57 protein-coding genes are annotated in these 54,277 nt (G+C 69.5%); 32 read left to right on the top strand and 25 right to left on the bottom strand.

From position 1 onward, the window contains the following. The first annotated feature begins 187 nt into the window (after positions 1 to 187). A complete protein-coding gene (locus AC1DYN_RS11155) occupies positions 188 to 871 on the top strand; it encodes a YecA/YgfB family protein (RefSeq protein ID WP_477959339.1) in 684 nt (227 codons plus the stop codon). Here the strand turns inward: AC1DYN_RS11155 and AC1DYN_RS11150 are convergent. Then, the gene (locus AC1DYN_RS11150) at positions 868 to 2,175 is read right to left on the bottom strand and encodes an Hsp70 family protein (protein ID WP_477959337.1); all 1,308 of its coding nucleotides are present in this window, start codon (positions 2,173 to 2,175) and stop codon (positions 868 to 870) included. The genes AC1DYN_RS11155 and AC1DYN_RS11150 overlap by 4 nt on opposite strands. Before the next feature lie 44 nt (positions 2,176 to 2,219). Between AC1DYN_RS11150 and AC1DYN_RS11145 the strand changes: the two genes are divergently transcribed. From AC1DYN_RS11145 to AC1DYN_RS11135, 3 genes are all read left to right on the top strand, one after another. Next, on the top strand, positions 2,220 to 2,801 hold the full coding sequence (locus AC1DYN_RS11145; RefSeq protein WP_477959335.1) for a sigma-70 family RNA polymerase sigma factor: 582 nt from the start codon (positions 2,220 to 2,222) through the stop codon (positions 2,799 to 2,801). After that, positions 2,798 to 3,529, top strand: coding sequence for an anti-sigma factor (locus tag AC1DYN_RS11140; protein WP_477959333.1), 732 nt, complete (start codon positions 2,798 to 2,800; stop codon positions 3,527 to 3,529). The genes AC1DYN_RS11145 and AC1DYN_RS11140 overlap by 4 nt, the downstream gene beginning before the upstream one ends. Positions 3,530 to 3,638: 109 nt before the next feature. Continuing rightward, positions 3,639 to 4,133, top strand: a complete 495-nt coding sequence (locus AC1DYN_RS11135) for a tetratricopeptide repeat protein (RefSeq protein ID WP_477959331.1) — start codon at positions 3,639 to 3,641, stop codon at positions 4,131 to 4,133. Between the two features lie 33 nt (positions 4,134 to 4,166). Here AC1DYN_RS11135 and AC1DYN_RS11130 read toward each other — a convergent pair whose 3' ends face one another. Both AC1DYN_RS11130 and AC1DYN_RS11125 read right to left on the bottom strand, forming a co-directional pair. Further along, a complete protein-coding gene (locus tag AC1DYN_RS11130; RefSeq protein WP_477959330.1) occupies positions 4,167 to 5,492 on the bottom strand; it encodes a D-amino acid dehydrogenase in 1,326 nt (441 codons plus the stop codon). A 10-nt stretch (positions 5,493 to 5,502) separates the two neighbouring features. Further along, positions 5,503 to 6,126, bottom strand: a complete 624-nt coding sequence (locus AC1DYN_RS11125) for a LysE/ArgO family amino acid transporter (protein ID WP_477959328.1) — start codon at positions 6,124 to 6,126, stop codon at positions 5,503 to 5,505. A gap of 87 nt (positions 6,127 to 6,213) precedes the next feature. Here AC1DYN_RS11125 and AC1DYN_RS11120 point away from each other — a divergent pair, with 87 nt between their 5' ends. Together AC1DYN_RS11120 and AC1DYN_RS11115 are read left to right on the top strand one after the other, a co-directional pair. Then, on the top strand, positions 6,214 to 7,134 hold the full coding sequence (locus AC1DYN_RS11120; RefSeq protein ID WP_477959325.1) for a LysR family transcriptional regulator ArgP: 921 nt from the start codon (positions 6,214 to 6,216) through the stop codon (positions 7,132 to 7,134). 110 nt (positions 7,135 to 7,244) lie between these two features. Beyond that, a complete protein-coding gene (locus AC1DYN_RS11115; protein ID WP_477959323.1) occupies positions 7,245 to 7,457 on the top strand; it encodes a hypothetical protein in 213 nt (70 codons plus the stop codon). A gap of 25 nt (positions 7,458 to 7,482) precedes the next feature. Here AC1DYN_RS11115 and AC1DYN_RS11110 read toward each other — a convergent pair whose 3' ends face one another. Genes AC1DYN_RS11110 through hutC form a run of 3 tightly spaced genes read right to left on the bottom strand, consistent with a single transcriptional unit; the run spans position 7,483 to position 9,806 of the window. Beyond that, a complete protein-coding gene (locus tag AC1DYN_RS11110; RefSeq protein WP_477959321.1) occupies positions 7,483 to 8,250 on the bottom strand; it encodes a metallophosphoesterase in 768 nt (255 codons plus the stop codon). Between the two features lie 4 nt (positions 8,251 to 8,254). Then, positions 8,255 to 9,028, bottom strand: a complete 774-nt coding sequence (locus AC1DYN_RS11105; RefSeq protein WP_477959319.1) for a UPF0149 family protein — start codon at positions 9,026 to 9,028, stop codon at positions 8,255 to 8,257. Positions 9,029 to 9,083: 55 nt separating this feature from the next. Then, positions 9,084 to 9,806 (bottom strand): histidine utilization transcriptional repressor HutC, encoded by a 723-nt coding sequence (gene hutC, locus AC1DYN_RS11100; RefSeq protein ID WP_477959318.1) that lies wholly within the window; start codon positions 9,804 to 9,806, stop codon positions 9,084 to 9,086. 54 nt (positions 9,807 to 9,860) lie between these two features. Here hutC and hutH point away from each other — a divergent pair, with 54 nt between their 5' ends. Continuing rightward, positions 9,861 to 11,354 (top strand): histidine ammonia-lyase, encoded by a 1,494-nt coding sequence (gene hutH / locus AC1DYN_RS11095; protein WP_477959316.1) that lies wholly within the window; start codon positions 9,861 to 9,863, stop codon positions 11,352 to 11,354. 26 nt (positions 11,355 to 11,380) lie between these two features. Here hutH and AC1DYN_RS11090 read toward each other — a convergent pair whose 3' ends face one another. The 3 genes from AC1DYN_RS11090 to AC1DYN_RS11080 are packed head-to-tail and all read right to left on the bottom strand — an operon-like array spanning position 11,381 to position 13,913. After that, positions 11,381 to 12,169 (bottom strand): ABC transporter ATP-binding protein, encoded by a 789-nt coding sequence (locus tag AC1DYN_RS11090; RefSeq protein ID WP_477959314.1) that lies wholly within the window; start codon positions 12,167 to 12,169, stop codon positions 11,381 to 11,383. Then, the gene (locus AC1DYN_RS11085; protein ID WP_477959312.1) at positions 12,166 to 12,939 is read right to left on the bottom strand and encodes an ABC transporter permease; all 774 of its coding nucleotides are present in this window, start codon (positions 12,937 to 12,939) and stop codon (positions 12,166 to 12,168) included. Before AC1DYN_RS11085 ends, AC1DYN_RS11090 begins: the two co-directional genes overlap by 4 nt. Then, positions 12,936 to 13,913, bottom strand: coding sequence for an ABC transporter substrate-binding protein (locus tag AC1DYN_RS11080; RefSeq protein ID WP_477959309.1), 978 nt, complete (start codon positions 13,911 to 13,913; stop codon positions 12,936 to 12,938). The genes AC1DYN_RS11085 and AC1DYN_RS11080 overlap by 4 nt, the downstream gene beginning before the upstream one ends. Before the next feature lie 122 nt (positions 13,914 to 14,035). On the opposite strand from AC1DYN_RS11080, the gene hutG reads away from it, so the two are divergent. Next, positions 14,036 to 14,830: an N-formylglutamate deformylase gene (gene hutG / locus AC1DYN_RS11075; RefSeq protein ID WP_477959307.1), complete on the top strand. Its 795-nt coding sequence runs from the start codon at positions 14,036 to 14,038 to the stop codon at positions 14,828 to 14,830. Here hutG and hutI read toward each other — a convergent pair. The 5 genes from hutI to AC1DYN_RS11050 form a co-directional block, all read right to left on the bottom strand. After that, positions 14,789 to 16,000, bottom strand: a complete 1,212-nt coding sequence (hutI, locus tag AC1DYN_RS11070) for an imidazolonepropionase (RefSeq protein WP_477959305.1) — start codon at positions 15,998 to 16,000, stop codon at positions 14,789 to 14,791. The two genes, hutG and hutI, sit on opposite strands and share 42 nt — an antisense overlap. After that, the gene (locus AC1DYN_RS11065; RefSeq protein ID WP_477959303.1) at positions 15,997 to 17,370 is read right to left on the bottom strand and encodes a formimidoylglutamate deiminase; all 1,374 of its coding nucleotides are present in this window, start codon (positions 17,368 to 17,370) and stop codon (positions 15,997 to 15,999) included. Before AC1DYN_RS11065 ends, hutI begins: the two co-directional genes overlap by 4 nt. After that, a complete protein-coding gene (locus tag AC1DYN_RS11060) occupies positions 17,367 to 17,936 on the bottom strand; it encodes a HutD/Ves family protein (RefSeq protein ID WP_477959301.1) in 570 nt (189 codons plus the stop codon). The genes AC1DYN_RS11065 and AC1DYN_RS11060 overlap by 4 nt, the downstream gene beginning before the upstream one ends. Then, positions 17,933 to 19,648 (bottom strand): urocanate hydratase, encoded by a 1,716-nt coding sequence (gene hutU / locus AC1DYN_RS11055; RefSeq protein WP_477959363.1) that lies wholly within the window; start codon positions 19,646 to 19,648, stop codon positions 17,933 to 17,935. The genes AC1DYN_RS11060 and hutU overlap by 4 nt, the downstream gene beginning before the upstream one ends. A 109-nt stretch (positions 19,649 to 19,757) precedes the next feature. Then, positions 19,758 to 20,693, bottom strand: a complete 936-nt coding sequence (locus tag AC1DYN_RS11050) for a LysR family transcriptional regulator (protein ID WP_477959299.1) — start codon at positions 20,691 to 20,693, stop codon at positions 19,758 to 19,760. Between the two features lie 141 nt (positions 20,694 to 20,834). On the opposite strand from AC1DYN_RS11050, the gene AC1DYN_RS11045 reads away from it, so the two are divergent. The 5 genes from AC1DYN_RS11045 (at position 20,835) to AC1DYN_RS11025 (ending at position 22,772) form a co-directional block, all read left to right on the top strand. After that, positions 20,835 to 21,002: a hypothetical protein gene (locus AC1DYN_RS11045; RefSeq protein ID WP_477959297.1), complete on the top strand. Its 168-nt coding sequence runs from the start codon at positions 20,835 to 20,837 to the stop codon at positions 21,000 to 21,002. A 64-nt stretch (positions 21,003 to 21,066) separates the two neighbouring features. Further along, positions 21,067 to 21,324, top strand: a complete 258-nt coding sequence (locus AC1DYN_RS11040) for a hypothetical protein (protein ID WP_477959295.1) — start codon at positions 21,067 to 21,069, stop codon at positions 21,322 to 21,324. A gap of 43 nt (positions 21,325 to 21,367) precedes the next feature. Further along, on the top strand, positions 21,368 to 21,604 hold the full coding sequence (locus tag AC1DYN_RS11035) for a hypothetical protein (protein WP_477959293.1): 237 nt from the start codon (positions 21,368 to 21,370) through the stop codon (positions 21,602 to 21,604). A 111-nt stretch (positions 21,605 to 21,715) separates the two neighbouring features. Beyond that, on the top strand, positions 21,716 to 22,291 hold the full coding sequence (locus AC1DYN_RS11030) for a nucleotidyltransferase domain-containing protein (protein ID WP_477959291.1): 576 nt from the start codon (positions 21,716 to 21,718) through the stop codon (positions 22,289 to 22,291). Further along, a complete protein-coding gene (locus AC1DYN_RS11025; RefSeq protein ID WP_477959289.1) occupies positions 22,275 to 22,772 on the top strand; it encodes a hypothetical protein in 498 nt (165 codons plus the stop codon). The genes AC1DYN_RS11030 and AC1DYN_RS11025 overlap by 17 nt, the downstream gene beginning before the upstream one ends. Here AC1DYN_RS11025 and AC1DYN_RS11020 read toward each other — a convergent pair. Further along, on the bottom strand, positions 22,696 to 24,561 hold the full coding sequence (locus tag AC1DYN_RS11020; RefSeq protein WP_477959287.1) for a phosphoenolpyruvate carboxykinase (GTP): 1,866 nt from the start codon (positions 24,559 to 24,561) through the stop codon (positions 22,696 to 22,698). The genes AC1DYN_RS11025 and AC1DYN_RS11020 overlap by 77 nt on opposite strands. Positions 24,562 to 24,851: 290 nt before the next feature. Here AC1DYN_RS11020 and AC1DYN_RS11015 point away from each other — a divergent pair, with 290 nt between their 5' ends. After that, positions 24,852 to 25,655, top strand: a complete 804-nt coding sequence (locus AC1DYN_RS11015; RefSeq protein ID WP_477959285.1) for a substrate-binding domain-containing protein — start codon at positions 24,852 to 24,854, stop codon at positions 25,653 to 25,655. After that, positions 25,652 to 26,227, top strand: a complete 576-nt coding sequence (locus AC1DYN_RS11010) for an MOSC domain-containing protein (protein ID WP_477959283.1) — start codon at positions 25,652 to 25,654, stop codon at positions 26,225 to 26,227. Before AC1DYN_RS11015 ends, AC1DYN_RS11010 begins: the two co-directional genes overlap by 4 nt. Here the strand turns inward: AC1DYN_RS11010 and AC1DYN_RS11005 are convergent, their stop codons facing one another. Further along, positions 26,228 to 27,283: an AbrB family transcriptional regulator gene (locus tag AC1DYN_RS11005; protein ID WP_477959281.1), complete on the bottom strand. Its 1,056-nt coding sequence runs from the start codon at positions 27,281 to 27,283 to the stop codon at positions 26,228 to 26,230. It abuts the gene before it with no gap. A gap of 25 nt (positions 27,284 to 27,308) precedes the next feature. After that, positions 27,309 to 28,316 (bottom strand): zinc-binding alcohol dehydrogenase family protein, encoded by a 1,008-nt coding sequence (locus AC1DYN_RS11000; RefSeq protein ID WP_477959279.1) that lies wholly within the window; start codon positions 28,314 to 28,316, stop codon positions 27,309 to 27,311. A gap of 164 nt (positions 28,317 to 28,480) precedes the next feature. On the opposite strand from AC1DYN_RS11000, the gene AC1DYN_RS10995 reads away from it, so the two are divergent. Together AC1DYN_RS10995 and AC1DYN_RS10990 are read left to right on the top strand one after the other, a co-directional pair. Continuing rightward, positions 28,481 to 29,323, top strand: a complete 843-nt coding sequence (locus tag AC1DYN_RS10995) for a 23S rRNA (adenine(2030)-N(6))-methyltransferase RlmJ (protein ID WP_477959277.1) — start codon at positions 28,481 to 28,483, stop codon at positions 29,321 to 29,323. 313 nt (positions 29,324 to 29,636) lie between these two features. Further along, complete coding sequence (locus tag AC1DYN_RS10990) at positions 29,637 to 32,867, top strand: glycoside hydrolase family 3 N-terminal domain-containing protein (RefSeq protein WP_477959275.1); 3,231 nt, start codon at positions 29,637 to 29,639, stop codon at positions 32,865 to 32,867. Positions 32,868 to 32,949: 82 nt separating this feature from the next. Here the strand turns inward: AC1DYN_RS10990 and AC1DYN_RS10985 are convergent, their stop codons facing one another. After that, entirely contained in the window at positions 32,950 to 33,525 is a 576-nt protein-coding gene (locus AC1DYN_RS10985) for an SRPBCC family protein (RefSeq protein ID WP_477959273.1), read from the bottom strand. Positions 33,526 to 33,577: 52 nt separating this feature from the next. Here AC1DYN_RS10985 and AC1DYN_RS10980 point away from each other — a divergent pair, with 52 nt between their 5' ends. Together AC1DYN_RS10980 and AC1DYN_RS10975 are read left to right on the top strand one after the other, a co-directional pair. Further along, positions 33,578 to 34,804, top strand: a complete 1,227-nt coding sequence (locus AC1DYN_RS10980; RefSeq protein WP_477959271.1) for a CaiB/BaiF CoA transferase family protein — start codon at positions 33,578 to 33,580, stop codon at positions 34,802 to 34,804. 119 nt (positions 34,805 to 34,923) lie between these two features. Then, positions 34,924 to 36,705: a sensor histidine kinase gene (locus AC1DYN_RS10975; RefSeq protein ID WP_477959269.1), complete on the top strand. Its 1,782-nt coding sequence runs from the start codon at positions 34,924 to 34,926 to the stop codon at positions 36,703 to 36,705. Here AC1DYN_RS10975 and AC1DYN_RS10970 read toward each other — a convergent pair. After that, positions 36,686 to 37,426 carry a helix-turn-helix domain-containing protein gene (locus tag AC1DYN_RS10970; RefSeq protein WP_477959265.1) on the bottom strand — a complete coding sequence of 247 codons (741 nt, stop codon included), beginning with the start codon at positions 37,424 to 37,426 and terminating at the stop codon, positions 36,686 to 36,688. The genes AC1DYN_RS10975 and AC1DYN_RS10970 overlap by 20 nt on opposite strands. A gap of 129 nt (positions 37,427 to 37,555) precedes the next feature. Here AC1DYN_RS10970 and AC1DYN_RS10965 point away from each other — a divergent pair, with 129 nt between their 5' ends. The 5 genes from AC1DYN_RS10965 to AC1DYN_RS10945 all read left to right on the top strand — a co-directional run bounded on the left by AC1DYN_RS10965 (position 37,556) and on the right by AC1DYN_RS10945 (position 41,767). After that, positions 37,556 to 38,008, top strand: a complete 453-nt coding sequence (locus AC1DYN_RS10965; RefSeq protein ID WP_477959263.1) for a YiaA/YiaB family inner membrane protein — start codon at positions 37,556 to 37,558, stop codon at positions 38,006 to 38,008. Positions 38,009 to 38,028: 20 nt separating this feature from the next. Beyond that, positions 38,029 to 38,448 carry a hypothetical protein gene (locus tag AC1DYN_RS10960; RefSeq protein WP_477959261.1) on the top strand — a complete coding sequence of 140 codons (420 nt, stop codon included), beginning with the start codon at positions 38,029 to 38,031 and terminating at the stop codon, positions 38,446 to 38,448. Next, complete coding sequence (locus AC1DYN_RS10955; RefSeq protein WP_477959260.1) at positions 38,445 to 39,230, top strand: DUF2145 domain-containing protein; 786 nt, start codon at positions 38,445 to 38,447, stop codon at positions 39,228 to 39,230. Before AC1DYN_RS10960 ends, AC1DYN_RS10955 begins: the two co-directional genes overlap by 4 nt. Before the next feature lie 39 nt (positions 39,231 to 39,269). Next, positions 39,270 to 41,159: an MFS transporter gene (locus AC1DYN_RS10950; RefSeq protein WP_477959258.1), complete on the top strand. Its 1,890-nt coding sequence runs from the start codon at positions 39,270 to 39,272 to the stop codon at positions 41,157 to 41,159. Positions 41,160 to 41,245: 86 nt separating this feature from the next. Beyond that, positions 41,246 to 41,767, top strand: a complete 522-nt coding sequence (locus tag AC1DYN_RS10945; RefSeq protein ID WP_477959256.1) for a pyridoxamine 5'-phosphate oxidase family protein — start codon at positions 41,246 to 41,248, stop codon at positions 41,765 to 41,767. 11 nt (positions 41,768 to 41,778) lie between these two features. Here the strand turns inward: AC1DYN_RS10945 and AC1DYN_RS10940 are convergent, their stop codons facing one another. After that, positions 41,779 to 42,510 (bottom strand): FadR/GntR family transcriptional regulator, encoded by a 732-nt coding sequence (locus AC1DYN_RS10940; protein WP_477959254.1) that lies wholly within the window; start codon positions 42,508 to 42,510, stop codon positions 41,779 to 41,781. Between the two features lie 112 nt (positions 42,511 to 42,622). Between AC1DYN_RS10940 and AC1DYN_RS10935 the strand changes: the two genes are divergently transcribed. From AC1DYN_RS10935 to AC1DYN_RS10900, 8 genes are read left to right on the top strand one after another with little or no spacing between them, the layout of a single operon-like run. Next, positions 42,623 to 42,958, top strand: a complete 336-nt coding sequence (locus AC1DYN_RS10935) for a UxaA family hydrolase (protein ID WP_477959252.1) — start codon at positions 42,623 to 42,625, stop codon at positions 42,956 to 42,958. Next, positions 42,951 to 44,183 (top strand): UxaA family hydrolase, encoded by a 1,233-nt coding sequence (locus tag AC1DYN_RS10930; RefSeq protein WP_477959250.1) that lies wholly within the window; start codon positions 42,951 to 42,953, stop codon positions 44,181 to 44,183. Before AC1DYN_RS10935 ends, AC1DYN_RS10930 begins: the two co-directional genes overlap by 8 nt. Then, the gene (locus AC1DYN_RS10925) at positions 44,180 to 45,241 is read left to right on the top strand and encodes an aldo/keto reductase (RefSeq protein ID WP_477959248.1); all 1,062 of its coding nucleotides are present in this window, start codon (positions 44,180 to 44,182) and stop codon (positions 45,239 to 45,241) included. The genes AC1DYN_RS10930 and AC1DYN_RS10925 overlap by 4 nt, the downstream gene beginning before the upstream one ends. Continuing rightward, on the top strand, positions 45,238 to 46,077 hold the full coding sequence (locus AC1DYN_RS10920; protein WP_477959246.1) for an amidohydrolase family protein: 840 nt from the start codon (positions 45,238 to 45,240) through the stop codon (positions 46,075 to 46,077). The genes AC1DYN_RS10925 and AC1DYN_RS10920 overlap by 4 nt, the downstream gene beginning before the upstream one ends. A 27-nt stretch (positions 46,078 to 46,104) precedes the next feature. Beyond that, a complete protein-coding gene (locus AC1DYN_RS10915; protein ID WP_477959244.1) occupies positions 46,105 to 47,586 on the top strand; it encodes an ABC transporter substrate-binding protein in 1,482 nt (493 codons plus the stop codon). Continuing rightward, on the top strand, positions 47,583 to 48,956 hold the full coding sequence (locus tag AC1DYN_RS10910) for a carbohydrate ABC transporter permease (protein ID WP_477959242.1): 1,374 nt from the start codon (positions 47,583 to 47,585) through the stop codon (positions 48,954 to 48,956). Before AC1DYN_RS10915 ends, AC1DYN_RS10910 begins: the two co-directional genes overlap by 4 nt. Then, positions 48,953 to 49,993, top strand: a complete 1,041-nt coding sequence (locus AC1DYN_RS10905; protein WP_477959240.1) for a carbohydrate ABC transporter permease — start codon at positions 48,953 to 48,955, stop codon at positions 49,991 to 49,993. The genes AC1DYN_RS10910 and AC1DYN_RS10905 overlap by 4 nt, the downstream gene beginning before the upstream one ends. 14 nt (positions 49,994 to 50,007) lie before the next feature. Continuing rightward, entirely contained in the window at positions 50,008 to 51,060 is a 1,053-nt protein-coding gene (locus tag AC1DYN_RS10900) for an ABC transporter ATP-binding protein (protein ID WP_477959238.1), read from the top strand. Positions 51,061 to 51,077: 17 nt separating this feature from the next. On the opposite strand, the gene AC1DYN_RS10895 is transcribed toward AC1DYN_RS10900, so the two are convergent. The 5 genes from AC1DYN_RS10895 to AC1DYN_RS10875 form a co-directional block, all read right to left on the bottom strand. Next, positions 51,078 to 52,010: a hypothetical protein gene (locus AC1DYN_RS10895; RefSeq protein ID WP_477959236.1), complete on the bottom strand. Its 933-nt coding sequence runs from the start codon at positions 52,008 to 52,010 to the stop codon at positions 51,078 to 51,080. Positions 52,011 to 52,288: 278 nt separating this feature from the next. Beyond that, a complete protein-coding gene (locus AC1DYN_RS10890; RefSeq protein ID WP_477959234.1) occupies positions 52,289 to 52,603 on the bottom strand; it encodes a hypothetical protein in 315 nt (104 codons plus the stop codon). 121 nt (positions 52,604 to 52,724) lie between these two features. Beyond that, complete coding sequence (locus AC1DYN_RS10885) at positions 52,725 to 53,129, bottom strand: hypothetical protein (protein ID WP_477959232.1); 405 nt, start codon at positions 53,127 to 53,129, stop codon at positions 52,725 to 52,727. A 101-nt stretch (positions 53,130 to 53,230) separates the two neighbouring features. Then, positions 53,231 to 53,635 carry a hypothetical protein gene (locus tag AC1DYN_RS10880; protein WP_477959230.1) on the bottom strand — a complete coding sequence of 135 codons (405 nt, stop codon included), beginning with the start codon at positions 53,633 to 53,635 and terminating at the stop codon, positions 53,231 to 53,233. 67 nt (positions 53,636 to 53,702) lie between these two features. After that, positions 53,703 to 54,053: an immunity protein Imm33 domain-containing protein gene (locus AC1DYN_RS10875; protein WP_477959360.1), complete on the bottom strand. Its 351-nt coding sequence runs from the start codon at positions 54,051 to 54,053 to the stop codon at positions 53,703 to 53,705. Positions 54,054 to 54,277: the final 224 nt, after the last annotated feature.

Here is a 54,277-nt window from a genome sequence, read left to right as displayed (position 1 = left end):
TCCATCGCTATCGCGCAAACCCAGCATTCGCGCGGGTTTGCGCGGTGTGCCTGTTCTTGGGCATCTGGCATCGATGGTCAGGCAAGTGACCGAAGTGAGGCCGAAAGTTCGCTTTCGCACTGACGCGTTCGCATCGCGAATGCGGGTGTCGCGTGCCGATCACAGTGCGCGGCGCGACAATCCGCCGATGCACCCGCCGTCCCACCGCCGCCCGCCCGTGCGCACCCACGCGCCCGCCCCGCCGCTGAACGAGTCCGAGATCGACGAGCTGCAGGCACGCCTGGACGCGGTGCCGGCCCCGCTCGAGCCGCTGGACGCCAGCATGGTCGACGGCTTCCTGTGCGGCGTGCTGGTGCAGCCGGTGCGCGTGCCGGCGCAGCGCTGGCTGCCGTTCCTCACCGACGTCGACGGCCGGGCGCTGCCGGCGGGCTTCGATGCCCGGCGCCTGCACGAGCTGGCACAACGCCGGCATGCCGAGCTGAACGACGCGATCGCGCGCCGCCAGTGGTTCGACCCATGGGTGTTCGAGCTGGACGACGATGCCGAGGGCGATGACGCCAGCATCGAGGCCGTGCTGCCCTGGGTGGCCGGGTTCGCGACCGCGATGGAGGCCTTCCCCGACCTGATGGACCGCGACGCGCAGGCGCTGACCGAGCCGCTGGCGCTGCTGTACCGGCACCTCGATCCGGACGACCTGGAGGATGCCGACGAGCTGCTGGAAGAGATCGAATCGCTGGAGCCGCCGGCCGACCTGAGCGAGGCCGTCGAGGGGTTGGTGCGGGCGACGCTGCTGCTGGCCGACGTCGGGCGGCCCTTGCCGCAGGCGCCGCGCCCGCCGCAGCGCGGCCCGAACCGGCCGCAGCGCCGCTAGGCCCGCTCGAACCAGCGCCTGGCGTGCAGGCCGAGCCCGGTCGCGACGCTGGCGAAGCGGTCGCCGCGCACCGCGCGCGCCGCCGGAAACTCGGCCGCGATCTGCTGTGCCAGCAGCCGCAGCCCGGTCGAGCCGCCGGTGAAGTACAGCGCGTCCACCTGGTCCGGCCGCAGGCCGGCCTGCGCCACCGTCACGCGCGCCGCGTCGACGATGCGGGCCAGGTCGCCCTCGATGGCCTCCACCGCCTGGCGCTCCGTCAGCAGCACCGACAGCGCCCGCTCGACGTGCGACAGGTCGATGCGCGTGTCGCCGCCCTCGGCGACGCTGATCTTCGCGCCCTCGGCCCGCGCCGCGAGCTCGTGTCCCAGCCGCTCGGTCACCACCGTCATCAGGCGCTGGTGGTGCAGCGGGTTGCCGTAGAAGCTGCGCATGCTGCGCAGCTCGGCGACGCGCTGCGGGCTGTAGACCGAGTTGATCAGGTGCCAGGTCGCGAGGTCGAAGTAGACGCCGGTGGGCACCTCGCGCGGCGCTGCGCCGTTGCCGCCCGGTCCCATCGCGCCATAGCCGAACTCGCGCAGGATGCTGGCCAGTTCGACGCGGCGGTCGAAATCGGTGCCGGCGACGTGCACGCCGTGGTTGGCCAGGATGTCGTCCTTGCGCGAAAGCCGCGCGGCGCGCTCGGGCCCGACGCGCACCACCGAGAAGTCCGAGGTGCCGCCGCCGATGTCGGCCACCAGCACCACCTGCTCGCGATCGATGCTGCTCTCGAAGTCGAAGGCCGCGGCGATCGGCTCGTACTGGAAATGCACCTCGTCGAAGCCGACCGCGCGCGCCGCGGACTCGAGCGCGGCCTGCGCCTGCGCATCGCGCGCCGGCTCGTCGTCGACGAAGAACACCGGCCGCCCCAGCACCGCGCGGTGGATCGGCGCCTGCGCCTCGGTCTCGGCCAGCACCTTCAGGTGCTTCAGGTAGCCTGCGATGATGTCCAGGTACTTCACGCCGCGGCCGCCGCCGACGTCGGTGGTCTGGTCGACCAGGCTGCTGCCGAGGATGCTCTTCATCGAGCGCATCAGCCGCCCGTCGATGCCGTCGACGTAGGCCGCCAGCGCCGCCCGGCCGAAGGCGCGCGGCGGGCCGTTGGTCTCGGCGCCCTCGACAAAATAGAACACGGCGGTCGGCATGGTGCGCTGGCCGGGCTCCAGCTCGACCAGCTGCATCCGGCCGGCGGCGCCGTGCACGGGGATGGCGATGGCCGAGTTGGACGTGCCGAAGTCGATGGCGCAGTACATGGCGGCGATTGGCATAGCGAAATGGGGGGGCGGATTGTAGGCCCTACACTGCCGCGGCCATGAGTCCACCTGCCGTCCCCGCCGACCTGTCCGCCCTGCTTGCGCGCATCGCGCTGCGCGAGCGCGCCGCCTTCGAACCGCTGTACCGCGCCACCTGCGCGCATCTTTTGGGCGTCGCCTTCCGTATATTGAACGACAGGGACCGCGCCGAAGAGGTGCTGCAGGAAGCCTTCATGAATGTCTGGCACAACGCCGGGAGCTACCGGCCGGACGTCGCGACGCCGATGACCTGGCTGATCAACATCGTGCGCAACAAGGCGATCGACACGCTGCGCTCGGGCAAGACCGAGCGCGCCTCGACGGTGGCGCTGGACGACGAGGCAATGGCGGTGGCCGGCGATGCCGCGCTCGAGCCGCAGCGGCTGCTCGACGACGGGCTCACCAAGGCGCGCATCGACGGCTGCATGGCGACGCTGAACCCGTCGCAGCGCCAGGCGCTGGCGCTGGCCTATTACCGCGGCATGGTCCACACCGACATCGCCGTGGCCTTGAACGCGCCGGTCGGCACCGCGAAGGCCTGGGTGCGGCGCGGCCTCGACCGGCTGAAGGATTGCCTGCAGGCCGCGGGGGTCGGCGCATGAACTACCTGCAGCCCGAACGCCTGGACCGGCTGGCGCGCGAGTACGTGCTGGGCACGCTGAGCGGCCGCGCGCGGCGCCGCTTCGAGCGCGTGCTGGCAGCCAGCCCCGCGGCGTCGATGGCTGTCGGGACCTGGCAGGAACGCTTCAGCGTGCTGGCCGCCAGCGTGCCGCCGATGCAGCCGCGCGAGGCGGCCTGGCACGGCCTCGAACAGCGGCTGTTCCCGGCGCCGCGACAGCAGCCTGCAGGCTTAGGCGCCTGGTTCGGCCGGCTGCTGTCGGCCCGCTCGCTGGGCGGTGCGCTGGCCGGCGTGCTGCTGTGCCTGGCGGTGCTGCGCCTGCAGCCGGGGCTGGCCGGGCTGGAGCCGACCTCCGAGGCGCTGCCGCAAAGCTACGTCGGCCTGCTCAGCGATGCCGCCGGCCGGCCCGCGGTGCTGGCCAGCTCGCTGCGCCACGGGCGCCAGCTGACGGTGAAGCTGCTGCAGCCGGTGGCCGTCCCGGCCGACCGTGTCGCCCAGCTGTGGGCCCTGCCGCGCGACGGCAGCGCGCCGTTCCCGGTCGGCACGGTGCCCGACCACGGCAGCGCGACGCTTTCGCTGCCGGACAGCTCGGAGAAGCTGTTCTTCAACGTGACACGGCTGGCCGTCACGCTGGAGGTCGCACCGGCAATGGCCGGGGCCTCGCCCGGCGGGCCGTTCGTGCTGATCGGCCCGTGCGTGAAGCTCTGGTAGCAATTTCTTTCAAATGAGCCTGCGTCCGTTTCCGCAACCTGCTCCGTAAGTGACCGCAAGACATCGACGAACGGTGTCTGCCCACCAAACCACCCCGAGGAACCCGATCATGAACGCTTCGATTGCCCGCCTGCTGACCCTCTCGACCCTGGCCCTCGCGCTCGGCAGCGCCTTCGCCGCCGACAGCGCGCCGCCGGCCCCGACGCCCGCCGCTGCAGCGGCCGACAAGCTGGGTGCCGCGCGCGCCCAGATCGCCGCGAAGAACTGGGCTGGCGCCATCGACGAGCTGAAGAAGGTCAACGACACCGGCAGCGCCGACTGGAACAACCTGATGGGCTACAGCCTGCGCAAGGCGAAGACGCCCGACCTGGCCGCCTCGGAGAAGTTCTACAACGACGCGCTGCGCATCGACCCGAAGCACAAGGGCACGCTCGAGTACTCCGGCGAGCTGTTCCTGATGAAGGGCGACCTGCCGAGCGCCGAGCAGCGCCTGGCCGCACTGGACAAGGTCTGCGGCGCGAGCTGCAGCGAGACGGTCGAGCTGAAGAAGTCGATCGAGCGCTACAAGGCGGCGGGCAACAAGTACGTCGCCACGAACTGGTAAGTCAAACGCGACGAACCCGGATTGGCATCCGGGCTACGAGCCTGTAGCCCGGATGGAGCGCAGCGGAATCCGGGATGCCGCCGGCACGCCGCCGCAGAACCCGTAGTCCAGTGCCGGCCGCACGCCGCTCATCAGCTCGGCCAGCGCCCGGCCCGAGCCGGCGCCGTGCGTCCAGCCCAGCGTGCCGTGGCCGGCGTTGATCCACAGGTTGCCGAGCTTGCCGCTGCGCCCGATGTAGGGCAGGTTGGTGGGCGTGCTCGGCCGCAGCCCGGTCCAGAAGTTCGGCTCGCGGGTGTCGGCGACACCGGGGAACAGCTCTTCGTAGCGATCGATCAGCGCCTGGCAGCGCACGCGCGACGTGGCTCCGTCGAGGCTGGTGTCGTAGCCGGCCATCTCGGCGGTGCCGGCGATGCGCACCGTGTCGCCGAGGCGGCTGATCGCGATCTTGCGCGAGTCGTCGAGCAGGCTGGCCACGCTGGCCGCCTCGGGGCGCTTGAGTGCAAGCGTCGCCGAGTAGCCCTTGGCCGGGTAGATGTTCAGGTAGATGCCCAGCGGCCGCAGCAGCGGCGCGGTGAAGCTGCCCATCGCGGCGACGAAGGTGTCGGCCGTCAACGTGCGGCGCTCGCCGGTGGCCGTGTGGCCCACGCGCACCGACTGCACCGCACCGGCGGCGGCATCGATGCCGAGGATGTCGTGCTCGTACAGGAAGGTCGCGCCGCGCTGCTGGCACAGCTGCGCCAGCTTCTGCGTGAAGACGCGCGCATCGCCCGATTCGTCGCTGGGCGTGAAGGTGCCGCCGGCGATGCCGTGGGCGAAGCTGCGCAGCGCCGGCTCGACCTTCAGCACCTCGTCGCGCGACAGCACGCGGCGGTCGACGCCGTGGTGGCGCATCAGCTCGGCACCGGCCGCGCCTTCGTCGAACTCCTTCTGCGTCGAGAAGAAGTGCAGGATGCCGCGCTCCAGCCGGTCGTAGCGGATGCCGGTCTGCGCCACCAGCGCCTTCAGCGACTCGTGGCTGTAGCGGCCCAGCGCCACCAGCTGGGCGACGTTGCGCTCGAACGCGGCGTCATTGCATTGCAGCAGGAAGCTCAGGCCCCAGCGCCACTGGTGCGGGTCGAGCTTGGGGCGGAACAGCAGCGGTGCGTCATCGCGCGCCAGCCACTTCAGCACCTTCAGCGGCGCGCCGGCGTTGGCCCAGGGCTCGCAGAAGCTGACCGAGATCTGCGCGCCGTTGGCGAAGCTGGTCTCCAGTGCGGCATCCTTCTGGCGGTCGACCACGGTGACCTCGTGGCCCTGCTCCAGCAGGTACCACGCGGTGCTGACGCCGATGATGCCGGCTCCCATCACGACCACTTTCATCGCCACTCCTTCAAAGGGGGTGCAGCAACAGCTGCGCTGCCACACAGAACATCACCACCGCCACGCTGGCGTCGATCGCGCGCCACACGATGGGGCGCTGCAGCCAGCGCGAGGCCGCCGCCGCGCCGTAGCCGAGCGTCGCGAACCACATCAGCGATGCAAGACCTGCACCGGCCGCGAACGCGAAGCGCCCGTCGCCCGGCTGCTGCGCGCCGACGGTGCCCAGCAGCAGCACGGTGTCGAGGTAGACGTGCGGGTTCAGGTAGGTCATCGCCAGCACGCTGACCACCGTCGCACCCAGCCGGCCGCCGCCCGAGCCGGCCTGCAGGCCGGCGCCGGCACCGCGCCAGGCCTGGCGCGCCGAGCGCAGCCCGTACGCGATGAGGAAGGCTGCACCACCGTAGCGCAGCACCTGCAGCAACAGCGGTGCCGATTGCACCGCGGCCCCGAGGCCGAACACGCCGAGCACGATCAGCAGCCAGTCCGACGCGGTGCACAGCGCCACCACCGGGCCGACATGCGTGCGCGCAAGCCCCTGGCGCAGCACCAGCGCGTTCTGCGCGCCGATCGCGACGATCAGGCCGGCGGTCATCAGCCAGCCTTGGAAGAATGCGGAGGAAAGGGCGGAGGTCATGGGTGGGGGGCAGCCGCAGGATTGTCGGCAGTCCACCCGGTTCGGTGAAGGCGGATTCATATTTCTCGCCTTACATTAGCAGTGCTTATGAAAGACCTGGACCCCGCCGGCCTGGATGCGCTGGCCGCGCTGGCCGATGTGGCCAGCTTCGAACGCGCGGCGCAGCTGCTGTCGATCACGCAATCGGCGGTGTCGCAGCGCCTGCGCACGCTGGAGCTGCAGGTCGGCCAGCCGCTGGTGGTGCGCTCGCGGCCGCTGCGGCTGACCGAGCCGGGCAAGCTGCTGCTGCGCTTTGCGCGCCAGCTGCAGGCGATGCGCGCCGACCTGGCGCACGAGCTGGGCGATGCGCCGTCGTCCGACCAGCGGCTGCCGATCGCGGTCAACGCCGACAGCCTGGCCACCTGGGTGATGCCGGCGCTGGACGCGCTGGTGCACGACGGGTTGTCGCTGGAGCTGGTGGTGGACGACCAGGATTTCACGCACGACTGGCTGCGCCAGGGCGCGGTGCTCGGCTGCGTGACCAGCGTCAGCGAGGCGCTGCGCGGCTGCCGCGTGGTGCCGCTCGGGGCGATGCACTACACCGCGGTGGCCAGCCCCGGCTTCATCGCGCAGGCGCTGCCGAAGGGGCTGACCCGCGCCAACTTCGCGCAGGTGCCATTCCTGATCTTCAACCGCAAGGACGACATGCAGCAGCAATGGGTGTCGCAGGCCTTCGGCGTGCGCCAGCCGCGCCTGCAGGAGCGCTACGTGCCGTCGTCCGAGGCCTACGTGCGCGCCGCGGCGATGGGCTGGGGCGTCGGCGTGGTGCCCGAGCTGCAGGTGCGCCCGCTGCTTGCGAGCGGCGCGCTGGTGGCCTTGCGGCCGGACGAGCGCATGCCGGTGCGGCTGTATTGGCACCAGTGGAAGCTCGGGCCCGATGGCGCGGCGCCGTCGGCGCGGGTCGGGCTGCTCGACCGGGTGGGCGACGCGCTGCTGGCCGGCGCGCGGCAGGCGCTGGATGTGACTTGAAGCACATGGTTGCGAAATGCACCATGGCGGGGGCTCATTTCGGGCTTCAGCACCAGCAGATTGCATCCGACACTGCCCTCATACACCGCGTCGGTGTGGGGAGCGCGAACATGAACCTGGCATCCGGATGGTCCTGGCTGGCGTCCCTGGCCACGCGTCGTGCAGCGCACAAGGCAGAGCCCGAGGCTGCCGACTACGGCACCGCGTTCGGGCTGGACATGAGCCTGTCGCCGCCGCGCGACAGCGAATTCGACCGCTTCGAAGCCGGCGCCACGGCCCCCGCGCCGCTGGGCTGGATGAGCCGCATCGTCCCCCGCCGATGATCCGGACGCCGGTCCGCAGACCGGCTCACACCTCGATCACGCGCTGCCCGTCGTAACCCTCGGGCTCGCCACGCTTCGTGTGGCCGCGCGCGTTGCACACCACCCGCGTCACGCCCCGCGCATGCGCGACGGTGTAGTCGTGCCGGCAGTGCACGTGCCCGTGGATCCACAGGTCGGCGCCCGGCAGCAGGTCGTCGTCGGCATTGCAGAAGCTCGCGGTGCCGGACTGGCTGCCGTAGCGCGGGTCGGCGCTGCGCAAGCTGGGTCCGAAATGGGTGATGACGACGGTCGCATCCGCATCCGGCGGCTCGGCCAGCGCGGCGGCCAGCCAGGCGCGGCAGGCCAGCGCCTCGTCGCGCACCTGCGGCGCGGCGAACGGCTCGCCGTTCAGCGTCGAGCGCTGCACCTTCATGAAGTACGAGCCGGCACGCATCGACTTGTCGCGCTGGGCCTCGCCGAACAGGTCGAAATCGCACCAGCGCACCGTGCCGGCGAAGCGGATGCGCCGGCCGTCGGCGCCGGTGCGGAGGCAGGTCTCGCGCTCGAGCATCGTCATGCCGAGCGACACCACGCGCTCGCGCAGCACCGGCCAGGTCTCGTTCAGCTCGCGGCCGTCGAACTCGTGGTTGCCGGCGACGAAGACGATCGGTACCGGCCAGCCGCGGAAGTGGTCGAAGGCCTTCCAGGTGCTGTCGACGTCGCCGGCCAGCACCAGCAGTTCGGCGCCGGGGGCGGGCTCGGGCGAAAAGGTCTCGGTCTCCTGGTGCAGGTCCGACAGCAGTTGCAGCTTCACCGGCTCAAGTGGCTCCGTGGCACTGTTTGAACTTCTTGCCGCTGCCACAGGGGCACGGGTCGTTGCGGCCGACCTTCGGCGCCTCGCGCTTGATGGTGTCGACCCGGTAGCGCGCATCGCGCGTCAGGTCCGACAGCTCGGCCACCGTCGTCACCATCTCCTCGATCGCGTCGTCCAGCGTCGACAGCGGGTACTCGCGGTCCAGCGTCGCGACGACCTCGCGCTCGTCGTCGGTCTCGGCCGGCAGGTGGCGGTACAGCCGTGCCAGCGAGGTCATCACCGCGTCCTGCGGCATCTCGGCCAGGTCGGGGAAGCAGATCGCCGCGTGCTGGAAGCCGGCCACCCAGGGCATCAGCGGCTGCGAGACCTCGGCCAGGCCTTCCATCGGGTCGATCTCGCCCTCGGCCAGCGGCGCCGGCGGGTGCTCGTCGTCGAACTCCAGCACCAGCGGGTTGAACCAGCCGTCCTCGACGATCGCGCGGTTCAGCGCGGCATAGCGGCGCAGGATCAGCGCCTGGGTGCGCTCCAGCCAGGCGGCGTCGACGTCGTCCGGCAGCGGCGTGCCGTCGAAATCGAACACGTGCGGCAGCCAGGTGTCGGGCGCCAGCATCACCGGCTGCACCAGCACGCCGCACAGGAAGCCGTCGAGCATCACCGCGTCGACCGGCTGCAGCGGCTCGGGGGTCGCGGCGAGCAGCTCGTCGAGCTCGGCGAACTCGGCGTCGCTCAGGTCGTGGGCAGGGGGCAGGGAGGCGGGAAGGGCGGTGGGCGCGGGCATGGCAGGTCTCTTGGACGACGATCGAGCCCGGATTGTCGTCGCTTCCGCGCGCCGCTCAGGTCCRGCCCGCCGAGAAGCTGCCGATCAGCCGGTAGCGCCCGCCCGGATGCACCAGCCGCGCCACCGATGCGACGATGCCCTGCGACAGCGTGCGCCGCGACACCTGCAGCAGCGCGCTGCCGGGTGCGACGTCGAGCAGGCGCGCCTGCTCTTCGGTGGCGAGCACCGCCTCCACCACCTGCTCGGCCTCGGTCAGCGGCGCATGCTCGAACAGCACGTGCGAGGGCGTCACCTGGGTGAAGTCCTGCGCCAGCAGGTCGGGCGCCAGGGCCGGGTTGACGTGCCGGTCTTCGTATTGGATCGGCACGCCGTTCTCCAGGTGCACCAGGCGGCAGCGGATCACCGGCGCGCCCTTGCGCAGCCGCATCGCCGCGGCGATCTCGGCGCTCGCCTTCTCGCGCGCGATGCTGCACACACGCGTGGTGTGGCGGTGGCCGCGCTCGACGATCTCGTCGTGGATGTCGCGCACTTGCAGCAGGTTGGAGATCGGGTGCAGCTCGGCCACGTACGAGCCCGAGCCCTGGCGCCGCTCGATCAAGCCCTCGTCCTCGAGCTCGCGCAGCGCACGGTGCACCGTCATGCGCGCGCAGCCGAACTCCTGCACCAGCTCGCGCTCGGACGGCAGGCGCACGCCGGGCTGCCAGCCGCCTTCGGCAATGCGGTGGCGGATCGAGTTCTTGACTGCTTCGTAGGGCAGCGTTCCGTCGCTGGATTTCATCGTTCGATCTTACCCCTGTGCTAAAGTTGTCTAGACCACTTGGCGAGGATCCCCATGACGACGCCCGCGCACCTGATCACCCCCGGCCAGCTCGACAAGGCGATGCTGCTCGACGCCGCCGCCGGCGGCGCCCGCTTCGGCATCGCGCCGTCGGCCCGTGCCGGCATCGAGGCCAGCGTGCAGGCGGTCGCGACGCTGATGTCGCGTCACGAGCCGGTCTACGGCATCAACACCGGCTTCGGCAAGCTGGCGCAGACGCGCATCGCCGACGACCAGCTGGCGCAGCTGCAGAAGAACCTGGTGCTGTCGCACAGCGCCGGCGTCGGCCAGCCGATGGCGGCCCCGGTGGTGCGGCTGATGCTGCTGCTGAAGGCGGCCAGCCTCGCGCACGGCGTCTCCGGCGTGCGGCCGCAGGTGATCGATGCGCTGCTCGCGCTGCTGGCGGCCGACGTGCTGCCGGTGGTGCCCGAGAAGGGCTCGGTCGGTGCCTCCGGCGACCTGGCGCCGCTGGCCCACCTGGCCGGCGTGCTGATCGGCATCGGCGAGGCTTTCGTCGACGGCCGGCGCGTGGGCGCGCTGCAGGCACTGAAGCACGCCGGCATCGAGCCGCTGGTGCTGGGCCCGAAGGAGGGCCTGGCGCTGCTGAACGGCACGCAGGCGTCGACCGCGCTGGCGCTGGTCGCGACGCAGCGGCTCGAGCGCATCTTCGACGCCGCGATCGGCATCGGCGCGATGACGGTGGACGCGGCCAAGGGCGCCGACACGCCGTTCGACGACCGCATCCACAAGGTGCGCGGCCAGCCCGGCCAGCGCAAGGTGGCGGCCAGCTACCGCAGCTGGCTGGCCGGCAGCCCGCTGCGCCAGTCGCACCTCGATTGCGACAAGGTGCAGGACCCGTACTGCCTGCGCTGCCAGCCGCAGGTGATGGGCGCCTGCCTCGACCAGATGCAGCATGCCTGGGACGTGCTGCTGACGGAGGCCAACGGCGTCTCCGACAACCCGCTGGTCTTCGCCGACACGATGGAGGCGCTGTCGGGCGGCAACTTCCACGCCGAGCCGGTGGCCTTCGCGGCCGACAACCTGGCGCTGGCGATCGCCGAGATCGGCGCGCTGTCCGAGCGCCGCACCGCGATGCTGATGGACCCGGGCATCTCGGGGCTGCCGGCCTTCCTGGTGGAGAACGGCGGACTCAATTCCGGCTTCATGATCGCGCAGGTGACGGCGGCCGCGCTGGCGTCCGAGAACAAGTCGCTGGCGCACCCGGCCAGCGTCGATTCGCTGCCGACCTCGGCCAACCAGGAAGACCACGTGTCGATGGCCACCTATGCGGCGCGGCGTTTGCACCAGATGCTGGACAACACGGCGGGCATCGTCGCGATCGAATGGCTGGCGGCGGCGCAGGCGCTGGATTTCCACCGGCCGCTGCGCTCGTCACCGGCGCTGGAGGCCTTGCATGCGCGGCTGCGCGAGCAGGTGCCGTTCCTGAAGCAGGACCGGTTGATGGCGCCGGACATCGAGGCGGCGACGCAGTTGATCGAGCACCCGTAGCCCGGATGCCAATCCGGGTTTGTCCGTCACGCGTTCATGCCCGCGGCCTTGAGGCTCTCCGACCGAATGTCCTCCGTCACCTGCGCCTTCAACTCCGAAAACCGCGGCGTCGTCTTCACCGTGTAGTGCCGCGGGTACGGCAGGTCGATCGCGAGCTCGGTCTTGATGCGCCCCGGCCGTGCGCTGAACACCGCGCAGCGGTTGGCCATGAAGATCGCCTCGTCGATGTCGTGCGTGACGAACAGCACCGTCTTGCGGTGCAGGTCCCAGATCGACAGCAGCAGCTCCTGCATCAGCGCGCGCGTCTGGTTGTCGAGCGCGCCGAAGGGCTCGTCGAGCAGCAGGATCTTCGGGTCGTTGGCCAGCGCGCGTGCCAGCGCGACGCGCTGCTGCATGCCGCCCGACAGCTGCTTCGGGTAGTGCGATTCGAAGCCGGTGAGCCCCACCTCGGCGACGAAGCGATCGGCGATCTCGCGCTGTTGCGCCTCGGCCATGCCCTTCTCGCGCAGCCCGAAGCAGATGTTCTGCCGCACCGTCAGCCACGGGAACAGCGTGTAGCTCTGGAACACCATGCCGCGGTCGGCGCCGGGGCCGTGCACCGGCTGGTCGTCGAGCAGCACCTCGCCGACGCTCGGCGTGTCCAGCCCGGCCACGATGCGCAGCAGCGTCGACTTGCCGCAGCCCGACGGCCCGAGCACCGTGATGAAGTCGTTGTCGGCGACCTCCAGGCTCGTCGGCTGCAGCGCAAGCGTCGGCGCGCCGCCGTTCACGCCGGGGAAGGTGCGGCCCACGCCGCGGATCGACAAACGACTCACAGTGAAGCCCAGCGGAAGAGGCGGCGGTTCAAGCGCTTGAACCCGAGGTCCGACACCAGCCCGATCACGCCGATCGTGATGATGCCGAAGATGATCTGGTCGGTGGCCAGCAGCGCCTGGCTGTCGGTGATCATGTGGCCGATGCCGCTGGACGCGCCGATCAGCTCGGCCACGATCACGTAGGTCCAGGCCCAGCCGAGCACCAGCCGCAGCGTCTCGGCGATCTCGGGCGCGGCGGCCGGGATCAGCACCCGGCGCACGATGCCCCAGTCGCGCGCGCCCAGCGTGTAGGCGGCCTCCACCAGGTCGCGCCGCGTGTTGCCGACGCTGACCGCGATCATCAGCACCAGCTGGAAGAACGAGCCGAGGAAGATCACCGCCAGCTTCTGCGCCTCGCCGATGCCGGCCCACAGGATCAGCAAGGGGATGAAGGCCGACGCCGGCAGGTAGCGCGCGAACGAGACGAAGGGCTCGAAGAAGGCCTCGACCGGCTTGTAGGCGCCCATCGCGACGCCCAGCGGCAGCGCGACCAGCGCGGCCACGACGAAGCCGCCCAGCACGCGCCACATCGTCATGCCGATGTCGTGCGCGAAGCCTTGCTGCGTCAACAGATCCCAGCCGGACCGCACCATCGTCAGCGGGTCGGCCAGGAAGGTCTTCGACACGAAGCCGCCCAGCGTCGCGACCGCCCACACGGCGAAGAACAGCACGAAGAAGGCGACCCCGAGCGCGATGCGCCGCCCGGGCTCGACCGCAAGCAGCGGCTTCACTGGACGAAGCTGCTGTCCGCCAGGCCCTTCAGGTCGGGGATCTGCTTGATGCTGCCGATCTCGAGCAGCAGCTCGGCCGCTTCCTTGCTGAAGGGCTGCAGCACGCTGGTGAAGAAGCGCTGGTTGGCGGCCCGGTCCTGCCAGCGCAGGTAGGCCTGCGACTTCTCGAACGCCTCGCCGCTCTGCTTGACGTCGGCGCCCATGATCTCGAACGACTTCTTCGGCTCCTTGCGGATCATCTCCAGCGCATCGAAGTAGCTGTCGGCCAGCGCCTTCGCGGCCTTCGGGTTGTCCTTCAGGAACTTCGGCGTGCAGCCGAAGGTGTCCATCACCATCGGGTAGTCGAGCGTGGTCGCGATGATCTTGCCGGCTTCGGGCCTGGCGCGCACCGTCGACAGGTAGGGCTCGTAGGTCATCGCGGCGTCCAGGTCGCCGGCGTTCGCGACGAAGGCGTTGGCCGCGGCCTGCGGCTCCAGCGTGACGACCTTGACGTCCTTGATCGACAACCCGTTCTTCTTCAGCATCCAGGCCAGGCCGAAGTACGGCGCGGTGCCCGGCGCCGACGCGGCCACCGTCTTGCCCTTCAGGTCGGCGATCTTCTCGATGCCGTTGCGCACCACCATGCCGTCGGCGCCGAAGCTCTTGTCGAGCTGGAAGATCTGCGTCGTCGCGACGCCGTTGGCGTTCCAGACCACCCAGGTCTCGACCGTCGTCGCGGCGCACTGCACGTCGCCCGAGGCGATCGCCAGGTGGCGGTCCTTCTGCGGGATCTTCTTGATCGACACGTCCAGCCCGTGCTTCTTGTAGATGCCGGCCTCCTTGGCGAGCGTCAGCGGCGCGAAGCCGGTCCAGCCGGAGATCGCGATCGCCACCGGGGTCTCCTGCGCCCAGGCCGGCAGCGCCGCCCCCATCCCGATCGAAACGACGGCGACGACGGCGCCCAGGGACCGCCTCAAGGCACGCACTGCATTCATCACGACTCCTGTGGGAAGGGACAAGGTGGCGGGCATGATGCAAGCCCTGTGCCGGGCAGTCTACACTCGGGCCTTTGCTTGTCTAGGCCACTTCGGCGCGCTCACCGCTGGTGTTTTCACGCATGGATCCAAGCACGTTCGCACTGACGCGGGGCAGCGTCCCGCTGCTGCTGTCGTTCCCGCACGCGGGCACCGACATCCCCTCGGACATCGAGGCCCGCATGACGCCCGAGGCGCTGCTGCGGGCCGACACCGACTGGCACCTGCCGCTGCTGTACGACTTCGCCGTGCGCATGGGCGCGAGCACGCTGGTGCCGGCGTACTCGCGCTACGTGATCGACCTGAACCGGCCGCCGGAGGACAGCAACCTCTACCCGGGCCAGGACACGACCGGCCTGGTGCCGCGCGACACCTTTCGCAAGCAGCCCCTGTACCGCGCCGGCCAGGAGCCCGATGAGGCCGAGGTCGACGCGCGGCGCGAGCGCTTCTGGCGCCCGTACCACGTCGCGCTGCGCGGCGAGCTCGAACGGCTGCGCGACCTGCACGGCGTCGCGGTGCTGTGGGACGCGCACTCGATCGCCAGCGTCCTGCCGCGCTTCTTCGAGGGCAAGCTGCCCGACCTGAACCTCGGCACCGACCAGGGCCGCGCCTGCGCGCCGCTGGTGCAAGTGGCGGTCGAGGCGGTGCTGCGCGGCCAGCACGACTACACGCAGGTCAGCAACGGCCGCTTCAAGGGCGGCTATATCACGCGCCACTACGGCGAGCCGGCGCGCAACGTGCACGCGCTGCAGATGGAGATGTGCCACGGCACCTACATGGACGAGCCGGCGCCGTTCGGTTTCCGGCCCGACCTGGCGGCGCGCGTGCGGCCGCTGCTACAGCGGATGCTCGAGGCCGCGCTGCAGGCGAGTGCGTAGCGGGCTCGCGCCGATCGCGTAGCTCAGCGCGGCGGGGTGGTCGAGGTCCCACAGGCACAGGTCGGCCACCTTGCCCGCTTCGACGCTGCCGTGCGTCGCCGCGACGCCCAGCGCCTGCGCCGCATGGCGCGTGACGCCCAGCAGCGCCTCGGCCGGCGTCATGCGGAACAGCGTGCAGGCCATGTTCATCATCAGCGGCAGGTGCGTGCCGGGACTGGTGCCCGGGTTGCAGTCGGTCGCGACGGCCATCGGCACGCGGTGCCGGCGGAACAGCGCGATCGGCGGCGCGACGGTGTCGCGCAGGAAGTAGTACGCGCCGGGCAGCATCACCGCCACCATGCCGGCGCGCGCCATCGCGGCGACGCCGGCCTCGTCGACGTGCTCCAGGTGGTCGGCCGACAGCGCACCGAACTCGGCGGCGAGCGCTGCACCCTGCTGGTTGGACAGCTGCTCGGCATGCAGCTTGACCGGCAGGCGGTGCCGCCGCGCGGCGTCGAACACGCGCCGCACCTGGGCCGGCGTGAAGCCGATGGTCTCGCAGAAGGCGTCGACGGCGTCGGCCAGGCCGTCCTGCGCGATCTGCGGCAGCAGGTGCAGGGCGATCTCGTCGATGTAGGCGTCGGGCCGGCCTTCGAACTCCGGCGGCAGCGCATGCGCGGCCAGCAGCGTGGTGCGCACGTTGATCGGAAACGCCTCGCCGAGCCGGCGCGCGACCTGCAGGCATTTGCGCTCCGCGTCGAGCGACAGGCCGTAGCCGGACTTGATCTCGACCGTCGTGACGCCATGGCGCATCAGCGCGCGCAGGCGGCGCGCCGAAGCGTCGAACAGCGCGTCGGGCGTGGCATCGCGCGTCTTGCGCACCGTCGAGCGGATGCCGCCGCCGGCACGCGCGATCTCCTCGTAGGTGGCGCCCTGCAGTCGCAGCTCGAACTCCCGTGCCCGGTCGCCGGCGTACACCAGGTGGGTGTGGCAATCGATCAGGCCGGCAGTGAGCAACGCGCCCTGGCCATCCAGTTCGCCGCGCGGGTTCAGCCCGGCCGGCAGGGCGGACATCGGGCCGCAGCGTGCGACGTGGCCTTGCGCGATCGCCACGTAGCCGAGGGCCGAGGGTGTGCAGGTCTCGTCGAGCCCGTCGACGATGCGCACGTTGCGGATCAACAGGTCGGTCATGAGGCCCCCAGCAGTTGCGCGCGCGCCGCGGCGAAGGCCCGTGCCGCGCCCTCGCCGGCCACGTGGCGGCCGTGCTCGACGCGGCGCCGGCCGCCCACCCACGCGTCGGTGACGGCGCGCTCGCCATGGTTCGCGAAGACGTGGCTGGCCAGGCGCTGCGATGCGGACAGGCCCGCCTGCAGCTCGCCGGGCGCGAGGTGGACGAAGTCCGCCTGCTGGCCAATGCGCAGGCCGCCGACCGCGCGTCCGCTCGCCCGCGCACCGCCGGCCACCGCGGCCAGCCACATCGCATCGGCCACCTGAGGCTGCGCCGGCGTGGCCAACACGTTGCGGCGCTGCTTCGTCAGGCGCTGGCTGTATTCGAGCAGGCGCAGCTCTTCGGCAGCATCGACGCTCGCATGGCTGTCGGAACCGATGCCCCAGCTGCCGCCGTCGGCGACGTGGGCCTCGGCATCAAAGACACCATCGCCCAGGTTGGCCTCGGTGCTCGGGCACAGGCCGGCCACCGCCCCGCTGCGGGCGAGGCCGCGCCGCTCCGACGCATCGAGGTGGGTCGCATGCACCAGGCACCAGCGCGCATCGACGCCGGCATGGTCGAGCAGCCATTGCACCGGCCGCTGGCCGCTCCAGGCCAGGCAGTCGTCGACCTCGCGCTGCTGTTCGGCGACGTGGATGTGCACCGGGGCGCCGGGGTCGGCGCCGTGCAGCCCGCCGAGCAGGTCGCGCAAGGCCTCGGGCGCCACGGCACGCAGCGAATGCGGCGCCGCGCCGACGCGCACGCCCTCGTGGCGCAGCCGGCTGACCAGGCCCAGCAACCCGTCGACGCTGTTCAGGAAGCGGCGCTGCCCGGCCAGCGGCGGCTGGCCGCCGAAGCCGCTCGCCTGGTACAGCACCGGCAGCATCGTCAGGCCGATGCCGGCCGTGCGCGCGGCCGCGACGAGGCGCAGCGACATCTCGGCCGCATCCGCATGCACGCGGCCGTCGGGCTGGTGGTGCACGTAGTGGAACTCGCACACCGCCGTGTAGCCGGCCTGCAGCATCTCGATGTACAGCTGCGTCGCGATGGCCTGCAACGCATCCGGCGTCAGCGCCTGCGCGAAGCGGTACATCAGCGTGCGCCAGCTCCAGAAGCTGTCCTGCTCGGCGCTGCGGTGCTCGGTGAGGCCGGCGAAGGCGCGCTGGAAGGCATGCGAATGCAGGTTGGGCAGGCCGGGCAGCAGCGCGCCGGGCGCGCGCTCGACCGCCGCGCCGGCGTTCATGCCGGCCTCGACGCAGGTCAGCGTGCCGGTGGCGTCCCACTGCAGCAGCACGTCGTCGGCCCAGCCTTGCGGCAGCAGCGCGTGGCTGGCGAACAGCGAGCCGGCGGTCATGGCGTGGCCTCGATGCGAACCAGCAATGCGCAGGCGGCGTCGCCTTCGGTGCGCAATTGCAGCACGGGCAGGCCGTCGCGCCACAGCCAGGCCTGCAGCGGGCCGAGCCGCCGCGCGCCGTCGACCCAGTGGCCCAGGCTCGCGAACAGCAGGCCAGCCTGCGCGGGCTGCGTCTGCGTGTCGTGGTGCAGGGGGGTGACCTCGGCACGGCAGCGACCGCGCCGCGTCATCACGTTGAAGTCGCGGCACGGGCCGGCCAGCAGCTCGGCACGCAAGGCCTCGTCGCCCGGGAAGTGGAACGGCTGGTGTGCGTACGCCAGGCGTTCGTCGATTCGCCCATCCGCCGACGACAAGCGCATGCCTGCACCGCGCAGCAGCACGATGCAGCGGTCGATGCCGGGGAAGGCGGAGAACGGCGCGTCGTGGCCGATCTCGGCCACGCTCGCGCGCCAGTCGAAATCGAGCGCCGCGCCCGGCGGCTGCACGGCCAGTTCGCGCGTCACGCCGGCGCCGTTGCGCCACGGCACGGCGGGGGTCGCCTGCAGGTCCAGCAGCTCGCGCGTCACGGGGCGATCATCGGCAGCTTCAGGTGCTGCGCGTGCGCCGTCTGCACCGCCAGCTCGTAGCCGGCATCGGCATGGCGCATCACGCCCGAGCCGGCGTCGTTGACCAGCACGCGGGCCAGGCGCTTCGCCGCCGCGTCGGTGCCGTCGGCGACGATCACCATGCCGGCGTGCTGCGAGTAGCCCATGCCGACCCCGCCGCCGTGGTGCAGCGAGACCCAGGTGGCGCCACCCGAGGCGTTGAGCAGCGCGTTCAGCAGCGGCCAGTCGGACACCGCGTCGGTGCCGTCCTTCATGCCTTCGGTCTCCCGGTTCGGGCTCGCGACCGAACCGGTGTCCAGGTGGTCGCGGCCGATCACGATCGGCGCCTTCAGCTCGCCGCTGCGCACCATCTCGTTGAAGGCCAGGCCGGCCAGGTGGCGCTCACCCAGCCCGAGCCAGCAGATGCGTGCCGGCAGCCCCTGGAACGCGATGCGTTCGCCGGCCATGTCGAGCCAGCGGTGCACGTGCGCGTTGTGCGGGAACAGCTGCTTGATCTTCGCGTCGGTCTTGCGGATGTCTTCGGGGTCGCCCGACAGCGCGACCCAGCGGAACGGCCCCTTGCCTTCGCAGAACAGCGGGCGGATGTAGGCCGGCACGAAGCCGGGGAAATCGAAGGCGTTCTTCACGCCCTGGTCAAACGCGACCTGGCGGATGTTGTTGCCGTAGTCGACGGTGGGCACGCCCATCGCGTGGAAATCGAGCATCGCCTGCACGTGCACCGCGCAGGACTTCGCGGCCGCCTGCTTCAGGCGTTCGTGCTGGTGCGGGTCGCGCTGCGCATCGCGCCATTGCGCGACCGTCCAGCCGGCCGGCAGGTAACCGTTGATCAGGTCGTGGGCCGAGGTCTGGTCGGTGACGATGTCGGGGCGGATGCCGCCGGCCTTCGCGCGTCGCACCAGCTCGGGCAGCAACTCGGCGGCATTGCCGAGCAGGCCGATCGACACCGCCTCGCGCTTGGCGGTGTGCCACTGGATCAGCGCCAGCGCGTCGTCGAGGTCCCTGGCCTGCTTGTCGAGGTAGCGCGTGCGCAGCCGGAAGTCGATGCTGCTCTGCTGGCATTCGATGTTCAGCGAGACGCCGCCGGCGAACGTGGCGGCCAGCGGCTGCGCGCCGCCCATGCCGCCGAGGCCCGCGGTCAGCACCCAGCGCCCGGCCAGGCTGCCGCCGAAATGCTGGCGGGCGGCTTCGGCGAAGGTCTCGTAGGTGCCCTGCACGATGCCCTGCGTGCCGATGTAGATCCACGAGCCGGCGGTCATCTGCCCGTACATGAACAAGCCCTGGCGGTCGAGCTCGTTGAAGTGCTCCCAGGTGGCCCACTTGGGCACCAGGTTCGAGTTGGCCAGCAGCACGCGCGGCGCGTCCGGATGCGTCTTGAACACGCCGACCGGCTTGCCGGACTGGATCAGCAGGGATTCGTCGTCTTCCAGTTCGCGCAGCGACGCGAGGATCTGGTCGAAGCAGGCCCAATCGCGCGCGGCGCGGCCGATGCCGCCGTAGACCACCAGCTCCTCGGGCCGCTCGGCGACCTCGGGGTCGAGGTTGTTCTGGATCATCCGGAACGCCGCCTCCGCGAGCCAGGACTTGCAGCTGAGCGTGCTGCCGCGCGGCGCGCGCACGACGCGGCCCGGGGCCGAGCGGGCGGCCTGTGCCGCGGCATGCGCGACGGTCTTCATGTCGGTGGTGGAATTCATCGGGGGATCCTGGCGCGAGTTCGACTGAAGTGGTCTAGACCACTTCGCGCAGGATGCTGGAACTTGCCGGGCACGTCAAGCCCATGCCGCGTCAGCCGCCGGCCGTCCCGGCGGCTTCGACCAGCCGGGCGCGCAGCCACTGGTGGGCGCTGGCCCGGTCGTGCCGCATGTGCCACAGCGCCTCGACGTGGATGCCGGCCAGCGGCAGCGGGATCGGCCGCTGCACCAGGTGGTCCTGGTAGCCGGTGGCGGCGATGAAGGTGCGGGGCAGCACGGTCAGCAGGTCGCTGCTCGCGACCACCCGCCCGGCGGTGAAGAACTGGTTGACGGTGAGCACGATGCGGCGCGTGCGGTGCAGCTGGGTCAGCGCCTGGTCGACCAGCCCGTGCGGGCGCCCCGAGAAGCTGACCAGCAGGTGGTGGGCGTCGCAGAAGCGGTCCAGCGTCAGTTCCCCGTCGGCCAGCGGGTTGCCGCGCCGCATCACGCAGACGTACTGGCTGTCGTAGAGCCGCTCATGGTGGATCGGGCTCGCACTGCCCTGGGCCACGAGGTTGGCGACCGCGTCCGGAAAGTAGCCGACCGCGAAGTCGACTTCGCCGCGCTCCAGCAACGGGCGGGGGTCGCGGGTCGTCAGCGGGATCACACGCAAGTTAGCAAGCGCTCGCATCTGCTCGATCTGCTGCACCAGGGATGGCATCAGCATGGCCGCGGTCGCGTCCGCCATCGCGAGTCGGAAGTTCGCCACATCTTTCTGCGGGTCGTATTCGCCCGGCGCGAAGGCCTGGCGCAGCGCCGCCAGCGCCGCCTGGACTTCCGGCCACAGCTGCTCCGCACGCGGCGTCGGCTTCACCCCGAACGATGTGCGAGTGAGCAGTTCCTCTCCAACGGAGTCTTTCAGGCGCTTGAGTGCGTTGCTGACCGCCGGTTGTGTCAGCGCCAGCCGTTCGGCCGCGCGCGTCAGGTTGCCTTCTGCCATCACGGCGTCAAACACACGCAGCAGGTTCAAGTCAAGTGTGCGGAAATTCATGCTTCGTACTCCTGGACACCGAGATATCACTGCTGTGTATATCACTGATTCACAGCTTTCAGTGGCGGAACCCTGGGGTAAACCCTAGGATAGCGGCATGCGAGGTCGAAAACGATTTCGCGAGTCTTGAAAGGAATTTCCATGAGCACCTTGATCAGCCTGCTGGGCCAACGCGTCTGGGCCTCGCTGGAAGCCGTTGCACAGACCCGCGCCCGTCCCGAACTGCTGGCGCTGGCCAGCCGCTACGAAGCGTCGCAACCCGAGTTCGCAGCCCAGCTGCGCAGCTCAGCTTCCGCCAGCCAGCACTGACACCGCCGACCACGGCCTCCCCCCGAATTCGCCACCAGCGATTGAACGAACTGAAAGAAACACGATGACCACGACCACGATGGACCTGCAAGTCCCCCAGCAACGCACCGCCCCGCGCCTTGCCGCGCCGTTCGCCGCCGCCTTCGCGGCGCTGCTGAACGCGCTGAAGCCCGCCGAGCGCGTCGCTGCCGAAGAAAACCAAGCCGCCCGTGAGGCCGCCGATGTGCGAGCGATGGCTCGCCAGTATCTGAAGACCGACCCCGGCTTCGCAGCGGACCTGTTCGCTGCCGCCGACCGGCACGAAGAGCTGTACGGCAACTGACCCGGTGCCGCTGCCACGGGCGGCGGCCCACTTCGAGACCATCATGAACACTTCGAACTTCTACGCTGACTCGCAAGCCTCGACGGCTTTCGTGCAGCGCCTCTCGGGCGCCTATGCGTTCGCCACGGCCGCCCTGGCCAACCTGCTGAGCCCGGCCGTCGAAAGCCCGGCCGAAGCCGCGAGCCGCCTGCGCTCGCTGGCCGACAGCTACAGCGACGGCCAGCCCAGCTACGCCGCCGACCTGCGCGCGGCCGCCGACCGCGCCGACGCCGAAGCCTGAGCGGCCGGCGCTCAAACGACAAGGCCCGCGTCAGCGGGCCTTTGTCATTGCATGCTCGGAAATCATTAATCCATATAATATGGGATTATGTCCCTATTTAATGGATATTGAGTGGGTGCCATCGATTTCCTCCTGACGCCAGGTTTGCAGCGTGTCCTGGGCGCTGTATACGCCAACCCGGCGCGCAGCTTCACGCTCAACGAGTTGCTCGCGAAAGCCGGCACGGGCAAGGGCAGCACCCAGCAGCAGATCGACCGCCTGGTCGAAGTCGGTGTGCTGGTCGAGGAGCCGCGGCGGGGGCGTCAGCGATCCATCAGGGCCAATACCGCCTATTTCCTGTATCCGGAGTTGCGGAGCATCGCGCAGAAATCGTTCGGGCTGGCCGAACCGCTGCGCGAAGCGCTGGTGCCATTCGAGCAGCAGATCGCGGAGGCCTTCGTCTTCGGCTCGGTGGTGTCAGGCACCGACTCGCATCAAAGCGACATCGATCTGGTCGTCGTTGGCACGGCGCCGTTGCTGGAGCTGACACAAGCGCTGCTGGAACTGGAGCAGCGACTTGGCCGCCCGGTCCATTTGAACCTGTACGCGCCAAGCGAGTGGTCGCAGCTCACGGGCAGTGACAGCGTCCTGGCGCAAATCGCTCACGGACCACGGATCCCGATCCTCCCCCATGACCCGGCCGGCTGAATACGAGAACCTCATCAAGGCCAAGGCGCTCGAGGCCGTGGTCCCGACCGAAGGGGCCATCGCGCAGTACCTGCGCAATGCACAGGACTACCTGGCGTCGGCCCGCTCGCTCGGCGAGCGCTTGCCGCTGCAGACCTTTACCCTGGCCTACGAGGGCTACTTCCAACTGGTGCAGGCCGTGCTGGAGCATTACCAGGTTCGCACCAAGGATGCCGGTCGCAATCTCGCGATTCAGCGTGTCAGCACGGACCTGAAGCTGGGCTCCGCCGAGTTCGCCCTGGTCACCCGGGCGCATGCGAGGCGCAATGCCACCTCGTACCAGTCTCCGTTCCCACCCGTCTCCCAGGCGGAAGCGGATGCCCTGCTGGGCATTCTCGACAAGTACATTCCGGCGGCAGTGGCGCTCACGCGCCCAGCCGCGCCTCGATCCGCGCCTTGGTCGCCGCCAGTTCCGCCGGCAGGTGGTACGCCAGCTGCCTGAACAGCTCGTCGTGCAGCGCCAGTTCGGCCTTCCATGACGCGTCATCCACACCCGTCACCTGCTCGTACTGCGCGGCGTTGAAGTCCAGCCCGTTCCAGTTCAGGTCCTGGTAGGCCGGCGTCACGCCGAACACGTTCTCGCGGCCCCGGCCCGTGCCTTCGACACGCTCCAGCATCCACTTCAGCACGCGCATGTTCTCGCCGTAGCCGGGCCAGACGAACTTGCCGTCGTCGCCCTTGCGGAACCAGTTGACGCAGTAGATCTTCGGCAGCGTCGCCCCCTTCGCCTGCAGCTTCGCACCCAGCGACAGCCAGTGCTGGAAGTAGTCGCTCATGTTGTATCCGATGAAGGGCAGCATCGCGAACGGATCGCGCCGCACCACGCCCTGCTGGCCGGCGGCGGCGGCGGTGGTCTCGCTGCCCATCGTCGCGGCCATGTAGACGCCCTCGGTCCAGTTGCGCGCTTCGGTGACCAGCGGCACCGTGGTCGAGCGGCGCCCGCCGACGATGATCGCGTCGATCGCGACGCCGGCCGGGTTGTCCCACTCCGGGTCGAGCGCCGGGTTGTTGGTGGCCGGCACGGTGAAGCGCGCATTCGGGTGTGCCGCCTTCGCGCCGGTTTCCTTGGCGATCTGCGGTGTCCAGCGCTTGCCCTGCCAGTCGGTCAGCTGCGCCGGCGGCACGTCGGTCATGCCTTCCCACCAGACGTCGCCGTCATCGGTGAGCGCGACGTTCGTGAAGATCACGTCGCGCTTCAGGCTGGCCATGCAGTTGGCGTTGGTCTTCTCGTTGGTGCCCGGCGCGACGCCGAAGTAGCCCGCCTCCGGGTTGATCGCATGCAGGCGGCCATCGGCCGCCGGCTTGATCCACGCGATGTCGTCGCCGATGGTCGTGACCTTCCAGCCCGGCAGGCCGGCCGGCGGGATCAGCATCGCGAAGTTGGTCTTGCCGCAGGCGCTCGGGAAGGCGGCGGCCACGTGGTGCTTCCTGCCTTCGGGGCTCTCGACGCCGAGGATCAGCATGTGCTCGGCCAGCCAGCCCTCGTCGCGGCCCATCGTGCTGGCGATGCGCAGCGCGAAGCACTTCTTGCCCAGCAGCGCGTTGCCGCCATAGCCCGAGCCGTAGCTCCAGATCTCGCGCGTCTCGGGGTAGTGGACGATGTACTTGGTGGTGTTGCACGGCCACGCGACATCCTTCTGGCCCGGCTCCAGCGGCGCGCCGACGGTGTGCATGCACGGCACGAAGTCGCCGTCGCTGCCCAGCACGTCGAGCACCGCGCGGCCCATGCGTGTCATGATCTTCATGTTGACCGCGACGTACGGGCTGTCGGACAGCTCGACGCCGATGTGCGCGATCGGCGAGCCCAGCGGGCCCATGCTGAACGGCACGACGTACATCGTGCGGCCCTTCATCGCGCCGCGGAACAGGGCCTGGTCACCCGTCTGCAGCAGCGCGCGCATCTCGGCCGGATCCATCCAGTTGTTGGTCGGGCCGGCGTCTTCCTTCTTCGCGCTGCAGATGAAGGTGCGGTCCTCGACGCGGGCGACGTCGCTCGGGCTGCTGCAGGCCAGGTAGCTGTTGGGGCGCAGCTCGGGGTTCAGCTTCTTGAAGGTGCCGGCCGCCACCAGCTGGGCGCACAGCCTGTCGTATTCGGCGGTGCTGCCGTCGCACCAGTGCACGTCGCGGGCCTCGGTGAGCGCGGCCATCTCGGCCACCCACGCCATCAGGCGCGCATGTTTGACGTAAGCGGGCGCGTTCAGGCGCAAACCCTCCATCACGGGTCGGTTCATGGTGGCTCCAATCATCAAAGTCAAGGAAGGCGGAATCGGGCGAACCTCCGGGCTCGCCCCATGCCGCCGCGACCGTGATCGAGGAACAGCCGGTTTCATCGCCGATGGGCAATCGATGTGCCTTGCACCGGGCAAGGCATTGTCGCGCCACTGTAATCGCGCGGTAACCACCGCAGCCCGGGGGGCCATGCAAATTCCGAATGCCGGCATGCAAAGCAGTTGTGACTTTTTCGGCGGTTCTGTTGCAGGCCGGCGGGGCCGAATTCGGGCCCGCTTAAGATCGTCGGATGATGCGACGACGCCTCCTCCTCTCCCTCGCGGCCGCCGGCGGCCTCCCCTTCTCCCGCGCCGCCCAGGCGGCCCAGCGCAAGTCGCTGGCCGACCCGCTGCTGATGGGCGTGGAGCAGTCGCTGCTCGAATCCGGGCTCGGCCAGGCCTTCCAGAAGGGCTTCGGGCGCGACACCGGCGTCGCCGTCCAGGTGTCCGGCGGCCAGAGCGCCGGGTTGATCCAGGCGCTGGAGCGCGGCGAGATCGACATGGCGATGACCAATGCGCCGGAGCTGGAGGCCCAGCTCGAGAAGCAGGGTCTCGCCCATGACCGCCACCGCATCGCGCTCGGCGACTTCGTGCTGGTCGGCCCGGTCGAAGGCAAGGGCAAGAAGGCGAAGGACCCGGCCGGCGTGCTCGGCACCAAGGACATCGCCGCGGCGCTGATGGCGATCGCGAACGCGCAGGCGCGTTTCCTGACGTCGGGCAATGGCAGTGGCGCGACGCTGGCCGAACTGCCGCTGTGGCGCGCCGCGAAGATCGCGCCGGCGGCGCCCTGGTACGCCACGGCGGATGCCAAGTCACCGATCGTCGCGCAGGCCGCCGCGCAGAACGCCTATGCGCTGGTCGAGCGCGGCGCCTGGCTGGCCCACCCGGCCAAGCCGCTCGCGATCGTCGTCGAAGGCGACCCCTTGCTTGCGACCGAGGTCCACGTGATGCGCTCGTTCCGCGTCAACCACCCGGCCGCCAAGCTGTTCACGCAGTGGGTCTCGGGGCCGCAGGGCCGCCGCGTCGCCGGCAGCGTGCGTGGCTGGCGCGCCGGATGAGCGCCCGCCTGCTCAGCGTCAACCGCGCCCGCGCGACCGAGGTCTCGATCGACGGCCGCGCGGTGCTCACCGCGATCGGCAAGCAGCCGGCGGAGGGCCGGGTCGCGGTGCTGCCGATGGGGCTGGACGGCGACGAGCAGGCCGATCCCAGCGTGCACGGCGGCCTGTCGAAGGCCGTCTACGCCTACCCCAGCGAGCACTATGCGTTCTGGCAGACGGTGCGCGCGCAGGCCCAGGTGGCCGACTGGAACCAGCCGCTGCCGCCCGGCGCGATCGGCGAGAACCTGACGCTCGCCGGCCTGCTGGAAAACCAGGTCTGGATCGGCGACGTGCTGCGCTTCGCCGACTGCGAGCTCGCCGTCAGCGAACCGCGTTTCCCTTGCTTCAAGTTCAACCACGCGATGGGTTTCAACCAGGCGGCGAAGATGATGGCGTCCAGCGCCTGGTGCGGCTTCTACCTTGCCGTGCGCTCGCCCGGCACGCTGCAGGCGGGCGAGTCCTTCGAGCTGGTGCCCGGACCGCGCGAGGTCGGCATCCCCGAGTTGTTCCGGGCGCGCATGAAGCGCGGCTGATCAGGCGGCCTGCGCCGACCAGCGGAACATCGGCGAGGCCAGCAGCACCACCGCGGCCATGCGCGTCACGTGGAAGGCCGTGACGACCGGCACGCCGAGTTCGAGCGTGCGCGCGGTCAGGCACATCTCGGCGATGCCGCCCGGCGAGGTGCCGAGCATCACCGTCGCCGGATGCAGGCCGCTGAGCTGCGCGACCCCGAGCGCGAAGCCCGCCGACAGCACGATCATCGCCAGCGTGCCGGCGCCGACGCTCAGCAGCCAGCGCGGCGCCGTGTGCAGGAAGGCCGGCGTGAAGCGCGTGCCGAGCGCGACGCCGATGAACAGCTGGCCGAGGTTGGTCATCCACTTCGGCACCGCCGACAGCTCGACGCCGGTGGCCGTGAGGCCGAACGCGACGAACAGCGGCCCCAGCACCCACGGGTTCGAGACGCCGCGCCAGCGCAGGAAGGCGCCACCCGCGATCGTCAGCGCGATCAGCTGCAGCAGCCCCTGCCATTCGACCGTCTGCGGGCCCGGCAGCGTCGGGTCCAGCCCGTGCAGGCCGGCAAACTGGAAGCCGAACGGGATCGTCAGCACGACCAGCAGGATGCGCAGCGAATGGGCGCTTGCGACCAGGTCCATGCGGCCGCCGTAGCGCTCGGCCAGCACCGCCATCTCGGAGGCGCCGCCGATCGCGCTGGCGAAGAACAGCGTCGGCCGGTCGAGCGCCAGCGTGCCGGCGTTGGCGCGCTTCAGGAAGACGCCGAACAGCGCGCCCAGCAGCAGGGCCCATGCGATGCCGGCGAGGATCACCGCCCAGTGGCTCGCGACGATGCCGACCACCTGCGGCGTGAAGTACAGGCCGAGCACCGTGCCGATGGCCCACTGGCCGGCGTTGCGCAGCGGCGTCGCCGCCGCCATCGGCAGGCCGGCCATGCAGCCGATCGCGGTGGCGACCAGCGGGCCGATCATCCACGGCAGCGGCGTGTGCAGCAGCAGGCACAGCCCGGCTGCGGCGGCCCCGGCGACGAGAGTGAGGAGAAGGCGGACGGGTCGGGGCGCGAGAAGGGAATGCACCCCGGGATGCTAGCCCGAGGTCGTGTCAAAAGCCCTCGAGCACCACCTTGCCGCGCGCCTTGCCGCTCTCGATGAAGGCATGGGCGCGCTTCAGGTTGGCCGCGTTGATGGTGCCGAAATGCTCGCCCAGCGTGCTGCGCAGCCGGCCGGCGTCGATCAGCGCCGCCACCTCGTCGAGCAGCTCGTGCTGCTTGTGCATGTCGGCGGTCTGCATCATCGAGCGCGTGAACATCAGCTCCCAGTGCAGCGACAGGCTCTTGCGCTTGAGCGCCATCACGTCCAGCGGCTCCTTGAAGTCGTCGATCAGTGCCAGCTTGCCCTGCGGCGCGAGCGCCTCCACGATCTGCGTGTAGTAGCTGGGCGTGTGCGTCAGCCCGGCGACCGCGGTGACCTGCGGCACGCCGGCCGCCTGCAGCTGCGGCAGCAGCGGCTGGTGGTGGTCGATCACGTGGTGCGCGCCGAGCTCGCGCAGCCAGGCCTGGGTTTCCGGACGCGACGCGGTGCCGATCACCGTGAGCTTCGTCAGCTGGCGCGCGAGCTGGGTCAGGATCGAGCCGACGCCGCCGGCCGCGCCGATGATCAGCAGCGCGCCTTCGGTCTGCGGCGTGACGACCAGGCGGTCGAACAGCAGCTCCCATGCGGTGATCGCGGTCAGCGGCAGCGCGGCGGCCTGGGCGGCAGGCAGGCTCTTCGGCGCATGGCCGACGATGCGCTCGTCGACCAGCTGCAGCTCGGCATTGCTGCCCGGGCGCGTGATGTCGCCGGCGTACCAGACCTGATCGCCGGGCTTGAACAGCGTGACCTGCGGCCCGACCGCCTCGACGCGGCCGACGGCGTCCCAGCCGATCACCTTCGGCTGGCCGTCCGCCGGCGCACTGCCGGCGCGGATCTTCACGTCGACCGGGTTGACCGACACCGCCTGCACGCGCACCAGCAGGTCGCGGCCGGCGGCTTTCGGCTCGGGCAGGGTGACGTCGAGCAGCGACTCGGCATCGGTGATGGGCAAGGGGCGGCGGTAGGCGACGGCTTTCATGGCGGGTTCCAGGGAGAGGGGGATGGAGGCACTGTAGAGGCCGGTGCCGGGATTGATAATCCGCGGTTTGCCACTTTCAGCTTCAAACCGAATTTGAAAGATGGCGCAGCCCGCCCCGGCAACGACAATACGCGGCTGGTTCCCGATTCCGAAGAAAGCCGCCCATGCTCGCCTACCGCCACGCCTTCCATGCCGGCAACCATGCCGACGTGCTCAAGCACACCGTGCTCGGCATGGTGCTGCGCTACATGAACCAGAAGGACAAGCCGTACCGGCTGGTCGACACGCATGCCGGCGCCGGCGGCTACTCGCTGGAGGGCCAGTACGCGACCAAGAAGGGCGAGTTCGAGCAGGGCATCGCGCGCCTGTGGGGGCGCGACGACCTGCCGGGCCCGGTGGCCGACTACGTGGCCGCGGTGCGCCAGTTCAACCCCGACGGCAAGCTGCGCCAGTACCCCGGCTCGCCGGCCTTCGCGCAGATGCTGCTGCGCGCGCAGGACCAGCTGCGCCTGTTCGAGCTGCACAACACCGACCACCGCATCCTGCAGTCCTTCCTCGGCGAGACGAAGAACGTCGAGATCTACAACGCCGACGGCTTCGACGGCCTGAAGGGCCAGGTGCCGCCGTCCAGCCGCCGCGCCGCGGTGCTGATGGATCCGAGCTACGAAGGCCACGGCGACTACGGCCGCGTGATCGCGTCGCTGCGCGAGGCGCTGCTGCGCTTCGTCGACGGCGTCTACATGGTCTGGTACCCGCAGGTGCAGAAGCTCGAGGCGGCGCAGCTGCCGCGCCGGCTCGAGGGCCTGGCGCCCAAGGGCTGGCTGCACGTGCGCCTGACGGTGCAGGTGCCCGATGCGCAGGGCTTCGGCCTGGCCGGCAGCGGCATGTTCATCCTGAACCCGCCGTACACGCTGCACGACGAACTGCTCGCGCTGCTGCCCTACCTGGTCGACGTGCTGGGACAGTACGACGACGCGAACTACCTGCTCGAACAGAAGGCCGCGTGAGGCCGCCCGCGTAAGACAGGTTGCAAGCGGTTTCATCCGGGTTTCAGGAATCGCTCGGTAGATTCCCTGTCAGACAGCTTTTTGCTGCAGCGCCGTAGCTGCACCGCCGCAATGCCCGCCAGGGCGCATGCCGGCTCGTGTCGTGGCATGTCGTGTGCGTTTTTTCACAGTCTCCAAACCGTCGGCCTGGGCTTGTCATCGCCTTAACGATTGGTAAACGTCTTCTTGCAAGCGCTTTCAGCGATGGCTATGCTCGCGCCGCGTTCGCTCGCTGTGCCGATGCGTTCGACAGACCAACAAGAGGAGACAAGACATGATTCGTTCTTCGCGAGCGGCCCTGCACGGGCTCGCCTGGGCCGTGGCGCTGACGCTGGGCGCCTGCGGCGGCGGCGATTCCGATGACAGCCCGGCCCCCCCACCCGTGAGTACCGACATCCCGACCACCCCGCTTGCGGACTGGCCGGCGATCAAGAGCGCGATCAAGACCGACAGCGCCGTCGAGGCCAAGGTCGAGGCCCTGCTCGCGAAGATGAGCCTGGCCGAGAAAGTCGGCCAGATGACGCAGGTCGAGATCCAGGGCGTGACGCCGGACGACATCAAGACCTACCACCTCGGTTCGGTGCTGAACGGCGGCGGCTCGTTCCCCGGCCAGAACAAGGGCGCGGCGGTGGCCGACTGGCTGGCGCTGGCCGATTCGCTGTGGGCGGCGTCGGTCGACCCGGCGAACGCCAACCCGATCCCGCTGATCTGGGGCACGGACGCGGTGCACGGCCACAACAACGTGAAGGGCGCGACGCTGTTCCCGCACAACATCGGCCTGGGCGCGACGCGCGACCCCGAGCTGCTGCGCCGCATCGGCGAGGTCACCGCGCGCGAGGTGGCACACACCGGCATCGACTGGGCCTTCGGCCCGACGCTGGCCGTGGTGCGCGACGACCGCTGGGGCCGCACCTACGAGGGCTACTCGGAAGACCCGCTGGTCGTGCAGTCGTACGGCGGCGAGGTCATCAAGGGCCTGCAGGGCACGCTCGCGAAGGACGCGAAGGCGAATGAAAAAGTGGTCGCGACCGCCAAGCATTTCCTGGGCGACGGCGGCACCACCGACGGCAAGGACCAGGGCGTCACCGCCGTCACCGAAGCCGACCTGATCAATATCCACGGCCGCGGCTACTACACCGCGCTGCAGGCGGGTGCGCAGTCGGTGATGGCCTCGTTCAGCAGCTGGAAGGACGCGGCCCAGGGCGACACCGCGCGTGCCAACAAGATGCACGGCCACAAGTACCTGCTGACCGACGTGCTCAAGACCAGGATGGGCTTCGACGGCTTCGTCGTGTCCGACTGGAACGGCCTCGGCCAGGTCAACACCACCAACAGCGACTCGGCGATCGCCTGCACCAACTCGAATTGCCCGCAGGCCATCAATGCGGGCATCGACATGGTGATGGTGCCCTACCTCGACGACTGGAAGGCCTTCATCACCAACACGATGGCCAGCGTGCAGAACGGCGAGATCCCGCAGGCGCGCATCGACGACGCGGTGCGCCGCATCCTGCGCGTGAAGATCCGCGCCGGCCTGTTCGACAAGCCCAAGCCGTCGGCGCGCAATGCCAGCACCGAGGTCGGCACGGCCGAGAACCGCGCCGTCGCGCAAGAGGCGGTGCGCAAGTCGCTGGTGCTGCTGAAGAACAACGGCGCCACCTTGCCGCTGGCCCGCGACGCCAAGGTGCTGGTGGCCGGCAAGAGCGCCGACAGCCTGTCCAACCAGACCGGCGGCTGGTCGCTGACCTGGCAGGGCACCGACAACGTCAATGCCGATTTCGGCGGCGGCACCACGCTGTGGCAGGCGATCCGGAAGGTCGCGCCGAACGCGGTGATCGACACCAGCACCACCGGCACGCTCGGCAGCGCGGACTACGACGCGGCCATCGTCGTGGTCGGCGAGACGCCGTATGCCGAAGGCGTCGGCGACATCGGCAAGAACAAGACGCTGGAGCATGCCAGGTGGCACCCGGAAGACGTCGCGCTGATCCAGGCGCTGAAGGACAAGGGCGTCAAGAAGATCATCACGGTGCTCTACTCGGGCCGGCCGCTGTACGCCAGCCGCGAGATCAACCGCTCGGACGCCTTCGTCGCGGCCTGGCTGCCGGGCACCGAGGGTGACGGCATCGTCGACGTGCTGTTCAAGAAGGCCGACGGCAGCGTCAACGCCGATTTCAGCGGCAAGCTGTCGTACTCGTGGCCCAAGTCGGCCTGCCAGACCTCGCTGAACAAGGGCGACGCGGCCTACGACCCGCTGTACGCCTTCGGCTACGGGCTGAGCTACGCGGCGCCCGGCGCCGACCAGGGCCAGCTCGACGAGAGCACGGTCGCGCAAGGCTGCGGCGTGCCGGCCGGCGGTGGCGGCACCACCGACCAGACGCTGTCGGTGTTCGACGGCGCCAACCAGGGCGGCTTCTCGATGCGCATCGGCGCGCCGTCGAGCTGGAGCGTGCTGGTGGGCCTGTCGACCGCGACGAGCACCTCCACGCCGCAGGCCGAGATCACCGCGGTGCCGGTCGACGACAAGGACGGCAAGCAGTGGGCCGCGATGAAGGCGCACTGGAACGGCGCGGCCGGCCAGCTCTACATGCAGAGCACCAACGAGAACGACAAGCAGGACCTGCAGTCGTACCTCAACTCGCAGGGTTCGCTGGTGTTCGATGCGCGCGTCAGCGTCGCGCCGACGGCGGCGATCAAGATGCGCGTGGACTGCGGCTACCCGTGCATCGGCGAGATCGACGCGACCAACACCTTCGGCACGCTGCCGGCCAACACCTGGACGGAACTGGCGATCCCGCTGCAGTGCTTCGCCGACCAGGGCACCGACTTCACCGCGGTGAACACGCCCTTCCTGCTGTACACGGCGGGCACGTTCGAACTCTCGGTGGCCAACATCCGCTGGGATCCGAAGCGCACCGGCAACGTGCCGTGTGCCGGCGGCCCGGCCGTCAACGTGATCGCGGTCAGCGGCGACAAGGATCTGTACGTCAACGGCATCAGCGATGCGGCCGCGCTGGCCGCACCGGGCGCTTGGTCGTACGGCACCGGCAGCGTCACGCTGACGAACGACGTCGTCGACGGTGCCGACAAGCTGATCGACGTGGTGTTCAACGGCGTGACCGACGGGGCCGGCAACGGCGGCATCTTCATGTCCACGCCCGACAACACGCTGATCGACGCATCGGCTATCGCGGCCACCGGTGGCGTGCAGTTCGAGATCCGCGTGCTGGACTACGGCCAGAGCACGCAGGACTTCTGGACCAAGATGGTGTGCGACCGCAAGAGCGACACCTGCCGCACCGGCGACCTGAAGGACAAGGTCGGCCACCCGGCGCTCAACACCTGGCAGACGGTGAAGATCCCGTTCAGCTCGCCGGACTACACGGCCAACGGCTTCGACCCGGCCAAGATCACGTCCCCGCTGGAGATGCTGCCGGCCTGGGACGACCAGAAGGGAACCATCCACTTCCAGATCCGCAACCTGCGGATCGTGAAGACCCTGTAGCCAGGGTCGATTGCGGCGGTCGCGCGGACCAGGCGGTCAGCGCGTGACCCTTCAGGGGCGTGGCGCGAGCCGCGCCCCTTTTTTATGGCTTGGCGGCCGGCGCCGCATGCGCCTTCTTCAGGCTCTCCATCCACGTCGTCCAGTCCATCGGCCCGGTCGTGTAGCGCTTCTGCAGGTTCTCGAGCACCCGGCCCCAGGCGCGGTCGAAGTAGGCATAGGTCTTGTCCCATTCGCCGCCGTCGCCCCAGCCGACGTGGTGCAGCGTCACGCGCGTGCTCTTGTCGTCGACCGGCGCGAAGCGCACGACGACGAAGGTGCGCTGCTGCCGCGCCTCGGGCAGCGAGGGCGGCGCGTTCCAGTCGAAGCTGATCATCTTTATCGCCTGCAAGGCCATGAAGCGCATGTCGTCGGCGCCCTTCATGCCGGGCTCGGCCAGCGGATCCATGTGGATGTGGAAGGCGCCGCCGACGCGCGCGTCGATCTCCGCCTCGGGCGAGAAGAAGCCCTCGATGCCGGCCTTCGTGGTCCAGCTCTGCCACACCTGCGCGAGCGGGGCGGCGACCAGCACCTCCTTGTCGATGGCGCGTTCGGCCGCCGCTGCGGGAGCGGCCGGCGCGGCCAGCAGGGCGAGGGAGGTCGCAAGGACGGCAAGGCGCATGGCGTGCTCCGGCGGTGGAAGGAGGCGGGCGCCAGACACTACCATCGCGCGCATGACTGCTCAAGCTGACGCTGCCGCCGGCCCGCTGGCCGGCCTCAAGGTGCTCGAACTCGGGCAGCTGATCGCCGGCCCGTTCGCCGCGAAGACGCTGGCCGACTTCGGCGCCGACGTGATCAAGGTCGAGCCGCCCGCCGGCGGTGACCCGCTGCGCCAGTGGCGGCTGATGCACGCAGGCACCAGCGTCTGGTGGGAGGTGCAGTCGCGCAACAAGCGCAGCATCGCGCTCGACCTGAAGCAGCCCGAGGCGCGCGACATCGTGCGCCGGCTGGCCGCCGAATGCGATGTGCTGGTCGAAAACTTCAAGCCCGGCGTGATGGAGGGCTGGGGCCTGGGCTACGACGCGCTGTCGGCCACCAACCCCGGCCTCGTGATGCTGCGCATCAGCGGCTACGGCCAGACCGGGCCCTACAAGGACCGCCCCGGTTTCGGTGTCGTCGCCGAGGCGATGGGCGGCCTGCGCCACCTGACGGCCGAGCCCGGCCGCGTGCCGGTGCGGGTGGGCGTCAGCATCGGCGACACGCTGGCCTCGCTGCACGGCGTGATCGGCATCCTGATGGCGCTTCACCACCGGCATGCCAGCGTGTCGGCCGACGCGCCGAAGGGCCGCGGCCAGGTGATCGACGTCGCGCTGTACGAAGCCGTCTTCAACTGCATGGAAAGCCTGCTGCCCGAGTACAGCGCCTTCGGCGCCGTGCGAGAACCGGCGGGCTCGGCCCTGCCCGGCATCGCACCGAGCAACGCCTACCCCTGCCACGATGGCTGGGTGCTGGTGGCCGGCAACGGCGACAGCATCTTCAAGCGATTGATGGCGGCGATCGGCCGCGATGACCTGGGCAACGACCCGGCGCTGGCCGGCAACGCCGGGCGCGTCGCGCGGGTGGGCGAGATCGACGCGGCGATCGGTGCCTGGACTGCGCCGCGCGGCGTGGCCGAGGTGCTGGACGCGCTGCACGCCGCCCACGTCCCGGCCGGGCGCATCTACACCGCGCGCGACATCGCCGAAGACCCGCACTACCGCGACCGCGGCATGCTGCAGCGCGTCATCAGCGCGCAGGGGTTGTCGCTCGAAACCCCCGGCATCGTGCCGCGGCTCAGCGCGACGCCGGGCGCGATCCGCCGCCGCGCGCCGGCGCTGGGCGAGGACACCGAGGCGGTGCTGCGCGAGATCGGCGTCACGCCGGAGCAGCTGGCGGCGCTGCGCGAAAGAGGTGTCGTGTAGCGCATGTTGCGGCGCACCTGCAACACTTGACACCTTGGTGCCGGACCCCTGATGGTGTACATAGGCAGGGGTCGCACGAGGCGACCGCGAAGTCGCAGCCCACCGTTGTAAGAGCGTCTATGCAAGAGCGGCCCCACCGCAGCCCCGTCGTCCTGGTCCTGTCCTACCTCGTGGTGGGGGCCGGCTGGGTGCTCTTCTCCGAGCATGCGGCGCTCGCGCTCACCAACGACCCGCGCCAGCTGACGCTGGTGCACACGATCCAGGGCCTGATCTTCGTCGCGATGACGGGCTGCCTGTTGATCCTGCTGCTGCGTTCGCTGGCCACGCGCCACGGCAACGAAGACACCGTGCTGCACGAGATCGCCGTCAGCTACGAGCAGATGTTCCACGCCAATCCGCAGCCGATGTGGATCTACGACGCGCTGTCGCTGCGCTTCCTCGACGTCAACGGCGCGGCGGTGCTGCACTACGGCTGGTCGCGCGACGAATTCCTGCAGATGACGCTGGCCGACCTGCGCCCGCCCGAGGACATGCCGGCGCTGGAGGCCCAGCTGCGCACGGTGCGCGGCCCGGATGCCGCCGGCGTCACCTCGTCCGGGCCGTGGCGCCACCGGCGCAAGGACGGCGGCACCGTGCTCGCCCGCACCAGCGCGCACAGCCTGCAGTTCGGCGACCGCAGCGCGCGCCTGTGCCTGGTGACCGACATCACCGCGCAGCAGTCGCTGGCCACCGAGCGCGAGCAGATGATTGCCGCGCTGCAGCAGTCGCGCGAGTGGCTCGATGCCGCGATCGACGGCGGCCGCATCGGCCTGTGGGCGCGCGACCTGCGCACCGGCGTGCTGACGCTGGGCGGGCGCTGGGCCGACCTGCTGGGCACCACCGCGGCCGAGTTCAACACCCGCTTCGGCGAGATCGCGTCCGACAGCTTCGAGAAGCTGTGCCACCCCGACGACCTGCCGCACGCGGCCGAGCGCTTCCGTGCCTTCCTGCGCGACCCGAGCCAGCCCTACGCCGACGAATACCGGCTGCGCCACTCCGACGGCCACTGGGTGTGGATCCTGAGCCGCGGCCAGGTCGCCGAGCGCAGCTCCGAGGGCCGCATCCTGCGCATGGTCGGCAGCTTCGCCGACATCTCCGACGTCAAGTCGGCCCAGGCCGCGCGCGAGCAGCAGCGCGTCGCCGAGCAGGCCAACGAGATGAAGTCGCAGTTCCTCGCGCGCGTGAGCCACGAGCTGCGCACGCCGCTGAACGCGGTGCTGGGCTTCTCGCAGCTGCTGCAGCTGGACACCGCCACGCCGCTGTCGGCGCAGCAGCAGGAACGCGTTGCCCACATCGCCCTGGCTGGCCAGCACCTGCTGCGGCTGATCACCGACCTGATGGACCTGAGCAAGGTCGAGGTCGGCGCGATGGACATGCACAGCGTGCCGATCGACCTGAAGGCGCTGGCCGACGAGGCCGTCACGATGGTGGCCGCCGATGCCGCCGAGCGCCGCATCCAGATCGAGCGCGTGTTCGACGGCGACCTGCCGGCGGCGCAGGCCGATCCGCTGCGCCTGAAGCAGGCGGTGCTGAACCTGCTGTCCAACGCGATCAAGTACGGCGATGCCGGCGGGCGCATCCGCGTCGCGCTGCGCCGCAGCGGGCCCGAGGGCGTGCAGCTGTCGGTGTGGAACAGCGGGCCGGGCCTGAGCGCCGCCCAGCTGGAGCGCCTGTACGAGCCGTTCAACCGGCTGGGCCGCGACGGCGGCACCGAGCAGGGCAGCGGCATCGGCCTCGCGATCAGCCGCCAGCTGGTCGAAAGCATGGGCGGGCGCATCGAGGCGCACAGCGAGCCGGGCGCCTGGGCCGAGTTCACGTTGACGCTGCGCGCCGTGCCGTCGCCTACTCCGGTTCCCGCTTGAGGTCGCGAAACGCCGCGAACAGCCACGAGCGCATGCCCACCACCAGCGTGTAGGCACGGCGCTGGTCGGCCGGCAGCTTCTGGTCGGCCAGGTGCTGCTGCGCGAAATCCTGGCCCACGCGCTGCAGCCGCTCGACGAAGCTGGTCGCGAGGCTGGTGCCGATCTGCCCGTGCACCAGCATCATCATCTCGCCCTCGCCGTCGAAGCCACTGTTGAAGTAGTCGTCGGCCACGTGCTCGCGGAAGAAGGCCATCACCGGGCCGTTCGGGCGCCAGCGGAAGGTCTTGGCCACCTGAAGCCGGTAGCGGTTCATCGGGCGCAGCTCGATGATGCCCAGCCGGTCCAGCTGCAGCAGGTAGCGCACGCAGTCGGCCTCGTTGAAGGTGTAGGTGCCGATCATCTGTTCGTAGGTCCACTGGCTCATGCAGCAGATCGCCAGCAGCAGCAGGCGCCGGTCGGCCACCACCGCCTTTTCCTGTTCCAGCGTCAGCTCGCGGCGCAGCGGCTGCGCATCGGCGACCTGGCGCGCCAGCTCGGCGAAATCCATCTTCAGCACGCGCAGCACGTCGTCGATGCGCGACAGCGGCATGTCGCCCTTCGCGAAGATGCGCTTGATGCTGGATTCCGACATCTCCAATTCGTCGGCCAGCCGGGCGTAGGTGATGTCGGCGCGCTTCAGTTCGGCCTTCAGCGCCTGGATCAGGTCTTGGGTGGTGCTCATCTCGACCCTCAAAAAGTATCGCCAGACGATACCAGCTGGCCATGGCGCCGCAACCCCTCCTGGGAGGGATTGAACTCCGGGCCGGTACAAATGAACATCCGTCCCGTGTTCAACCCCATCGAGAGTTCCATGCAAGCCACCCTGATCCGCAAAGACACCAAGGCCTGGAAGGCCCAGGTCTGGATCTCGTTCGGTGCCGCCGCCACGCTGTGCGCGACCGGCCTCGCCTACCTGCCCGGCGAGGACATCCACCGGGCCTTCATGGTGATGGGCTACGTGTTCTGCCTCTCGACTGCCTTCGCGCTGGCCAAGTACATCCGCGACAACGAGCTGCGCAAGACCGACACCCCGATGTGGGGCCTGGTGGTGTGGGGCGGCTTCGCCCTCGCGATGGGCCTGACCGGCTGGGGCCTGTGGCGCATGGACGTCAACCCGACCTACAAGGCCTACCTGGGCGTGTGCTGGCTGTTCCTGATCTCGAGCGTGTTCACGCTGGCCAAGACGCTGCGCGACGCCCATGACGCGGCCCTGGCCGAAGCCCGCCGCGACGGCATGCGTGCCGCCCGCGACAGCAACGAGTGACCCCTCGCCTGGAGACGACCATGAAGCGATTTGTCCTGCCTGCCCTGCTCGCGGCCAGCCTGCTGGTCACCGGCGCCCCCGCGGTGCGGGCGCACCCGCCGAACGCCTCGGACGCCAGCGCGCTGTCGCTGCTGCCGATCGCGATCTCGGTGAGCGCGCCGGTGATGATCCTGTCGGCCGGTGCCGTCCTCAGCGTCGTCGCGGTCGAGGCCTCGGCCGAGGGCGCGGTCTGGGTGGTCGAGCGGGCCTCCGACGGCGCCCGGGCCAGCCTGCGCCTGTCGGGCCAGCTGGCCGGCGCGATGTCGGTCGCGGCCGGCACCACGGTGATGGTGGCGGCCATCAGCACCGGCTGGGTGCTGTCGGCGGCCGGCCAGGCGATCGCCTTCATCCCGAACGAGATCGGCAAGGCCCTGCTCTACAACGAGCGGGTCACGCTGTGAAGGCCGGTGCCGTGGCCGGCACGGCGGCGCTGCTGCTCGCCGCGGCGGCGCCGGCGCAGGCCGGCCGCTCGTGCGAGCGCAAGCTGCCCGACACCCGCAGCGTCGAGCGCGCGATGACGCTGGCCGAGCACACCGCGCAGCGCCTGGACGCGAGCGGCGCGCAGGTGGTGCTGCTGGCGCGTGTCGGCCAGGACCTGAGCGAGTACGGCCAGCGCTATTCGCACTTCGGCCTCGCCTACCGCGACGCGCCCGGCAGCCCGTGGCGCGTCGCGCACAAGCTGAACCAGTGCGGCACCGCGCAGGCCTCGGTGTACCGCCAGGGCCTGGGCGAGTTCTTCCTCGACGACCTGTTCGACTACGAAGCCGGCGTCGTCGTCCCGACGCCCGAGTTGCAGGCGGCGCTGCTGCCGGCGCTGCGCGACAACCGCCGCCTGGCGCGGCTGCACACGCCGGCTTACAACATGGTGGCCTACCCGTGGGCCCAGACCTACCAGCAGTCCAACCAGTGGGCGCTGGAGACGCTGGCGATGACGCAGGATCCGGCGATCGCCAACCGCGGCCAGGCCCAGGCCTGGCTGCGCGGCCACGGCTACGAGCCGACCACGCTGCACCTGTCCGCCTTCAAGCGCCTGGGGGCGCGCATGACGGCGGCCAACGTCGCGTTCGACGACCACCCGAACGCGAAGCGATTCACCGATCGCATCGAAACCGTCACGGTCGACTCGGTGTTCCGGTGGATGAACCGCAGCGGGCTGGGCAGTCCGGTCAGCGTTGTGCGGTAGATTGCCCGGCGGCGCCTTTCACAACAACCAGGAGACACCGTGGACCCCCACGCGCACCCCAACCAGTTCGCACTGCTGCGCCAGCGGCGCTTCGCGCCTTTCTTCTGGACGCAGTTCCTCGGCGCCGGCAACGACAACCTGTTCAAGTTCGCCTTCACCGTGCTCGTCACCTACAAGGTGCAGGTCGATTGGCTGTCGCCGCAGATGGCGGGCCTGGTGATCGGCGCGCTGTTCATCCTGCCCTTCCTGCTGTTCTCGGCCACCAGCGGCCAGCTGACCGACAAGTACGACAAGACGCGCGTGATCCAGCTCGTCAAGTCGCTCGAGATCGCGATCATGCTGCTGGCGGCCTGGGGCTTCTGGGTCACCAACGTGCCGGTGCTGCTGGTCTGCGTGTTCCTGATGGGGCTGCATTCCACGCTGTTCGGCCCGGTGAAGTTCGCCTACCTGCCGCAGCACCTGGGCGAGCGCGAACTGACCGGCGGCAACGGCATGGTCGAGATGGGCACCTTCGTCGCGATCCTGCTCGGCCAGGTGGCCGGCGGGCTGCTGGTGGGCATCCCCGAGGTCGGGCGCCACTACGTGGCGATCGGCTGCATCGCGGTGGCGCTGCTGGGCCGGCTGACGGCGCACTACGTGCCGCCGTCGCCGTCGACCGACCCGAACCTCAAGATCAACTGGAACCCGGTCACCGAGACCTGGCGCAACCTGAAACTCGCACACGAGAACGTCGCGGTGTTCCGCTCGCTGCTGGGCATCTCGTGGATGTGGTTCTTCGGCGCGGTGTTCCTGTCGCTGTTCCCGGCCTTCGCGAAAGAGGTGCTGCACGGCGACGAGCAGGTGGCTTCGCTGCTGCTGGTGGTGTTCTCCATCGGCATCGGCACCGGCTCGCTGCTGTGCGAGGTGCTGTCGCGTCGCCACGTCGAGATCGGCCTGGTGCCGCTGGGCGCGATCGGCATGAGCATCTTCGCGATCGACCTGTACTTCGCGTCGCATGCACTGCCGGGATCGGCCGGGCTCGGGCTGGCGGGCTTCGTCGCGATCGGCGCGCACTGGCGCGTGATGGCCGACCTGGCGCTGCTGAGCCTGTTCGCCGGGCTGTACAGCGTGCCGATGTACGCGATGATCCAGCTGCGCTCGCAGCCCAGCCACCGGGCCCGCATCATCGCCGCCAACAACATCCTGAACGCGCTGTTCATGATCGTCAGCGCGGTGCTGGTGGGGGCGGCGCTGAAGGCCGGCTTCACCATCCCGCAGGTGTTCCTGGCGGTCGGCGTGCTGAACGCGGTGGTCGCGTTCTACATCTTCCTGGTGGTGCCGGAGTACCTGCTGCGCTTCGTCGCGCTGGTCGCCACGCGCTGCATCTACCGCTTCAAGGTGCGCGGCGACGAGCACATCCCGCTGAAGGGCGCGGCGATCCTGGTGTGCAACCACGTCAGCTTCGTCGACGCGGTGCTGCTGATGGCCGCCAGCCCGCGGCCGATCGCCTTCATCATGGACCATCGCATCTTCAAGCTGCCGGTGCTGGGCTGGATGTTCAAGCTCGCCAAGGCGATCCCGATCGCGCCGCAGCGCGAGAACGCGGCCGTCTACGAGGCCGCCTTCGAGCGTGCCCGGGCGGTGCTGGCCGATGGCGAGCTGGTCTGCATCTTCCCGGAAGGCGCAATCACCAAGGACGGCGCGCTGGGCGAGTTCAAGGGCGGCGTGATGAAGCTGCTGGAGACGAACCCGGTGCCGGTGATCCCGCTCGCGCTGCAGAACCTGTGGGGCTCGTTCTTCTCGCGGGTGGAGCAGGGCGGGGCGATGGTCAAGCCGTTCCGGCGCGGCATGTTCACGCGCGTCGGGCTGGTGGCCGGGGTGCCGCTGGCGCCGGGGGCGGTGACGCCGGAAGGCTTGCGCACGCGGGTCGGGGAACTGTTGGCCAGCTGACCGGTCAGTCTTGCTGGAAGGGGCAGGTACGCCGATTGCCCCAAGGGTCTTGCATCCACCCGGCTCGCCTATACCTACACACCGCAATGAACCTTCCCAACCTGCCTTTCCTGGGCCGTCGCCACGCCGACTGGGATTTCCACTCGCTGTGGCCCTCGCTCCAACGCGCGCGGCACTGCATGCTGACCACCCGGCTGTCGTCGGGCGACCCGCATGCGGCCAAGGTGCGCATCTCGATGAGCTCGGCCGACGGCCCGCCGCACCTGTGGATCATGGTGCCGCGCGACAGCCGCATCGCGCTCGACATCGAGGTGGATCCCGGCGTCACGCTGTCCTTCGTCGATCCACGCACGCAGCGGCTTGTGCATCTGACAGGCCAGGTCGCGATGGTCGAGGCCCACCACAACCCGGTCTACCTGCACCCGAGCGTGCAGCATGAGCCGCAGCTGAACGTGGTCGAGGGTGAGCAGGATTTCGTGATGCTGCGGGTCGACATCCCGAGCGACCAGCGCCCGCGCGTCAACGCCGACGCCGACCGCGGGTTGCACAGCGATTTCGGCCTGTCGCGCCCGCAGGGCTTCAGCCCGTCGTCGCGCGAAGCGGCCTGATCGCCTGATCCTCAGCGCGCGGCTTCGATCGCGCGCGAGAAGGTCTTGCGCACCGTCGCCAGGTGGCGGCGCATCGCCTGCCGCGCGGCGGCCGGGTCGTGCGCCGCGATGGCCTGCAGCACCAGACGGTGATCGGCCACCGCCGCGGTGTGCAGCCCGGGCGTCGTGAACAGCGTTTCCATCCGCTCCTGCATCGGCGTGTAGCGCTGGTCCCACAGCGTCGTCACGATGAACAGCAGCGCCGCGTTGCCGCTGGCGCGCGCGATGCCCAGGTGGAAGGCGCGGTCGCCGTCGTGCAGCATCGGGCTGCGGGCGTGGTCCTGCACCATCTGGTCGAGCGTGCGCTGCAGGCCCTCGATGTCCTGCGCGGTCGCATGGCGGGCGGCCAGCGCCGCGGTTTCGGTCTCGACGACCAGGCGCGCTTCCAGCAGCTCCAGCGGGCCGACCGGCGGCTCGTCGTCACCGGGTGACACCTCGGGCGCGGCCGATGCGGCCTGCGGCGCCGACGTGTCCAGCACCTGCACCCCGGCACCGACCCGCACCGACACCCGGCCCTGCACTTCCAGCGCGATCAGCGCCTCGCGCACCGAGGCCCGGCTGACGCCCAGCTGCTCGGCCAGTTCGCGCTCCGGCGGCAGGTAGCTGCCGACGCCGAAGCGCCCGCTGTCGATCGATTCGCGCAGCACGCCGGCGATCTGCTGGTACAGGCGTTTGGTCTCGATCGGCGGAAGGCGCTGGCTCATGTGTCGATTTTCCCATCAGGGTCAACCCCGGTTGCCGCGGGCGGCCCGCGATCGCAACAATGGTCTATTGGTCAGGCCTTTATACCTTTCCGATCGACTCCCCGGAAGCCCGATGAACCCTGTTCCGCCCGCCACCGACCCCCGCCTGCTGCTGCTGAACCCGGCCGACAACTGCCTGGTCGCGTGCCGCGCGCTGCCGGCCGGCGAGCGCCTGCTGATCGACGGCCGGGCGGTGACGCTGCCGCGTCCGGTGGCGATGGCGCACAAGCTGGCGCGCCGCCCGCTGGCGGTGGGCGACAAGGTGCTGCGCTACGGCGCGGTGATCGGCAGCGTGCAGCGCCCGATCGCGATTGGCGAGCACATCCACACCGACAACCTGAAGAGCGATTACCTGCCCACCTACACGCTGCAGGACGGCGCCAAATATGTCTTCACCCAGCATGATTGACGCCCCGCTGAGCGGCTGGCCGCGCAGCGACGGCCGCAAGGGCATCCGCAACGTGGTCGCGGTGGCCTACCTGGTCGAGTGCGCGCATTTCGTCGCGCACGAAGTGACGCTGGCCTTCCGCGGCCAGCCGGTGCACCTGGTCGGCTTCCCCGGCTGCTACCCGAACGCCTATGCCGACAAGGTGATGCGCCGGTTGCTGACGCACCCGAACGTCGGCGCGGTGCTGCTGGTGTCGCTGGGCTGCGAGAGCTTCGACAAGCGCGGGCTCGAGGCCGAGGTTGCCGCCAGCGGCCGCCCCGTGCACACGCTGACGATCCAGGAGCGCGGCGGCACGCGCAAGACGCTGAACGAAGGCATCGAGTGGGTGCGCTGGGCGCTGGCCGAACTCGACGGCCAGGCGCGCGTGCCGATGCGCTGGGACGAGCTGGTGGTCGCCACCGTGTGCGGCGGCAGCGACGGCACCAGCGGCATCACCGCTAACCCCGCGGTCGGCCGCGCCTTCGACACGCTGATCGGGCGCGGCGCCGCCTGCATCTTCGAGGAGACCGGCGAGCTGGTCGGCTGCGAGTTCCACATGCAGCGCCGCGCCGCGACGCCCGAGCTGGGCGACGAGATCGTGCGCAGCGTGGCCAAGGCCGCGCGCTACTACGAGACGCTGGGCCATGGCAGCTTTGCGCCCGGCAATGCCGACGGCGGGCTGACGACGCAGGAAGAGAAGTCGCTCGGAGCCTATGCCAAGAGCGGCGATTCGCCGATCGCCGGCCTGATCAAGCCGGGCGACATCCCACCCACCGGCGGCCTGTACCTGCTCGACGTGGTGCCCGACGGCGAGGTGCGTTTCGGCTTCCCGAACATCTCGGACAACGCCGAGATCGTCGAGCTGATCGCCTGCGGCGCGCACCTGACGCTGTTCACCACCGGGCGCGGCTCGGTGGTCGGCTCGGCGCTGGCGCCGGTGGTGAAGGTCTGCGCCAACCCCGAGACCTACGAGCGGCTGGCCGAGGACATGGACGTCAACGCCGGCCGCATCCTGCACGGCGCGGCCACGCTGGACGAGGTGGGCGCCGAGATCGTGTCGCTGGTGCACGACGTCGCGCACGGCCGCGAGACCGCCAGCGAAGCGCTGGGCCACCGCGAGTTCATCCTGACCTACAAGGCCTTCGAACCGATCGGCCCGAGCTGCCTGCCGATCCAGCCCGTTGCCCTGCCGGGAGCCGCCCGATGAACAACACCCTGCCCACCCGCACCCTGCCCCGCACCCGCCACGTGCTGACCGCGCTGGGCATGGGCGGTGCCCCGCTCGGCAACATGTACGACGTGATCGGCGAGGCCACGTCGCGCGCCACCTTCGACGCGGCCTGGGCCAGCGGCATCCGCTTCTTCGATACCGCGCCGTTCTACGGCTACACGCTGTCGGAGCGGCGCTTCGGCGAGGCGCTGCGCGAGCACCCGCGTGACGAATGGGTGCTGAGCACCAAGGTCGGCCGGCTGCTGAAACCGCTGTCGCCGCATGCGGCGCCGCGCACGCTGCCCGCGGGCGAGACCGCGTGGCAGAACCCGCTGCCCTTCGAGGTGCAGTACGACTACACCGCCGGCGCGATCCGCCGCTCGATCGAGGACAGCCTGCAGCGCCTGGGCACCAACCGCATCGACATCGCGCTGGTGCACGACATCGGCCGCGTGACGCACGGCGAGCGCCACGCCTTCCACTGGCAGCAGTTGACGCAGGGCGGCGGGCTGCGCGAGATGGAGGCCTTGCGCCGCGAAGGCCTGATCGGCGCGATCGGGCTGGGCGTCAACGAATGGGAGATCGTGCGCGACACGATGGAGCAGGTCGACCTGGACTGCACGCTGCTGGCCGGCCGCTACACGCTGCTGGAGCAGCAATCGCTGCACCCCTTCCTGGACGACTGCGTGAAGCGCGGCGTCGGCATCGTGGTCGGCGGGCCGTTCAACTCCGGCATCCTGGCAGCGGGCCTGCGGCGCCCGAGCGGCACGCTGAAGTTCAACTACGCGGCGGCGCCGGCCGAGGTGATCGCGCGCGTGCAGCAGCTGCAGGCGGTGTGCGACGGCTTCGAGGTGCCGCTGGCGGCGGCGGCGCTGCAGTTTCCGCTCGGGCACCCGGCCGTGGTGTCGTGCGTGCCGGGCCCGCGCAATCCGGCGGAGCTGCAAGGCATCGTGAACTGGATGACGCTGCCGATCCCGGCCGCGCTGTGGACGGCACTGCGCGAGCAGGGCCTGATCGCCGCCGATGCGCCGGTGCCGGCCGGAGCCGGCCGATGACGGCGGCCTACCGCATCGATGCGCACCAGCATTTCTGGTCGGTCGGGCGCGGCGACTACGGCTGGCTGACACCGGCGCTGAAGCCGCTGTACCGTGACTTCGCGCCCGCCGACCTGCAGCCGCTGCTGGCGGCGCACGGCGTGCGTGGCACGGTGCTCGTCCAGGCCGCGCCGACGCTGGCCGAGACGCAGTGGCTGCTGCAGCTGGCTGCGCAGCACGACCTGGTGCGCGGCGTGGTGGGCTGGGTCGACATGACGGCACCCGATGCCGCCGCGACGATCGCGACGCTGGCCGCCAACCCGCTGATGAAGAGCGTGCGGCCGATGCTGCAGGATTTGCCGGATCCGGCATGGATCGCCACCGCGCCGATCGCCCCCGCGGTGCGCGCGCTGGCGCAGCACGGGTTGCGCTTCGATGCGCTGGTGAAGCCGCCGCACTTGCGCCCGCTGCTGGCCTTTGCCGAGCGCCACCCGGCCTTGCCGGTCGTCATCGACCACGCCGCCAAGCCCGACATCGCGAACGGCGGTTTTGCCGCCTGGCGCCAGGGCCTGTCGGACCTGGCACGCCTGCCGGCGCTGCACTGCAAGCTGTCCGGCCTGGCGACCGAGGCCGGCCCCGGCTGGACGGTGGCCACGTTGCGCCCGTATGTCGAGACGGTGCTGGAGCTGTTCGGCCCGCGCCGCGTGATCTGGGGCAGCGACTGGCCGGTGCTGAACCTGGCGGGCGACTACGCCGGCTGGGTGCAGGCCTGCGAGCAGCTGCTGGCGCCGCTGGATGCCGACGATCGCCACGCGGTGTGGGCCGGCAATGCCGAGCGCTTCTACCGGTTGGATTGAGTGAACCACAACAAGGATGGAGACAGCATGAACCGCAGATCGATTCCTTTCCTGGCCACGCTGGCCTGCACCGCCGCGCTGATGAGCCTGGCGGGCACGGCCGCTCACGCGCAGACCAAGGGCTATGCCGGCGTCACGCTCAACGTGATGACCTTCACCGGCCCGCAGATTGCCGAGCCGCTGCAGCGGCGCGGCAAGGAGTTCGAGGCCGCCACCGGCGCCAAGGTCAACGTGATCACGGTGCCGTACTCCGACCTGTACCAGAAGCTGCTGACCGACTGGTCGACCGGCACCAACTCGATCGACGCCGCGATCCTGGCGCCGCAGTGGATGCCCGACTACGTGAACTTCCTCGAGGACCTGAGCCCGCGCGTGAAGGCCGACGCCAGGCTGCGCGAGGACGACGTGGCGCCGTTCTTCCGCGAGTTCTCGCAGAAGTACGCCGGCAAGACCTACACCGTGACGCTGGACGGCGATTTCCACATCGCCTATTACCGCACCGACGTGCTGGCGAAGCTGGGCAAGAAGCCGCCGCAGACCTGGGACGAGTACCTCGACATCGCGAAGGCCGCGCACGGCAAGGACTTCGGCGACGGCAAGCCCATCGTCGGCTCGTGCATCGCGAAGAAGCGCAATGCGCAGTCGTTCTGGATGATCACCTCGGTGGCGGGTGCCTTCCTGCAGGCCAAGGGCACGAGCGAAGGCGCCTTCTTCGACCCGGCGACGATGAAGCCGCTGGTGAACAACGAGGCCTTTGCGCGGGCGCTGGAGATCTACAAGGAGACCGGCAAGTACGGCCCGCCGAACGAGATCAACATGGACGTGGGCGACACGCGCACGCTGTTCGTCAGCGGCGGCTGCGCGCTGACGGTGGACTGGGGCGACATCGGCCCGCTGGCGGTGGACCCGAAGGCCTCGAAGGTGGTCGACAAGGTGGGCGCGCTGATGCTGCCCGGCTCGACCAAGGTGCTCGACCGTGCCAGCGGCAAGCTGGTGGCCTGCGACAAGGCGCGCTGCCCGCATGCGGTGAATGGCGTGAACCGGGCGCCGTTCGCGGCCTTCGGCGGTTGGTCCGGGGCGGTGAACGCGAAGGCCAAGCCGCAGGCCAAGGACGCGGCGTATGCGCTGTTCTCGTACATGTCGCAACCGGAGCAGTCGAACGCCGACGTCACGGTGGGCGCGACCGGCTTCAACCCGTACCGGCTGAGCCAGTTCAAGGACATGGGGCCGTGGAAGAAGGCCGGCATGTCGGACCAGGCGGCCAAGGACTACCTGGGCGCGATCCAGGATTCGCTGAACTCGCCGAACATGGTGCTGGACCTGCGCATCCCGTTCAACCAGCGCTACCAGCAGGTGGCGCTGGACACCGCGATGGCGCGCTACCTGGCAGGCGAGCTGGACGTGAAGGGGACGATGAAGAACATCGAGGACACGTGGAACGAGCTGAACGATGAGCTCGGGAAAGCCAAGCAGCAGGCGGCCTACAAAGCCAGCATCGGCGCCAAATGACCCGTAGCCCGGATGCCAATCCGGGTTCGCTGCCGGCCGCGCCGCCCCGGATTGGCATCCGGGCTACGGAGTGGCTCGACCGGCAGGCGGGCACGGTGTTCATCGGACCCGCGGTGGTGGTGGTCTTGCTGTTCTCGGTCTTCCCGCTGCTCGCCTCTGCCTGGTTGTCGCTGACCCGCTTCTCGCTGCAATCCGGCGGCTACGAGCTGAGCTTCATCGGCGCGTCGAATTACCGCAAGCTGATCACCGGCTCGCAGCAGTTCCACCTGCTCGGTACGGCCGGTGAGTTGTCGGCCGGCGCGTGGATCGGCCTCGCGCTGGCCTTCGCGCTGCTCGCCTGGGCCTTGCTGCGCAGCCTGCGCCGCCGTGTCGGCTTTGCCGATGCGGTGCAGCAGGCGCCGCATGCCGCAGCCGCAACGCTGACGTTGGCTTGCGCGCTGGCGGCGGCGACGCTGGCACCGCTGGGCCCACTCGCCGCAGCGGCGCAAGAAGCGCGCGATGCGCTGGACTGGCCCTGGTTCGCCTGGCTGCTGCTGGGCCTGGTGCTGTTCGCGATCGCCGCGGTATCGGCGCGCCTGCTCGGTGCCCGCGCCACCCTCAGCGGCCTGGTGGGCCGTCAGCTGGCCGGCACCACCTGGCTGCTGATCGCGCTGATCGCCGCCGGCACCTCAGGTGCCCAACAAGGCTCGCTGCTGACGACGCTGTTCTATGTCGTCGGCGGCGTCTCGCTGCAATTCGCGATCGGCCTGGGCCTCGCATTGCTGTGCGCCCAACCGATCCGCGCGCGCAACTTCTTCCGGCTGTCCTTCTTCATCCCGCTGATGGTGACGCCGGTCGGCATCGCCTACATCTTCCGCATGCTGGCCGACATGGGCGTCGGGCCGTTCGCGCCGATCGCACGGGCGCTGGGCCTGGGGGCGGTGACCTGGGCGCAGAACGCCTGGTCGGCGCGCTGGGTGGTGCTGGTGGGCGACACCTGGCAGTGGGTGCCGTTCATCTTCATCGTGCTGCTCGCGGCCATCGAGGGCCAGCCGCGCGACCAGCTGGAAGCGGCGCAGCTCGATGGTGCGCCCGCGTGGCGCATCTTCCGCGACATCACCTGGCCGGCCATCGCGCCGACGGCCGCGGCGGTGGTGCTGATCCGCCTGATCGAGGCCTTCAAGATCGTCGACTTGCCGAACGTGCTGACCAACGGCGGCCCCGGCATCGCGACCGAGAGCATGACGCTGCACGCCTTCATCGACTGGCGTTCGCTGAACCTGGGCGGCTCGGCCGCGGTGGCGTACCTGCTGCTGCTGGTGTCGACGCTGATGGCGGTGAGCTTCTTCCACTTCGTCGTGCGGCCGGCGCGCGGGGAGGGGGCGCGATGAGGCCGTGGTTCGCGCGGTGGTTCGAATCGCAGCGCCTGGGCGAACTGGCCCCGCTGCCGCGTGCGCTGGTGTACGCCGCGCTGCTGGCATGGACCTTCATCGTCTTCTTCCCGCTGTACTGGGTGTTCGTCACCTCGTTCAAGGAGCCGCTGCAGGTGTCGGACGGGCCGGTGTTCCTGCCCTTCATCGACTTCCAGCCGTCGCTGCATGCGTGGCAGTACATCCTGGTGGAGACCGGCCGCGACACGCTGCGGCCCTACCTGAACTCGATGCTGATCGCGAGCCTGTCGACACTGCTGGCGGTGGGCATCGGCTCGATGGCGGCCTATGCGCTGACGCGCATCGTGTACCGGCCGAGCGTGGCCTCGGTGCTGTTGTTCATCGCGAGCGTCGCGCTGGTGGTGGTGCTGGTGATGGCGGCGGGCTTGTCGCTGGGCTGGGCGCTGCCGCTGGGCGCGATGCTGTTCGTGCTGGGGTTGCGGCCGCTGGCGCGGCGCCTCACGGCCAGGCTCGGCAACGACGACATCCTGTTCTGGATGATCTCGCAGCGCATCCTGCCGCCGGTGGTGTCGGCGATCCCGGTGTACGTGATGTTCCAGCAGGTGCACCTGCTGGACACGCAGCTGGCGCTGATCCTGACCTACATGACGGTGAACCTGCCGATCGTGGTGTGGCTGATGTACGACTTCTTCGACGGCATCCCGCGCGAGCTGGAGGAGAGCGCGGCGCTGGATGGCGCGTCGCGCTACCGCATCCTGTTCGACCTGATGCTGCCGCTGGCGCGGCCGGGGCTGGTGGCGACGACGCTGCTGGTGCTGATCCTGAGCTGGAACGAGTACCTGCTGGCGCTGTTCCTGTCGACCGCGAATGCGCAGACGATGCCGCTGCTGGTGGCGGCGCAGAACGCGACGCGCGGGCCGCAGTGGTGGACGATGAGCGTGCTGATTCTGTTGATGATCCTGCCGGTGGTCGTGATGACGCTGTTCTTGCAGAAGTTCATTGCCCGTGGCTTGCTCACGGGGGCAGTGAAAGGTTGAGGACCTGACAAGCGATGAACCATTCGGTGACCTTCGACCACCTGGGCAAGCGCTTCGGCGCGGTCGAGGTGCTGCGCGATTTCAACCTGCAGGTGGAGCCGGGCGAGTTCCTCGTGCTGCTGGGCGAATCGGGCTCGGGCAAGAGCACGGCGCTGCGCGTGTTTGCGGGGCTGGAGACGGCGAGTGCCGGGCGCATCCTGATCGGCGAGCGCGACGTGACGAACGTGCTGCCGAAGAACCGCGACGTGGCGATGGTGTTCCAGAGCTATGCGCTGTACCCGCACAAGACGGTGGCCGAGAACGTGGCCTATCCGCTGGACGTGCGCGGCGTGCCGAAGCCGCAGCAGCGCGAGCAGGTGATGGCGGTGGCGAAGCAGGTGCAGCTGGATGGCTTGCTGGACCGGTATCCGCGGCAGTTGTCGGGCGGGCAGCGGCAGCGCGTGGCGCTGGCGCGCGCGATGGTGCGGCGGCCGTCGGTGTTCCTGATGGACGAGCCGCTGTCGAACCTGGACGCGAAGCTGCGCGGGCACATGCGGGCGGAACTGAAGCATCTGCAGCAGCAGCTGGGCATCACGACGCTGTACGTCACGCACGACCAGATCGAGGCGATGACGCTGGCGCACCGGGTGGCGCTGCTGGACAAGGGCGTGCTGCAGCAACTGGACACGCCGGCGCGGATCTACAACGATCCGGCGAATTTGTTTGTCGCGGGGTTCATCGGGTCGCCCCCGATGAACTTCTTGCGCGGGGCCTTGTCGGGCGGGTGGCTGGAGGGGGACGGCTTCAGGGTGCCGACGCCGGTGACGGCGAGCCTGCCCGATGCGGTGCTGGGGATCCGGCCGGAGGATTGCCGGATCGCGGAATCAGGTGCGTTGCAGGGGGAGATCTACGCGGTCGAATTGATCGGGGATCACACGCTGGTGACGCTGCATGTGGGCGCGAGCAAGGTGACCGTGAAGAGCGGGAAGGACTTTGATGCGGCGATCGGCAAGCGGGTGAGCGTGGCGTTTGATCCGGGGGCGGCGTTCGTGTTCGACGGGGGGAGTGGAGCGCGGGTGAGGGGGTAGTGGCCGCGCCAAGGAGTTCAGGTTTGCGTCGTGCCCGCCTGTGACTCGGTAGCCGGCACGGCGATGCCCAGGGCCAAGGCCGTGCTCAGGAACCACAGGATCTCGAAGGCCGAGAGCCGGCCTGCCGCGGCCGCTTCGCCAACGCCCATGGCGCGCTGCGTCCAGGCGGCCACCAGCCGCGGCGTGCTCGGGCGCGCGAGCGCCGCAGGCTCGGGCGGGCGTGTGAGCTGGTAGCGGCCATTGATGGTGCGGGGCGAGACGCCCTGGTCGATGAGGACGTGCGTCAGACCCCACAGCAAGGTCGACAGCCGCAAGGTGTGGGTCGCACCCGGCCACGAAACGGCGTCGGGCGCGCGTTGCGGGTCGGCTACATGCAACGGTCGCGCCAGCAGCTCGGCCTGCGGCAGCGAGCTCGTGATTTCACCCGTGCGGAAGTCGACGACCAGGGCATGCCCGTCACCCACGCCGAACAGCGTTCGTCGACGCTCGCCGGCGAGCAGTGCCCCGACCAGCAGGTCCCGCAATGCGTGCAGCGCCATGCGGGCATGCTCGCGCTGCACGGCGCCGCGCGCCAGCTCGTACAGCGCTGCGGCGGCCTCGAGCACATCGGCCATCTCGCTGACTCGCAGCGGCGAGGCCACCGACAGGCCACGCGGCGAGTCGGCCGGCGTCGCGCCGCGTGGCGTGAGCCGAACCAGCACCCGCGGTGGCGAGACGTACTGCGACCAGTCGTGCGGCACGAAGAGCGTGGTGCAGGCGGTGGCGTCTTCCACCCAGCGCAGGCGCAGGCCAGCCTGGCCGTCGAGCATGCGCGTCATGGAGACCAGCACAGCACGATCGCGCGCATCGAGGCCCAGTGCGGCGATGTCGAGCGCACGCCCCGGCGGCGATGCGCTCGCAGAGGAGGGGCCGGCAGCAGCGGGGCCGAGGGGGTCGGATGGTTCTGGCATCGGGCGGGTCGACTGCTCGCAGAGTGCGTCGACGGCCAGTCTAGCGACTCGCCTGATGTTCTGCGCTCAAGATTTCCAGAGCGCCTGCGCCAGCCGCTCGTCCAATGTCGCACGTTCAACGACACTGCACGCTCCGGAAAGCGGCTGCTCAACGTTGAACATCAGCGGCGGCTGGCAGCGTGCGAAGCACGCAGGAAGACGCCCACTTGATGGAATGGTTGGAGTGCTGGTGGCATGCGACCTCGTTGATGCGGCGCAGGCTGACTCGCGGTGTGCTCTCATGCGTTGCCTCCCTGCCATTGCGCTGGCCCGTTGTACCAACTGCCTTCGATCGGGCGAGCGCGAAAGCCGCAGAAGAAGAATGAACTCTCAGGCTCCCCTTGCCAACCACTGCTGCAAGCCTCGACCAGCGCCTCGCAGGCAGTGATCTCGGACTCGGAGTCGTGGGCATATAGAACCACTCTCCCGCCGACAAGCGATGCCAGGAGAGGCACATCCTCTCGATTGAACGAGTAGAAACAGTTGTCGTGCGACTCATCGCTCAGGCCGAAGGCATTGAAGTCGCACTCAATACGCTGCAGCGCCAGATTCAAAGGTTGGCCCTGTGGCATGGTGCTGCGAGTGTTCTAACGTTTGATTTAAGCGGCGGGACAAGGGTGCAGCCCTTGGCAAATCCGCTTGAAGGAAGGGTTAGGCGACGGTGATCCAACGAATCTAGCCTTCATATGTTTCGCCCCATGCAATGCTTGGAATGAACTCAACGAATTTTTCCCGATCGGATTGTTCGGCAAAGCACCACTCATTGAAGCCGAAGTCATAGGCTGTTTTGGCCAGCCAGTGCGTCAGCCACTTGCCTTCGTGGGCATGCCCTGCCCCCTGCTGACAAGCAGGGTACTCCGACGCGTACTGCAGGCACTCGCCATTGGCTGGTCCGAACTGCTGCCAGCACCACCGAATGGCAAAGTCCATCTGGGGGTACGCGAGCTGAAGTACCACCTCGTATGGAAATGCCGCCAGGCGGTCTCCCCGTTCCTCGATCGCAGTGGAGCGAGCCTCTGCGGAGCCAGACTCGTCGTCGGGGAAGACCTCTTCGAGAAAGGCTTCGAAGCTGACTTGCATTTCAGATTGATTTGCCATTTGAGAAGAACCGGACGGAGGCCGAGCCGCCTAGCGTTCGACGTAATGGGCTGGCCACAGGCCAGTCCCATTGAAAGAAGGGGTTAGGCATCATTGTGGGAATTTCGGAGCTGAGAAGAGTCGGCACTTTGCGGCAGCAGAAGATGCGCAGCAATGGCAACGGCGATACCGGCCGACACGGCTACGAGCGTTGTTCGAAATGGAGCTGTATTGACGAAGAGCACCAATGGAAGAAGCGCGCCGATGGAAAAAGTTATCCACGGCCGCAATAAATTGAACTTGCGAAGCAGCAAGTAGATCGGTAGCCCCACGAGTGCCATGCCTAGGTACGAAGCTGGAACGACGAGGGCAATAGCAAAGAAGAGGCCCCAAAAGAGGTCCGACACTGCGCCGGCATCTGAACTGCCCAGCCCTGACAGGACCACAGCCGGAATACTTGCAAGAGGAGCCAGCAACAGGGCTCGCCAAGGCAATGAGTTCGCATTCATGATGCCTGACGTACGACATGAGAGGCGGCGCCCGGCTTGCCGGGTGACATCCATCTCGATGGAAGTGTTAGGCGCCCGTTTCAAGGAGCGCCTGATCAAACCAGACATCCTCATACGCCGGAGCAAGAAGAACACGCCAGCCTGGCGCGAGGGCGAGATAGGGAAGCAGTCCCGGAGCATACTCGTTCAGGTGCGCTACGCACGCAGAAGCAAAGAACGCTGGATCTGTGGAGAACTCTTCCCCACCCCACACGTACCACCCGCAAGTCGAGCCTTCAGCTCTGTGACGAAGCGCGTTCAGGGGTTGTAGGTGAAGAGTGGACAACGCGATGCCAAGCCTTTCATGAGGGGCGGGCGCAGCTATCGCGGAGTTGAAGCGAGCGCAGATCGCAGCTTGATCTGAAGCGGCGGTTGACATGGATGTAGGCAGGTCGCGCTGGCTGTGCTGCAACGAATGGTTGAACTTCACTTCGGCCACCCTGCCTCGACGCGCTCACGAACTGTTCCTTTGGCAAAGAATCCGCCGTCCCAAAGTTCAAACTCAACTCCTGGTTGGACCACCTCACTGAATCGCACCGAGTTCCGAGGAGGCTCCTTCGATTGAGAGAATGGAGCAATGAGGAAGTCCACGAAGTTTTCACC

This window comes from Rhizobacter sp. P2_D12, assembly GCF_056404395.1.
Note: the sequence above shows the minus strand (reverse complement) of the source record. Positions and strands in the feature narration are given on the sequence as shown.

Coding starts and splice junctions, on each gene's coding strand:
- AC1DYN_RS11155 (WP_477959339.1), top strand. CDS start 188: ATGCACCCGCCGTCCCACCGCCGCCCGCCCGTGCGCACCCACGCGCCC.
- AC1DYN_RS11150 (WP_477959337.1), bottom strand. CDS start 2,175: ATGCCAATCGCCGCCATGTACTGCGCCATCGACTTCGGCACGTCCAAC.
- AC1DYN_RS11145 (WP_477959335.1), top strand. CDS start 2,220: ATGAGTCCACCTGCCGTCCCCGCCGACCTGTCCGCCCTGCTTGCGCGC.
- AC1DYN_RS11140 (WP_477959333.1), top strand. CDS start 2,798: ATGAACTACCTGCAGCCCGAACGCCTGGACCGGCTGGCGCGCGAGTAC.
- AC1DYN_RS11135 (WP_477959331.1), top strand. CDS start 3,639: ATGAACGCTTCGATTGCCCGCCTGCTGACCCTCTCGACCCTGGCCCTC.
- AC1DYN_RS11130 (WP_477959330.1), bottom strand. CDS start 5,492: ATGAAAGTGGTCGTGATGGGAGCCGGCATCATCGGCGTCAGCACCGCG.
- AC1DYN_RS11125 (WP_477959328.1), bottom strand. CDS start 6,126: ATGACCTCCGCCCTTTCCTCCGCATTCTTCCAAGGCTGGCTGATGACC.
- AC1DYN_RS11120 (WP_477959325.1), top strand. CDS start 6,214: ATGAAAGACCTGGACCCCGCCGGCCTGGATGCGCTGGCCGCGCTGGCC.
- AC1DYN_RS11115 (WP_477959323.1), top strand. CDS start 7,245: ATGAACCTGGCATCCGGATGGTCCTGGCTGGCGTCCCTGGCCACGCGT.
- AC1DYN_RS11105 (WP_477959319.1), bottom strand. CDS start 9,028: ATGCCCGCGCCCACCGCCCTTCCCGCCTCCCTGCCCCCTGCCCACGAC.
- hutH (WP_477959316.1), top strand. CDS start 9,861: ATGACGACGCCCGCGCACCTGATCACCCCCGGCCAGCTCGACAAGGCG.
- AC1DYN_RS11080 (WP_477959309.1), bottom strand. CDS start 13,913: ATGAATGCAGTGCGTGCCTTGAGGCGGTCCCTGGGCGCCGTCGTCGCC.
- hutG (WP_477959307.1), top strand. CDS start 14,036: ATGGATCCAAGCACGTTCGCACTGACGCGGGGCAGCGTCCCGCTGCTG.
- hutI (WP_477959305.1), bottom strand. CDS start 16,000: ATGACCGACCTGTTGATCCGCAACGTGCGCATCGTCGACGGGCTCGAC.
- AC1DYN_RS11065 (WP_477959303.1), bottom strand. CDS start 17,370: ATGACCGCCGGCTCGCTGTTCGCCAGCCACGCGCTGCTGCCGCAAGGC.
- hutU (WP_477959363.1), bottom strand. CDS start 19,648: ATGAAGACCGTCGCGCATGCCGCGGCACAGGCCGCCCGCTCGGCCCCG.
- AC1DYN_RS11050 (WP_477959299.1), bottom strand. CDS start 20,693: ATGAATTTCCGCACACTTGACTTGAACCTGCTGCGTGTGTTTGACGCC.
- AC1DYN_RS11045 (WP_477959297.1), top strand. CDS start 20,835: ATGAGCACCTTGATCAGCCTGCTGGGCCAACGCGTCTGGGCCTCGCTG.
- AC1DYN_RS11040 (WP_477959295.1), top strand. CDS start 21,067: ATGACCACGACCACGATGGACCTGCAAGTCCCCCAGCAACGCACCGCC.
- AC1DYN_RS11035 (WP_477959293.1), top strand. CDS start 21,368: ATGAACACTTCGAACTTCTACGCTGACTCGCAAGCCTCGACGGCTTTC.
- AC1DYN_RS11025 (WP_477959289.1), top strand. CDS start 22,275: ATGACCCGGCCGGCTGAATACGAGAACCTCATCAAGGCCAAGGCGCTC.
- AC1DYN_RS11020 (WP_477959287.1), bottom strand. CDS start 24,561: ATGAACCGACCCGTGATGGAGGGTTTGCGCCTGAACGCGCCCGCTTAC.
- AC1DYN_RS11015 (WP_477959285.1), top strand. CDS start 24,852: ATGCGACGACGCCTCCTCCTCTCCCTCGCGGCCGCCGGCGGCCTCCCC.
- AC1DYN_RS11010 (WP_477959283.1), top strand. CDS start 25,652: ATGAGCGCCCGCCTGCTCAGCGTCAACCGCGCCCGCGCGACCGAGGTC.
- AC1DYN_RS11000 (WP_477959279.1), bottom strand. CDS start 28,316: ATGAAAGCCGTCGCCTACCGCCGCCCCTTGCCCATCACCGATGCCGAG.
- AC1DYN_RS10995 (WP_477959277.1), top strand. CDS start 28,481: ATGCTCGCCTACCGCCACGCCTTCCATGCCGGCAACCATGCCGACGTG.
- AC1DYN_RS10990 (WP_477959275.1), top strand. CDS start 29,637: ATGATTCGTTCTTCGCGAGCGGCCCTGCACGGGCTCGCCTGGGCCGTG.
- AC1DYN_RS10985 (WP_477959273.1), bottom strand. CDS start 33,525: ATGCGCCTTGCCGTCCTTGCGACCTCCCTCGCCCTGCTGGCCGCGCCG.
- AC1DYN_RS10980 (WP_477959271.1), top strand. CDS start 33,578: ATGACTGCTCAAGCTGACGCTGCCGCCGGCCCGCTGGCCGGCCTCAAG.
- AC1DYN_RS10975 (WP_477959269.1), top strand. CDS start 34,924: ATGCAAGAGCGGCCCCACCGCAGCCCCGTCGTCCTGGTCCTGTCCTAC.
- AC1DYN_RS10970 (WP_477959265.1), bottom strand. CDS start 37,426: ATGAGCACCACCCAAGACCTGATCCAGGCGCTGAAGGCCGAACTGAAG.
- AC1DYN_RS10965 (WP_477959263.1), top strand. CDS start 37,556: ATGCAAGCCACCCTGATCCGCAAAGACACCAAGGCCTGGAAGGCCCAG.
- AC1DYN_RS10960 (WP_477959261.1), top strand. CDS start 38,029: ATGAAGCGATTTGTCCTGCCTGCCCTGCTCGCGGCCAGCCTGCTGGTC.
- AC1DYN_RS10945 (WP_477959256.1), top strand. CDS start 41,246: ATGAACCTTCCCAACCTGCCTTTCCTGGGCCGTCGCCACGCCGACTGG.
- AC1DYN_RS10940 (WP_477959254.1), bottom strand. CDS start 42,510: ATGAGCCAGCGCCTTCCGCCGATCGAGACCAAACGCCTGTACCAGCAG.
- AC1DYN_RS10935 (WP_477959252.1), top strand. CDS start 42,623: ATGAACCCTGTTCCGCCCGCCACCGACCCCCGCCTGCTGCTGCTGAAC.
- AC1DYN_RS10930 (WP_477959250.1), top strand. CDS start 42,951: ATGATTGACGCCCCGCTGAGCGGCTGGCCGCGCAGCGACGGCCGCAAG.
- AC1DYN_RS10925 (WP_477959248.1), top strand. CDS start 44,180: ATGAACAACACCCTGCCCACCCGCACCCTGCCCCGCACCCGCCACGTG.
- AC1DYN_RS10920 (WP_477959246.1), top strand. CDS start 45,238: ATGACGGCGGCCTACCGCATCGATGCGCACCAGCATTTCTGGTCGGTC.
- AC1DYN_RS10915 (WP_477959244.1), top strand. CDS start 46,105: ATGAACCGCAGATCGATTCCTTTCCTGGCCACGCTGGCCTGCACCGCC.
- AC1DYN_RS10910 (WP_477959242.1), top strand. CDS start 47,583: ATGACCCGTAGCCCGGATGCCAATCCGGGTTCGCTGCCGGCCGCGCCG.
- AC1DYN_RS10905 (WP_477959240.1), top strand. CDS start 48,953: ATGAGGCCGTGGTTCGCGCGGTGGTTCGAATCGCAGCGCCTGGGCGAA.
- AC1DYN_RS10900 (WP_477959238.1), top strand. CDS start 50,008: ATGAACCATTCGGTGACCTTCGACCACCTGGGCAAGCGCTTCGGCGCG.
- AC1DYN_RS10895 (WP_477959236.1), bottom strand. CDS start 52,010: ATGCCAGAACCATCCGACCCCCTCGGCCCCGCTGCTGCCGGCCCCTCC.
- AC1DYN_RS10885 (WP_477959232.1), bottom strand. CDS start 53,129: ATGCAAGTCAGCTTCGAAGCCTTTCTCGAAGAGGTCTTCCCCGACGAC.
- AC1DYN_RS10880 (WP_477959230.1), bottom strand. CDS start 53,635: ATGAATGCGAACTCATTGCCTTGGCGAGCCCTGTTGCTGGCTCCTCTT.
- AC1DYN_RS10875 (WP_477959360.1), bottom strand. CDS start 54,053: ATGTCAACCGCCGCTTCAGATCAAGCTGCGATCTGCGCTCGCTTCAAC.